Genomic DNA, 55,049 nt, shown 5'->3' with positions numbered 1-55,049 from the left:
GGTCGGTGGGCCCACCGACCGGTACCCGCGAGAGCCGGGACCGACCTTCGCCCCTGAAGCCGACACAGGAGCACGCCATGAGCCCCCCCGTCACCGCCCCGCCCGCCACCCCGGCCGACCTTCCCGACCTGTACGAGCAGGGCATGGCCGAGGCCCTGCTCGACGCCGCCACGGAACCGCTCGCGGTCACCGCCGGCCGCGCCCGCTGGGTGAACGCGGCCGCCAACCCGCTGTGGGCCGAGGGCTACCGGGACGGCCTGCTCATCGGTCACGCCTTCCGAGAGACCTGCCGCTGCGGCGAACAGCACTGACCGACAAGGAGAACGACCTGATGAAGACGAAGCACTTGCGCGACGCGGTGCGAGAAGCCCTGACCCGGAAGGTGCCACCGCCGGACCACGTTCCCCAGATCAAGCTCACCGAGACCACGGCGTACCGCATCGACCGCATCCAGGACTTCGACGGCTCCTACGCCGCCACCGTCAGCACCGGCGAGCTGGTCGTCCTCGGCGACGCCGCCCAGCTGCGGCGCGCGGCCACCGAGCTGGAGAACGCCGCGCTGTGCATTGACTGGGCCACCGCCCTGGACGCCGACGGCCTCAGCACCCTCGACCTCGCCGGAGGTGAGCAGGGATGACGACGATCGCACTGACCGCCCTCGACCCCGCACGCGGCGAGACGTACGAGATCGACAGCCGCCCCGGCGACGGCTTCAATCATGGCGTGGTCTCCGGACGGTTCGGCACCATCAGCGGCGACCCGGTCGCCCTGACCGAACTTGCCGCCGCCCTGCAACTCGCAGCCCGCGGAGCGGTCTTCGCCCGGGCCCTGCGCGTCGACGAGCCGGGCCCGTTGCCGCTGGACCTGCCGTACGAGGCCGGCGATCCGGACGGAGACCACCATGGCTGACCTGCGTGCACCCAGGGCTGACGACGCCACGCTCCAGCAGGAGATCGACCGGCGCATGGCCCAGCAGTACAACCCCGCCGTCCGCGACGCGCTCCAGATGGCCCTGGTCGCAGTAGTGCGCCAGGCCGATCCCGCCTGCCTGGAGCGGTGGTTCGCGCCCTACACGGATGCCTGGGACATCGCCTGTGTCCTTGCCCTGGCCATCCGCCGCGAGGCCCTGCTCGAGGCAGAGGCCAAGATCCGCGTCCTGTCTACGATCGCCGAGGAACGCTCCGGGTGGCCCGGCTCCCTCGACATGATGGCCGAAGACGCAGACCTGCTGCGCGACATGACCCGCACGGTCCCGCCGACCACTCTGCCGAGCACCGAGTTCCAGGTGCCCGCTCCCGAGACCACGAGGGAGCACCCCGCGCGATGACCGAACTCACGCAGGCCGAACGCGATCTCCGGGTCACCCATGCGCAGCGCGCAATCGAGGACGCTCTCACCACCACCTGGAAGCACTGGCGGCGCCCTGGCCGCTCCGCGCGACAGCCACCTGCTTTCCGTTCTCCCTGTCCGCTTGCCCGGCTACTTCCACGACAAGGAGGCCACCTCGTGGCCACACGCACCAGCATCGAATGGACGGACGTGACCTGGTCGCCCATCATCGGCTGTACCCGGGTCTCCCGGGGCTGCGAGGGGTGCTACGCGATCTCCACGGCGCGTATCCGGTCCTTCAACCCCAACCCGAAGATCGCCGACGCGTACGCCGGCACCACCTCGAACACCGATCGCGTCGACTGGACGGGCAAGGTCAACCTCCTCGACGAGCGGCTCCTGCAGCCGTTGAGCGGCGCGGGTATCTGGTGCAAGCCCTGCAAGGTGTTCGTGAACTCCCAGTCCGACCTCTTCCACGAGGCGGTGCCCGAGGAGTTCATCGCCCGGATCTTCGCGGTGATGGCCTCCACGCCCCAGCACACCTATCAGGTGCTGACCAAGAGGCACGGCCGGATGCGGGCGCTGCTGAACTCGAAGGACTTCGTGGCCGCGGTCCGCGCCGAGACCCACGCGCTGAACCGGGACGCCGCTCTCGGCCGCGGCCAGCGGTGGCCGCTGCCCAACCTCTGGATGGGTGTGTCCGTCGAGGACCAGCGCACGGCGAACACCCGGGTACCTGCGCTGCTGGGGACGCCCGCCGCTCGGCGCTTCATCTCTGCCGAGCCGCTCCTCGGCCCGGTCGACCTGACCCGCATCTCCTACCGCGGCGACACCGCCTACGTGGTGGACGCCCTCGACGGCCAGTACGGCGAACGGGAACCGCACACCTCGTTCTGGTACGGACTGGCCGGCCTCGAGCCGATCGACTGGGTGATCGCCGGAGGGGAGAGCGGTCCCAAGTCCCGCCCGATGCACCCGGCGTGGGCCCGCTCGCTTCGCGACCAGTGCAGCAAGAGCAGACGGCGCGTCCCGTTCCTGTTCAAACAGTGGGGTGAGTACCGGCCCTTCTGGAGGCCCGACACCGACGGCCGGCCCTCCCCCGAACCCGCCCTGTACGTCAGCGCCGAGACCGGCCAGGCGCTGCCCGAAGCCGAGGTGCCCGACACCGGCAGCTGGCAGGGCGTGTACCGCCTCGGCAAGAAGAAGGCCGGCAACGAACTCGACGGCCGCACCTGGCTGCAGGCCCCCGCCTTCACGACCACGAACACGGAGTCCCGCCGATGACGAACATCAACGAACCGCTGACGGCCGGCCTGCTGCGCGCCGCCCTGGCCGACGTCGCTCCGCACACCCCGATGCAGATCCCGATCCCGTTGTCGACGATGGACGGGGGAGAGGGGCACCACTGGGCGTCGGCGCTCGGCGTCCGCGTAATCGTCGACGACAGCGTGGAGATCGCCTTCGACGAGCCGGACGAGTGGGCGCAGCACGCGGTGGAGAGCCGCCACGAGCTCCAGCGGTCGCTCCAGGCCAGCGGTGCCTACCTCGCGGCCACCCGTCCCGGCGTCCGCGAGGCCATGGCCGAGGTGATCAGCGCTCGGCTGCCCAGCCACGTGGGCGACGGTGCCCTCCTGGACGCGCTCACCGCGGCGGTCGCAGGCGCGTCCATGGAGTTCCTGGAACGGACCGCCCGATGAGCGAGGCCGCTTCCGCCCCCGCGGCTCCGCCAGCGACCCGGATCCTGGACATCACCGTCATCGGCACCCCGGCCGGGCAGGGCGCCATCAGCTTTAAGGGCCACGGCAAGGCCGTCCACTCCAACCACGACGTTCTGATGCCCTGGCGCACCACAATCACGAAGGCCGCGACCCGGGCCTTGGGTACCCACCAGCGGGTGCGCGTGAAGAAGATGCCCAACTGCCGGGCGTGCGGCAAGCCGAACCGGACGCACGGCGAGATCGCCGGGCCGGTCGCTGTGCAGATCGTGGTCACCGTCAAGCGGAGCCCGACCGCCGCCAAACGCGGGGACCTCTGGCCGGCCAACCGGACCACGAGCGACATCGACCACCACGCCCGGGCAGTCCTGGACGCGCTGTGCAACGCGTCCGTGTTCCCGGACGACGGGCAGGTGGTCGCGCTCGAGGTGCAGAAAGTCTTTCCCATCACGCCTCACCCGGATGCTCTGCCCAAGCCGGGTGCCACCATCCGGGTCTGGAAGCTCGGAGTTCCGACAGCATGACCAGGTCGCTTCCGCCGCACGGTACGGCGAACCGGTACTCCAACAGGCCTGACAGCCCGTACGCCCAGGACTCTCCAAGGAGTACAACGACATGAGCACCGCACGCCGCGCGTCCATCACTACCGCCGCTCTGCGCTTCCCCTCCTGCTATGCCGCGCTGACCGCAGCGCACGAGGGCGCCGACCACATCACCCAGCGCGATGCGCACGCTGTCGCCAAGGGCCGTCCCGGCCCGGAGGGCAGGCGTGCGTGCTTGGGACACGTCGCCGAGTACACCGCTGTTCAGGCCGCTGCCCTGTTGCTCGTCGACCGCGGGCTCGGCCTGCGGCTGGACTGGCGGTACGTGGGAGCCGGGCTCGCGCTGTCGGCCATCACCCACTACGCCGCGGACCGCTCGGGAGGACGGTGGCACGAAGATCCCGAGACCGAGGAGACCACCAGGATGGTGCGCTTCGCCAACTGGCAGGGCAAGGGCAAGTGGCTGCGCCGTGACCCGCAGGCCGGGTACCGGTACGACCAGGCGTGGCACAAGGTGTGGATCGCGCTCGCGGCTGGCGTCGCCGCTGCCGGAGGGGAGCGGTGAGCGCTGGCACGGAGTGGACCGAGATCGCGGGGGTGCCGTAGCGCGCCGATTCCGAACTGCCGGGTCTATGGGGCCGGTTCCCACTGGTGGGGACCGGCCCCTTCCGCATCCCACCACCACTAGTTCTATTGCGTGTGTATTGGGTTTCGTCTAATGTCTGTCCCGCAGGGCCCTCACCCCTCCCCGGGGGTTCTGCACCCCCGGGTGCCGCGCCCCGCCCCCCCTCGGGGCGCGGTACCCGTCCAGCTCCTACCGGAGGACCCCATGACCCTGGCCGGACTTCGCACCAAGGCCGCCCCCCGCGCCAAGCGCGCACAGGAGATATTCCTCGCGCTGCTCTTCGCGGCGGCTGGCCTGATCGCCGCCCGCACCGTCGCCGGGATCGCCGCAAACAGCGGGCTGGGCCTCGGGTGGGCAGTTCGGTCTCGGTGTCGCGGGCTACACCCTGGCGATCACCCTCCTCGCCAACCTCAGTAACACCGATCCGTTGACCACCCTCGTCGAGGCCACCGGAACCCTCGCCGCCCTCGCCTACGGCCTCGCCCGTACAGCCGCGGTCGTTTTGGTGCTGCTTGGCGTCTTGTTCGCCGCCGTGGCCGACGCCTTCGGGCGCGCCGTCGCCACCTGATCCGAATCGGAAGAACACACGATGCCGCGATTCCTTCTTGGCCTGGGCCTCGGCTCCGGCACCGCGTGCCTCACGTACGCCATCACCACGGACGGCGAGCTCACTGCCGTCCTCGGCATCTCCGTGGCCGTCCTCATCTGGTTCGGCGCGTTCATCCTCGACGACCTTCTGTGATCGCCGCCTGCCGGCTGTACCCGCTGGCCGTCTTCCAACTGCCCCCGCGCCTGACGGCCCACGTCCTGGGCGCCCTGACGAAAGAGAGCCCCTCGAGATGACCCGCACCACCTTCCTCGACTGCGAGTTCGACCCGCGCAACAGCGCACTGCCCGGACTGCTGTCCCTCGGCGTCACCGACGACGACGGCACCGACTACTACGCGGTCAATGCCGACGCCGACTTCGGTGCCGTCCTGGACCACGCTTTCATCGTCGAGCACGTCCTGCCCCACATGCCGGTCACCGTGCACCGCGACCGCACCGGTAGCCCCGACGCGATCGACTTCGACACCAGCCACCCCCACTACCAGCACGTCCGGCCCACCAAGGAGATCGCCGCCGACCTGGACCGCTACTTCGAAGCGCCCACCGCGCCCCGGCTCGTCGCCTACTACGGCGCGCAGGATGCCTGCCGCCTCCACTCCCTGTGGGACAACGACTGGTCGCAGATGCCGGTCCACATCCCTCGGTACTTCACCGACATCCAGGTCATGGCCGACGAGCTCGGCGTCAGCGAGCTGCCCGAGCAGCAGAGCACCGCCCACCACGCCCTCGCCGACGCCTGCTACAACCGCGACGCCTACCGGTTCCTGCGCTCCCTGCAGAAGCAGCGCCGCGTCGGCGCCGAGGACCTCGCCCGCCAGCTCCACGCCAACACCGAACTCATCGACCTGGGCTCACCGGCCTGGGAGGCCCTCACTCGCGACCAGCGCGAGCGGTTCCGGCGCTCGGCCCAGTTCCTCCTCGCGCAGTACGACGTCCGGTCATGACCGGCACCGTGGTGGCCGAGCTCCCGGCTCCCGGCAGCCTCGTTCCGGCGGACCTGGTGCACGAGGAGCGCCAGGCCGACAGGCGGATCGCCGCGGCGGTCCTCAGCGCTGACGGCGCCTACCGCTATCTGCTGAGCCGCATCTGGAACACCCGGCGGCCGCCGCTCGGCTTCGTGATGCTCAACCCCTCCACGGCCGACGCCCACGTCGACGACCCCACCATCGGGCGCTGTACCGCCTTCGCCCGACGCGAAGGGGCCGGCGGCCTGCTGGTCGTCAACCTCTTCGCCCTGCGAGCGAAGAGGCCGCGGCCCGCGCTCACCGAGTCCGCCGACCCGGTCGGCCCGTACAACGACTCCTTCATCCACCACGCCGTCGACGCCTGCGAAACGGTCGTCGCCGCCTGGGGCGGTCACGGAGCCATCAACGACCGCGGCCGTCAGGTCGCCGACCGGCTGTGGGACCAGGGCGTCGCCATGCGCTGCCTGGGCACGACCCGCTCCGCCCAGCCGCTCCACCCGCTGTACCTCCACGGAGCGACGCCCCTCGTGCCGTACGCCCCGCCGAACACCTGAGAGCTCGGACCCGCACCCTCCCTACGTCCTGCACTGCCCGTCCCGATCCCGACGCACGAAAGGAACGAGCTCGTGAACACGCGCAACGGATGCCCCAAGCCCAACGTCTCGGCGTTCGCCACTGAGCAGGCTGCCGACTACCTGGCGAAACGCGTTCAGATCCCGGTCGGCAAACTGCTGACGCCGTATCTGTGCGTGTGCGACTGGTGGCACCTGACCGGCAGCCCCCGAGCCGTGCAGCGCCCGGCCGGCCTCACACCCCAGCCCGGCGATGTCCGCCTGCTCCAGGACGTCCCCGACACGGCGTTCCTCGATGCCGCCCTGCACGACGTACGGGGGACCGGCGCGAGGGCCGAAGCCCTCTCCCTGCGTCACCCCAGCAACCTCACGCAGTGGCGCCACGCACTCAAGGTGCTCTGGACCGACATCGAGCAGCAGTTCGCCGCGCGCGCCGACGACACCGGCGAGGAGACCCGCCTGTGGCGGGCCCGGGCGCAGGTCTACCGCTCGGCCATCGCCGAGCGCCGCAACGAGGCGCAGCTGCGCCTGAGCCGGGCCGCGTCCCTCACCCCCGAGCAGCGCTACCAGTGGCGGCGCGCTGAGGCCGCCGTGCTCGAGGGCCAGGCCCCCGAAAACCTGGCCGAGGTCATCGAGCTGTTCGTGCCCCTGGCGGTCGCCTCGTGATGCTGTCCGCCGCGGTCTCCGCCGCGCTCGTCGCCGGCTACTGGGCGGGCAGCGCCCACGTCCTCGAACGCCGCGAGCGCACGATCGACCGCTGGGCCAGGAAGCACGCGGTCCGCCGCGCCTTCACCCGACGCCGTCACCTGCACTGGTGGCTGGCCCAGCTCTGGTTCGCCGGCCGGATCGCGTACGACTTCGTACTCGCCCCGGTCGCCACGGTGCGCCACATCCGCGAAGTCCGCCAGCAGCGGCGTGAGACCCGTCAGAGCGTCCCTCCGGTCACCATCGTCGATGTCCGCCCGGCCGTCAGCGGCCAGCAGCAGGGAGCGCAGCAGTGAACGCCGGATCTTCCGCGACCGAGCGCGCCGCCGCCCTGGGCGCCGGGCGCCGGCCCGGACTGTGGGTGCGGCTGCTGATCGCCCTGGGCGTGCGCGAGGCGCCCACGACACCGGACGCCGCCGTGCCCTGGCTGAAGGGGGCTGAAGGCGAAGCCGCCACCCAGGCCCTGGTCGATGTCCTGGTCGACGAGGGCTGGACGGTGTTCCACGACCTCGGTCTGCCCCGTTCGAACAGCAACGTCGACCACATCCTGATTCCGCCCAGCGGCGAGGGCATCATTCTCCTCGACTCCAAGCGCTGGTGGGCCAGCTGGCTGACCGCCTCCTTCGGCGGTCGTCTGTACTGCGGCGAGGAGGACCGGCACGACGAGGCGGAGAAGGCCGTCTGGCTCGCCGGCTTCGTCCGGGACGTCGTAGGCATCGCGGGCCTGCCGGTCCTGCCCGCCCTGGTCATCCACGGATCCACGGTTGCCGGTGGCCACCTCCAGGTGGTCGTCGATGGCTGGCCGCGCCCGCTGCACGTCTTCGGCCCGCAGACCTTGATGGCGAATCTGCGCGAGCGCGCCGGAAGGCCCAACCCGCGCCGGGCCGCCCAACTGGCGTCCCGCGTCAACCAGATGCTGCACCCCTACGTCGAAGGAGGCTCGTGATGGGGTGGTTCACCCAGGACCCCACGGAGGCCACCGATCATCTCGTGGCCCCCCTGCGGAAGGAGGGATGGGTGATCCTCACCGGCCGCAGCCTGCCCCGCTCGAACCAGTTCATCCCGCACGTGCTCATCCCGCCCTGCGGCCGCGGACTCGTGGTGCCGGTCTCCTACCGGTGGCCGAAGCGGAAACTCACCGTCGCGGTCGACGGCAAGCTCATGTGCGGCCGGCGCTCGAGACAGCACGTTGTTCGCGGGCTCGCCAATCTGGCCAGCCGGACCCAGAGGGCCGTATCGCGCCCCAGGCCGAAGTGGAAGGACCTCGGCATGGTGCCGGCGCTGGTCGTGCACGGATCGCCGATCTTCCGGCACCGCGACCTCGTCGAGTGCCGACGCTGGCCCAGCCCGATCACGGTGCTCAGTCCTGAAGCGCTGCTGCCGGCGCTCCAGGAGATCCCCGGCGAGCCGGACCCGAACCGGGCAGCGGCGCTTGCCGAGCGCGCGGTCTTTCTGTTGCCCGAGCGCTGAGTCCAACCCGCGTGAAGCGGCCCGTCCGTACTCCGGGCGGGCCGCTTCACGTTGCTGCGGTCAGGCAGATCGGCAAGCCGAGAAGGACTCACCTAGACTGATATCGAACGTCTGTGCGTATTTGGGTGAGGGAGGAAGCGATGGGTGAACAGCATGCCGATCCGGCCCTCCGCGCCAGAGTCCTGCACCTGCGGGTGCGCCCAGGCGCGCCGCCCGAGCACTACCAGGCTCTGCTCGACCTGCTCGTCTCCGACATCTCGCCTGTCGTCCAGGCGCTGCCACCGGCCGCAGCCCTCGTCGACGTGGCTGGCGCGCTGCGCTTCCACCAGCGCACGCCGGTCGAGATCGCCTCGCTGATCCGGATGCGGGCCATGGCCTGGTTCGGCACCGACGTGCACATCGGGGTGGCGCCGAACTGGGCTCTGGCAGCCACCGCCTCGACGCGGCCGGGACACAACGGCATCCGGGTCGTGGCCGACGACCCGCTGGCGGTCGCCGACTTCCTGTGGCCGCTGCCCGTCGAGAACCTGCACGGCATCGGCCGACAGCAGGCGACCACTCTGCGCCGCTTCGGTATCGACACCGTCGGCGCACTCGCGAAACTCCCGGAGGCCACGGCGCAGCGCATCCTCGGCGGACAGCCCGGCCGGCTCCTGCGGGACCGGGCATGGGGACTGGACCCCCGGATGGTGACGCCGACCGCGCTGCCACGCTCGACGAGTGAGCGGCGCGACTTCGACCATGACGAACTGGACCCCGACATCGTACGGACCGCGATCCTCGACGCTACGTACGTCATCGCCTGCCGGCTGCGCGAGCGGGGCCAAGCCGCGACGGGCCTGGAACTGCAGTTGCGATTCGCTGGTGAGTCCCAGCTCACCAGGTCCCGGCGGCTGACGACTCCGTCCGCGCGCACCGAGGACCTGCGGGACGTCGGCTACGACCTGTTCGCCCGACTCGGACTGCAGCGGGCTCGCATCCGAAGCGTGAACGTACGCGCGACGGAGCTGGTGGACGCCAACCGGGTGGCGGAGCAGATCACGTTCGACCGCCGGACGGAGAATGGCCGGCGGGCGGAGAGCGCGGTGGACAAGGCCAACAGGCGCTTCGGAGCGGGAACAGTGCGCCCGGCGCGGCTGGCGGGCCCGCGCCGGGCGGCATGACCTGGCTGTGGAGTCTTAGGAGGCTGATCCTGCGGCCGCGAGGATGTCGGCGTGGTCGAACGCCAGCGGCGGCAGGGAATTCCGCGGCCACCAGCGGGCGGCCCGGGCGTCGTCTCCGGCCGTCAGGACGGTGCCCGCGGGCACCTGGATGACGTAGGCGACGGTGACGTAGTTGCCGCGCGGGTCGCGGCCCGGCTGGCCGAATTCGCCGATTTCCTTGAGGTCTTCAGGGGCTACCCGGACGCCGGTCTCCTCGAACAGCTCGCGAACAGCGGCCTCGCGGTTCGTTTCGCCCTCGTCCCGGTGGCCACCGGGCAGTGCCCAGTCCCCTTCGAAGGGATCCCAGTCTCGCTCGATGAGCGCGATGTGGCCGTCGTTCGTCTCGACAACGACGTCGACGGTGCGGATTTCGGGCTCGGTCTCGGTCCTGGTCATGTCGCCTCTCGGTTCTTGGGCCTGGCCGGTTCGGCCGGCGCTGGGTTCTTGGCCGGCCACAGGGCCAGGCTGTCGCCGGCCTCGCGGCCGACGACGTGCCAGTGCAGGTGGAAAACCGTCTGTTCGGCGTTCGGGCCGACGTTGGCGATCAGGTGGCAGTCGCCGCCCTGGGCGCTGGCCAGCTCAGTCGCCCGCCGGATGGTGGCGACGTTGACATCGGGGTCCTCGAGCGCGTCCCGCACGTGAACGCGGGGGATGACGAGGCGGTGCCGAGGGCCGCACGGTCCCAGCGGGATGATCGCGATCGCGTCGGGCCACTCGGCCACCACGGTGGCGGGGGAGCGGCCTTCGACGATTGCGCAGAACACGCACGGCCCGGCACCGGGATCGGCGCCGAGCACTGCTGTCTTCGTCACGCGCCGACGACGGGACGGTCGACGTGCAGGTGCTCGACGAGGGTCGGGATGCCGCGGTCGTTGAGGGCAGAGGCGACCGCCTCGGCCATGGCCACACTGCGGTGCTTGCCCCCGCGACAGCCCACCAGCACTCGCACGACCTTGACGTGCGGGTCGGCCCAGCCGCGCAGGAGGGCCTCGACCTGGCCGATGGTCTCTTCGAGGATCGTCACCGCGCCGGGGGTGCTCAGGACGTGGTGGCTCACCTCCGGCTCGAGGCCGGTGCGGTGTCGCATCTCCGGGTCGTCGAAGGGGTTGCGGAGCTTCTTGCTCAGGTTCACCAGCAGGACGTTGCCGGCGGTGTCGGGGACTTCGTGCAGGAAGCCGAAGCTGGTGACCTCCACCTTGCGGAGGGCGGGGTCGAAGTTCGATGTCGTCATGTGTCCACCATTCTCGGTGTGAAGTGGGAGCGGTAGGGATTTCCTGTTGCCACTTGATATCTGCGGCGCCTTCAGAACTTAAGTGAAACCCAATACACGCGCAATAGTGCGCGTGTGGCTGTGACGCGATCCGGCCACGCCTGCGCCCGCCCGTCCAGGCATGAAGATGCCCGGCGGCAAGTCGGCTTCGAACGACGGTCCACCGGGCCCCACCAGTGTCCCACCGGCACCCGGGCATGCCCCCAGGGCCGTTCTCCCAGGGCAGACGCCCACATCGCCCACATCGCTGGATGACGTGCGCCCACCCACGCCAACGTCACGACGCCGCCCGACGAACGGCGCCGCCCGACCCAACTTGCCCACGAGGAGTACGCCTTGACCAGCCCGACCACCCTCCTGATCGCCCCCCGCTACCTGGCGGGCCCCGACGCCGCCGCGACCGCGGCCATCGGCCGCCTGCTGCGCGCCGCCGGATGGCGCGAACGTCACGTCCAGGGTGGGACCGGCTACCGCACCTCCGACTCCTGGCGCTTCACCGCGCGCACCGCGCCGGGCTAACACGCCCGCTGGAGCGCCGCGTTCACGCCCGGCACGCCACCGGAGCTGGTCGCCGCCTTCGCCGCCGCGCTCGCCGACGACGACGCCGACCCCGGTACGGACGGCCCGCACTACCTCCGGCCGCCCGTCGGCCCATAGGAGGCCACACGCGCCCTCGCCGACGCCGGGTGGATACGCGACCTGGGCGCACGCATCGAGTGGTACGCGCCGACCACGCAGGCGGCCGTTGTCGGGGACCGCCTCACCCCGGGCGGCGCGGACGCGGAGAACTGGCTGTTCGCCGCCCGCCGCTTCACCGACCCGACGGTCCTGTGGCACGCCCTGGCCACCCCCGACACCCCCGGTCACCTGATCGACGTCCTGTGCCGGGCGATGGCCGATCCCGCCCCGGTCGCCCGCACGGTCCTGCCGGACCCGTGCGTGGGGCGGCTCAAGGTCACCCGCACCGCCTGACCGCCCGGAACCACGGGTGCCGCCCTGCAACGGGCGGCACCCGTTCGGGGAGGGCCGGCACGGCGGGCGCCCGGCGGGCCAGCGCGCCCCGGCGCCCAGCTTTCCCACGGCAGACACCGGACGACGGCAAACCGCTGGATGTGTCGCCCGCATCGACGCGAATGTCTGATCGCCCCGATGTTGCCGGGACTCGCTGGTCCGGCACAGGACCGGCCGCGTCGCCCGGCGGGCTGCCGGCCCCAGGGCCCTGACGGGACCGGTACTCGGGCGGAGGCCACCACGCCGCCCGTGTCGGCCGGGCGGGGAAGCGAGGGCGCACCGGGCCGTGTGCGGGCCCGGACGCGCCGTGCGGCCGTTCGACGCCCTGGGCGGGGAGCCGAACGGCCATACTCGGTGGGCTAGTTGGGGCGACCTCAGGCCCGGGCGGCAGCGGCGCGCGCACGCCGCCGCTCCAGCGTCCGGAATTTGGTGCGCTGGCGGGGGTTGGTCAGGGCGCCGGGGGCGAAGTGGAAGCAGGTGCAGCCCCGGCTGGCGTACCGGCGCGCCGGGCCGGCGTGGCGGGGCGTGGTCTTGGCGAGCATGCGTGCCATCGAAAGTCCCAACAGGCACCCCCCCGGATCAGCACCGCCCTGCTGCTCCTCGACATCCGCACTGGCAAGGAGGAGCTGCGGCTCTTCGCCCGTGCCGAGAACGGCCACCCGGGACACGAGATCTGCGTGTGGAAGTCCGAGACCGACCACGGGCCCTTCACCATCGACATGATCGAGGCGATCCACACCCTTCGCCCTCGGAATCATCTCCACCACCACGAACCGCCCCACCGGCCAGATCGGCTGGGCCATCAACGACCTCGATGCGGAAGCCGAGGCCGGAGCATGACGACTCAGACACCGGTCCGCACGAGGATCACCCTGCGCCCGACGGGGGAGGGCTACGCCCGCATCGACCCGGCGGACTTCGCCCGGGCCCGGGTGGTACGCGCCGACCAGGTCGCCCTCGGCGACACGGTCGGCGCCGCCTTCCCCGGCGCCCACGAGCCGGGCACCGGGCAGGTCGACGCCGACCACTTCACCAACCCGTACTGGGCGATGCCTGGCCCCGTCGACCCGGCCTGCACCTGCCCGTGCTGCCAGAGCAACGCCTACACCGAAGAGGCCGACGGACCGCTGGTCCTCATCGCTGAAGGCTTCCCCTGGGAGGGCTGCGACATCCACCCCGCCGCTGCCCTCCTCCTGGTCACCCCCTACCGCTGCGACTGCGGCTGCGACACCACCCCGGCCGCCGACTGGACCGCCTACGGCTGGGACTCGGCCGCCTCCGTGCAGTACCTGCGCGAGACCGGACGCCCGCTGCGCCCCGGCGAGGCCCTGTCCCTCGACTTCTCCACGCCCACCCCCGCCTGACCGCAAAGAGAGCGAGCCCATGCCCGACACCGTGTCCGAGACCCCCGTCCCGCACCGCACCCTCGGCGAGATGATCGTGGACACCGCGCTTCCTCAGAACCACCGCGGAGCGCCCCGGCAGCGGCCCGCGTCGGCGGATAGGAATCGACATGGCCCAGTCGGCCACCCCCGGTCGAACGCCCGCCGTCGCACTCGAACTGCGCGACCCGACCGCGGCAGCCAACATCCTCGAAGCCCTGCGCCAATCCGCCCACCACCGAGGCGGCCGCCCGGCGCCGCACTCGGCTCGCCGACAGCCTCGACCGAGCCTTCTTCGGTCACATCCTCAGCCAGTAGCTGGCATGGACTCACCCGCCCTCGACCATCGAGCCATGGAGGAACCCCGCATGGTCAGTCCCGTCAGTCCCGTCCCCCTGGAAGGCTTTACCGGTCTCGAGGACACATCCGCCGCCCGCGCCGCGTACAACGCAGGCATGGAGCGCTGGACCAAGGCCAACCCCGGCCAGGACCACAAGCCCGAGGCGCTGCGCCTCATCGCCCTCAATGACACCCTGCGCCGGTACAACACACTGCGCCCGCTCCTGCTCAGGGAGAAGGTCGCCCGCCAGGAGCGCGACCACGCCCTGCAACAGGTCGAGAGCCTCTGGAAGGACCTAGGTAACCCGACGGCTGGGAGCAGGTTCCACACTCACCAGGCGTACGTGCGCGCCGTTGACGACGCCCGGACCGCCCTCGATATGTGGCGCACCAGCGCGGCCGACGCCAAGAAGGTCACCTTCGTCTACGACGACGGCACCCGAAAGGCCGCGTACGAGCAGATCCTCGCCCTCGGCTACCCGCCGACCGAACCCCTCATCGACAACCCGGCCGACCGGCAGTACGCGGCTGACCACCTCGCCCAGATCGCCCACCACTTCCACAGCACCTTCGCGTGACCCCGGAACGAGCTGGCCCCGGCCCCGCGGCAGCTGCCGCGGGGCCTTGGTCTGAGCCGCCGAGATGGCCCGTTCTTCTTGGGTTCCCCATGGCGTTTGCCCCGGGCAGACCTTGCCCCTACGCCTCACCCGCCCACGAAATAGACAATCGTGCCCGATCCTGGGCGAAGATGCGCGGCGACCAACGGCGGCAGAGGCTGGAAGCATGAAGGCCCTGTGGTCCGGCACGATTTCCTTCGCGCTCGTGGCAATCCCAGCGAAGCTCTACGCCGCCACGGAAGAGCACGCCGTACGGCTTCATGAGATCCATGTTGCCGACAACAGCCGGGTGGAGCACCGGAGATTCTGCAGGTCCGAAGGCCGCGAGATCCCGTACGAGGAGGTCGGTCGCGGTTGGCAGACGCCGGACGGACGAGTGGTAGTACTCACCGACAAAGATCTCGCCCACCTGCCCCTGCCTACCAAGCGCGTTGCCGAAGTGCTCGGCTTCGTGCGAGGACACGACATCGACCCGATCAGCTACGGCCAGCCGTACTACGTCGGCCCGGACGGGCCGAGCGCAGATCGGCCGTACACCCTGCTCGTGGAGGCGCTGGCCCGCACCGGCTATGTCGGCGTCTGCAAGATCGCGATCCGGTCGCGGGAAAGAGTCGCACTGCTGCGGCCGAGGCACGGCCTGCTCATCTGCCAGACCCTGCTGTGGCAGGACGAGCTGCGCGAGCCCGGAGACCTGGCACCATCCGCGCCCGTCACGGACCGGGAGCTGGAGATCACCGAGCTGCTGATGCGAGAGCTAATCGGAGTCGAGCTCCGGGAGCTCCACGACGACTACGGACACGCCCTGAAACAGCTGGTCACAGCCAAAGTCTCGGGCGGAGAGCTGGTTGAACCGCCGACGCCAGCGCCACTTGCCGATCTGATGGCCGCGCTCGAGCAGAGCATCCGGGCCGCGCGGGCCGAGCGTGGCGACCAACCCCCGACCGCCCCAGTCGCCACGTGATCATTCAGGCAGGCGCATGGAGCGCAGCCGGTCGGCGACGTCGAAGACGCTCAACCGCAGCGCCCGGACGTCGGCCATCAGGTTGCGCCACTCGTCGATCGAACCGTGGATGCTCTCCCCGGATGCCTTGATGTACGCCACGGCCACGCCGTACCCGAACGCCTCGTTACGTGCAGGCAGCGGCCGCAGGAGCACGATCTGCTCCAGTAGCGCGGCCGCCCGCCAGTACGCGTCCGGCTCGCCCACGTCCAGGTGCGGCGTGTTTACACGGTGTCGTGCCACCGCGGCGACGAGTGCCGAGTAGTCAGCCACCGCGAGGTCCTTGCTGAGCAGCTCCTCCTGACGATGGAGGAGCCACCGGATGTCGATGTGCAGGTTCAAGGGTCAGGCCGCCCGGCTGCTTGAGGACCGCGATTCCGAGAGCCCGCCGAAGTCACGGTCGAAGGCTTCGAGGAGCCCCGGCCGGGCGATCGCCTCGCGGAACGCCGCAGTCGCGTGCCCCAGCTTGATCTGGTTCTCCTCGTCTATGGCCAGCTCGGCAAGGTAGGAACGCACGCTCTGCCCGCGGGCCGCAGCGATCGCGGCGAACCGGTCCCGCGTCTCCGAATCGATCTTCACGGTTGTGTCAGCCATACGCCCGAGTATGCACCCGCGACTACCAGCATGAATACTTTTCGCGGAAATCGGGCGCTGGCAGCCCCGCACGCAGCGTTCCCACCTGGATTACCCACACTGGGTAAACACCTTCGGAGAGGTCAGCGGGCCTGATTCCCTGGGGTTGCACAACCACCGACGGAGGGGAACCAGTGTCAATGCAGCAGCACGCGAATGGGCGAGACACCATCAAGCCGGCGCTCAGTGAGGAGGACCAGGCCAGCGAATGGCAGGTCTTCGGCGAGCGGAACATCTACGAGAACCAATGGGTGACAGTTGCGCTGGCTGACATCCAGCAGCCCGACGGCACTCGATTCGAGCACCACAAGGTGTACCTGCCTCCGGCCGCCATGGTCGCCATGCTCGACGACCAGGACTGCGTGTACATGATGTGGCGGCACCGCTTCGTCTCGAACACCTGGAACTGGGAGCTCCCGGGCGGAGTGGTCGATGAGGGGGAGGACCCGGGAGCCGCTGCTGCGCGCGAGGCCGTGGAGGAGACTGGCTATCGGCCGGCAGGCGAACTCGAGCACGTCGCCACCTTCGAACCCATGATCGGCACCGTCACATCGCCGCACTTCGTGTACGTCGTCCGAGGCGTCGAGCGAGCTGGCGAGCCCACCGAAAGGAACGAGTCCGCCCGCAGCGAGTGGGTGCCGCTCAACAAGATCCCTGGCCTTATTACCGAAGGGAAGATCTGCAACTCGGGCACTCTGGTCGCCGTCCTGCACTTGCTCGCGACCCGCAACCGGACCTGAGTCACGCAGCGGTGGAACTCAGCACCTGAGCAATCCGGCGGCGTTGACGTACCGAGCTGGCCAGCGCCGCCAGATCCTGTGCTCGCACCGCCTGCTTCTGAGCCTCAGCGAACTCGCCCTTCCTGGCCAGTACCACTGCGAGGTCGCAACGCACGCCAGCCTCTGCCCGGGTAAAGCCGCTCAGTTCCATCGACGACAGCGACGCTGTCAGGTCCTCGAGCGCCTCATCGACACCCAACGTCGCCAAACAGTTACCGCGCCACCTGTCAAGGTGTGCCCCCGCCAGGAACAGGAACGGCAGGGTCGGGTCGGACGGATCCGTCGGCCGGACCGCCTCGGCGCGCTCCAGGCCGAGGCGGCACGCCACCTCGTCCTGCGCTGCGGCGTGCGTCTCAGCCTCAGCCGCGAAGAGCCAGCTCTCCACCAGCGGAGGCATCGAACTGCCGCCCTGCTCTCGAGCAAATCGGACCAGTTGGACCGCTTCGGCCGGCTGTCTCAAGTCGAGCAGCACGTAAGCTTGTTGCGCCGTCGCATGCGCCAGCAGTGCCGGTGAACCCGCCTCTCGGGCAGCGACTTTCGCCGTCTCGTGCAGCGACCACGCCACCTTGTACCGTCCGAGGTCCAGGGCCTGCCACCCGGCCAGTGTCGCCGCCTCCGTCAACGCGGCAGCCAGCGCCTCGCGCGCGCCGGCCGCAGTTCCGAACCGGAGCAGCTTCTCCATCTGGCTGATCTGCTCCTGCAACTGCGGCAGGAGCCGTTCCGCACCGATCTGTCGATCCAGCTGCCGCATGGTGTCCACCTGGGTGGAGTACAGAGCGGCCACCGTGCTGTCCGCCGATGTTGCCGCCATCAACTCGCGCCTGAGCCCGAGCGCCTCGTCGCCTTCGTCATCGGCTGGGATGACCATCTGCTGCGGGAGCTGGAGGCTCGCCGGGCGGTGCGTCATGTCTGCGGCTGCGAGGTCCTGCACGACAGGGTTGTTCGACGACTCCCATGTGCGTGCGGCCAGGCCCAACATGCTCCCCGGAATGCCCAGACCGTCAGCGACGCGCTCGATTACGCCGATTTGGGTCAGCGTCCGCTTGCCAGCGATGACCTCCGAGACCCGGCTGGGGGTCATCTCACACAGCCGCGCAACCCGCGACGGGTAGATGCCGGCCCGGCGTACCAGCGTGAAGATCGTGCCGAAGTCCCGGGCGAGGCATGCCTCGATCATCCGTGGGTCGCCGAGGACGTGTGAAGGGAGACGGCTCCCTGCAACTTCGGGCATCGGCATCGCTCCTGAGCGGCGATCGGTTCTTGCGCGGATTTTACCCATGGTGAGAACCCCACTGGGCCTCCTCCGCAACCGCCCAGCTCTCGAAGCTGAATTCAGCACTCCGCGACCCATCCCGACCTACCGGGGGAACGGCATGAACTCAGCTCAGGATCCGAAACTGTCACCCGCGGTGCCAGTCGGCAGGGTCATGCGTGACGACCATCACACCGTACCTCCCGTACTGCAGGGTCGAGGCTCCTCCCGAGCTGCACCGCACCAAGAGGTGCTGGGCGCCGGTCCTCTTGCTGGCGCCGTACGGAGTGTGCACGACGGCGACATCGGAGGCCACCAGCTTCGTGAGGCGACTCGCCACCGTTCCGGCGGAGAGACGGGTTCGCTCCACCAGCTCGGCCGCGGTGAAGGGTTTCTTCCCGAAGGACTGCGGGCCCAAGACGTATACGAGCACATGTTTCCGTGCCGCCTCGTGCGGGAATGTGCTGCTGGCCTGCACGACATGCCGGTTGTGCACTCGCTTGAGGCGACCCTTCACGGTCAACTTGTAGAGCGCCCGGGAGATGGAAGCGGTCGCCAGTCGGGCGGATCGCCAGTGCGGGGCGCGTGGGCAGGACGGTCTCGGGCGGGAACTCCTCGGTGTAGATGTCGTGCTCGATGCGAGCCACGGCCCTCTCGACGTGCTTTGCGACGGCAGCCTTTTCGGCTTCCTCGGCTTCGGCGGGAGTGTCGACCCAGCTCGCAGCTCGGCGGACGACGTCCGGCCACCAGATTTTCGGGCCTCTCTGCCCGGGGCGGCCGGAAATCCCTTCCGGTGCCTGGCTTGGTCGGCAGGTCCTTGTTCAGGTTCCACACGTCCGGCCGGTTGTCGGCGGGCAGGTGGCTGACCAGCGAGGAGTCTCCGGACACGGTGCATGCCTTCTGGGCGAGCGTTGCCTGGCTTGCCCAGCAGCCTGTGAGGTCTTCCTTCACGAAATGGGCAACGGCGATCAGGGCTGCAAGCTCGCCGGAGTTCTTACACCATGCGGTCCGCTTCATGGCCCAGACCAGGGCCTTTGGCGCTCACGGTGAACTTCTCGTCGAGTCGGCACGCGCCGTGGCAGGCGAGGGCAGCGCCCGTCGCATCCAGGGGCCTGCTGACTGGGGGCCAGTATCGGCCTCCTCTCCGTCGGCGTGAAGTCCTCGGGACGGCTACGTAGGGAAAGGGTCAGGACAGAGGCCACTTCCCGACCGACTGGGGGAGCCCGGTCCCGATGCGGCGCTCATCCGCCTTCAACCACAGAGGATCTAAACAGCCACATGAATCGCCTTATGTTCATACCCGTCAAGGGAATATTCTTTGAGACGTCTCAGGGGGGAGTTGCTGGTCTTGATGGTGGCCGTACTGCCGCCGGACCTCGAGCGTTCGATACCTTGGTGCCCACTACGGGGACAAGGAGTGGGCGTGTCGGAAGAGAATCCGTACCTCGACACCGATGCGGTTGCCGAGAGGATCGGCGTAGCCGCCGAGACGGTGCGGGTCTATCTCAAGCGCACCCGCAAGCGCATCGCGGATGGCCGGCCGGTGCGCCCGCAGGATCTGCCGTTGCCAGACAAGCAGTTCGGTCGTTCGCCGGCCTGGCGCGAGACCACGATCGACACCTGGATCTCCAGCCGTCCCGGCCGCGGGCATCGACCCTCCGTGCCGTAGGAACTTTCAATTCCCTCTTGACCCTGTCTGTCGCGCGACCTAAGTTTGTACCCGTGAAGGGGGCGAACTTGGTCCCTCCCACATGCAAGAACCCCGTCCAGGTGTGTCACCACCTGGACGGGGCCCGCCTCGCCCGGTGTGTCACCACCAAACGAGGAAAGACCGCCCCACCTGCCGAAATCAGGAGGCCGATCCGTATGCAGGATCGCACAGGGACCGTTGCAATCACACGTCGGCTGGCTGCTGGCCGCCCCTCACCGCAAGACCTGGCGCTGACGATCGCGCGCCAGACGAACCGCCGGCTGGAGCTGCGCCGGATTGCCGCGCTGAAGGCGGCCGCGCCGGAGATGACGGACGCCGCGGCGATCCGCTACCTCCACGAGTCCGTGATCGGCCCGCGGTTCGAGGGCACTGTCTACCGCGACGCCACCGGGACCTGGGAGGTCCTGGAGGTTCTGTTCGGTGACGAGGCGCTCGAGCGCGGCTCGCACACCACCTGGCTGCTCGTCGAGCGGAACCTCTTCGACAACGGTCGCCGTGAGCACCGCTTCGGCTGGACCGCCAATGACCGCGTCATTGCCCAGCCCGCCGAGAACAACGACGACGCGAGGGTGTTCGCGGCCGAGGCCGCTGGCGCGCTCGTGGCGAACGGCCTGGCCGGAACGGCGGTGTCGGCATGAACTACGACGGCCGACAGACCCATTCCCCCAGCGGTGGCGAGACCTCGTACAGGATCGTCGTGGACTGGCGTCACAGCGCGGTTTGCCGCGAGGAGGACCCGGAGCTGTTCTTCCCGGTCGGCAACAGCGGACCGTCCATGCTGCAGATCGAGGAGGCGAAGGCCGTGTGCCGTCGCTGCCCGGTCATGGAGAACTGCCTGCAGTGGGCGTTGGAGTCCGGACAGGAATCCGGGGTCTGGGGTGGCCTGAGCGAGGACGAACGCCGGTCGGTCAAGCGCCGCGCTGCTCGCCATCGCGCTGCCGCCAGCAACAAGAAGTCGGGGGCGCGGAAGTGAAGACGAAGACCGCCGCCGAGCGAGTTGCTCGCGCCTACGCCCCCGAGGTCCACCCCGCCGCTCGCCCGCTGTTCGACGCGATCGCCCACCTCGACTCGTATGAGGTCGCCGACCGGGCTGACCTGGCCCGGCTGGTCGCCTCGCTCGGTGGCCTGGGCGACGGCACGATCAACGCGTCCGCCGAGATTGCCGTTCTGGTCGAGGGCTACAGCCGGCACCCGCTGCTGGGCCGTAGCCCCGAGGCCGCGGAGCTGGGCGCGCTGTTCAGCGAGATGCACGTCCAGGGCGAGGGCGAGGAGATCGTGAACCAGCTGGTGTACCGGATCCAGGGCGAGGGCGAGGTCGCTGCGGTTCCGCAGCGGCGCCCGGCCGGCCGCGGCTCAGATCGCCCGGACGCTGGGCCTGGGGCGGTGGCTGTGATGGCGTCCGCCACGGTCCCTGCGCCGGTGAGCATCTCCAAGGCCGCTCCGGTCGATGACGACGAGCTGTACGAGGGCCCGACCCGGTCCACCGTCGTCACCCTCCTGGCCCTGCTGGTCGGGGTGCTCTCCCTCATCGACTACTTCCTCCACGGATTCGGTGCCGCAGTCGCGCACCTCGCGTACTTCACCTGTGTCGTCCTCGTCTTCCGCGTCTTCTTCGCTTTCGCCTTCCGCGCGTCCGACACGGGCACGGATACCGCCACGGAGCCCGAAACCAGTCTCTGACTGGCTGCTCGCGGGGCCCGGTACCACTCGGGTACCGGGCCCCGCCCTCCTGCTCAGCGCCACTGCACGGCCACCGGTGTACCCACCGGCCAGCACTCCCCGTCTCCCGCTCATCACCGATTGGAAGGGCCAGCGAGATGACCCGCACTCAGAAGGCCGCCGTCAAGGAGTACCTGCAGCGCACCGGCCTCGACGCCACGTTCCGTGTGAAGCCTCCGACCGCGCAGGAGTTCATCGTCCGCAACCGGGCCGAGTTCGGCGACAGCACCCAGTGGACCGCCGCCGACTTCGAGACCGTCCAGAACCTGGCCCTGCGCCGGCCCTCCGCGCGCGAGCGCTACAGCCGCTGGCTGCGCGCCCACACCATCGGCGCGCTGCTGCGCTGGGAGCAGGCCGCCGTGCAACACCCGCCTGGCGCCGGACTGTTCCTCATCTGTGTCGCCCTGCCGCTCACGCTGCTGGTCTTCGCGACCGTCGGCCTCGTCCTGAACCTCGTCTGAACCGCCCGACCCGCCCGAACCGAGAGAAGGAGGCCGAGTGATCACGTCGACCCAGACCCGCAACGACCGCGTGGAGCAGGAACTGCTCGTCGTACGCGGGGAGATCAGCCGGACCGACACGAAGTCGTCAATCCTGCTGGCCAGCGTCGCGATCGTGGCCGGCCCGCTCGCCGAGCACGCCACGGACCTGATGCACCAGCCGTGGCCGATCGCCGTGATCGCGGTCGTCGCGGCCGTCGCGGCCGGCGTCGCGACCTGGCTGCTCCTGGACGTCGTGCTGCCCCGGCTGATGACCGGCGGGAAGAGCAACTTCCTTCACTACGCCAGCTGCGACCGCGACCACGAGAAGCTGCGGCGCCTCCTGAGCACCGACGCCGACCCGGAGAGCGAGCTGGTGAGGCTCTCGCAGATCGCCGTCGCGAAGTACGAGCGCCTCGCTCTCGCCGGGAAGCTCCTGAAACTCTCCGGCCTGCTGTTCGCCGCCACCACCGCCCTCGTCATCGCCCTCTGACCGAAGGAGAACCACACATGCCTGCCAAGCCCAAGCCCACCCCCGAAGCCGTTGAAGCCGTTCAGGTCCTCGAGAACTCGCTCGCCCAGGCGATCGCCGACCCGACCGTGCCGATCGCGGCCGTCGAAGCCGTTGCCTGGAACGTCCACAACCTGATCAAGGAATCCGGGAGCGACGCCGCCGAGGTCTTCCGCGAGCTGGACAGCCGTAGGTAGCTCACCTCAAACCTCGATCCGCACCAGCACCTTCCGAAGGGACATCGCACGTCATGGCAACCAACCGCCGCAACACCAAGACCCGAGGCGGCACCGCCGCCGCGGCGAAAGCGGCTGCCGCCAAGACCGACCCCACCGGCAAGGAGCTGCTGGTCAAGGCCCGCACCGAAGCTGAGACCCTGCTCGCCGACGCCGAGCGCCTGGCGGAAACGACCCGCGCCGAAGCGCTCGCCGAAGCCGAGTCCACCGTCGGCGAGCTTCTCGCCGAGGCACATACCAAGGCCGACGCGCTCCGCACGGAGGCCGACGAGCAGGCCACCACCCTCCTCGCCGAAGCCCGCCGGCGGGCCGAGGAGATCCAGGCGCAGGGCGCGGCCGACGCCGAGCAGCTGCGCACCAACGCCGCCGACGAGGCGAAGACCGCTGCGACCCAGCGCCTTGCCCAGGCACACCAGGAGGCGGCAACCGAACTCAACACCGCCCGGGCCGAGGCCGACCGGATCCGCACCAGCGCCAGCGACGCCGCGGACAAGACCCGGGCATCCGCAGAGAACAGCACCACCCAGCGCCTGGTCCAGGCCGAGCGCGACGCGGAAGCCGTCCGCGCCGCCGCTCAGGCCGAGGCCACCTCGATCCGGGACGCCGCGACCCGCGAGGGCGAGCGGCTCCTGTCCCAAGCCCGCAGCCGTGCCGAGGGCCTCCTCGCCGACGCACAGCGGGCCCTGGACGCCGGCCGTGCGGATGCCGAGCAGCTCCGCATGGACGCGATCGCCGAGGCAGACCGTGCCCGCACGCTGGCCGCCGACGACGTCGAGCGGGCCCAGACCGAGGCCCGGCGCACCCGCCAGGACGCCGACCGGATCCGCGCCGAGGCCCTGCAGGCCGCGGAGACGATCCGAGAGCGCGCGGAGGCTGCGGCCGCCGTCCTGCGCACCACCGCGCAGGAGGAAGCGGAACGCGTTCGAGGCCAGGCACACGCGGAAGCGGAATCTGAGCGGCAGTCCGGAATCCGGGACCGGGAGCAGGCCGGCGAGGCCGCCGCACAGCGCATCAAGGCCGCCACCGACAACGCCTCGCTCATCCGCGCGCAGAGCCTCAAGGACCTCGAGGCCGCAGCCGTCGTACGTGCTGCCGCCGACAAGGAGAAGGAGGAAGCGAAGCTGCTCAGAGCCGCGGCCGAGCAGAAGATGGCCGACGCGCTGAACCAGACCGTCGTCAGGCTGCAGGCCAAGCAGCTCAAGAGGGAGGACAAGGAGACCCGCCGCAAGGAGCGCCTGGAGCGGCGGCAGAACGGCGAGGAGCGGGTCACCTGGGTCCACTGGGCCCTGATTGGCATCATCCTCGTGGGCGCGGGCTGCATCGGGGCGATCGGCTTCGCTGGCTCCTACATGGCCGTGCGCGACCTGGCCGTGGAGAAGGGTTTCGGGGCCTTCTCCGATTGGCTGCCGATCGGTGGCGACGCCGGGATCGTGGTCTTGATCGCCTTCGATTTGCTCTTGACGTGGAGGCGGATGCCGTTCCCGCTCCTGCGGCACGCCGCTTGGGGCCTGACGGTCGCGACGATTTGGTTCAACGCGTCCGCCAGCTGGGGCGATCCGGTGGCGGTTGGCATGCACACCGTGATGCCTTCGCTCTTCGTTCTGGTCACTGAAGGCGGCCGGCATGCGGTTGCTCACGTCGCCGCCCTCAGCAGCGGCAAGCACATCGAGTCGGCCGGCCTGGACCGCTGGCTGCTGGCTCTGCCCTCGACCGCCATCCTTGTGCGCCGTATGCGGGTCTGGAAGATCCGCGGCCTGGACGAGGCCCTGAAGCAGGAGCGCGAGCGCGTCGTCTACCTCGACTCGCTGAAGCAGAAGTACGGCCGGTGGAAGTGGCGCACGGAGGCCACTCAGGAGGAGCTGCGCCCGCTGACGCTCGCGAAGCTCGGTATCCCGGTCTCCGAGACCCTCGACGAGCAGAAGGCTGGCGGACCCGCCGAGACCAAGGTCCCGGCGAAGTCTCGTGGGACCTCCGGGGCCAGCAAGGCGAGGTCTCGCGCGACTGGCGAGACCTCCAGTGCGAAGTCTCGCGAGACCGGCGAGACCAGGTCTCCCGAGACCAATGGGACCGGCGAGACCAGGTCTCGTGAGACCGGCGAGACCAGGTCCCGTGAGACCGGCGAGACCGGCAAGACCGGGTCTCGCGAGACCGGCAAGACCCCCGAGACCAAGTCTCGCGAGACCGCCGACCCCAAGGTCTTGTCCCTGGAACCCCGGCACGCCGAGACCCAGAAACTCCTGGACGTCATGTGGTCTCGCGGTGGCGCCGACACCGTACGGCTCGGCACCGACAAGGTCCCGGGCGAAGCCGAGAAGATCACCGGCCGCCCGAAGGCCACCGCCGCGAAGCGGCTCAGCGCGGCGCGAGACCTCTACAGGACCGGACGCCGCCGGGTGATCGAGACCAACAACGAGACCGAGACCGAAGCCCTCATCGGCACCGGCAACTGACCCACCGACACCCGAAGGAGACCTCTGGTGAAGCACACCAAGCTCACGGCCGAGACCCAGCGTGGGACCAAGGACATCCTGCGATCCGCACTCAACGAGATCAACGCCGAACTGCTGCGCCGCCACCCCGGAGACCAGCGCGCGCAGTACGAGGCACACGGCCTGCCCCTGCGCATGACGATCCACCTTGACGTGAACGAGGAGAAGGTGCCGACGCGGACCCTGACCGCCGAGACCGTCAACGGCGCGAAGGACATCCTGAACTCCGCCCTCCAGCAGATCCAGGCCGAGAAGCTGCGCCAGCACCCCGGCGACTCCAACGCCCAGTACAAGGCACTCGACGAGCCGATGCGCACCTGGATCCACTTCAACCTCGCCGACCTGGACCGCGAAGGCCCGCTGTCCATCGACGAGTGCCGGCATCTGCCCTACGACGTTCTGAAGGGCCTGAAGCCGAGCGCCGACCACCAGCCGGACGGGGTCGTCACGCGCTCCGTCCCGGCCCGTCGGCCGCAGCGAACCCTCGGCCGACGCGTCCTCGGGAGCCTCCTGGGGACTGATTCCCCACACCCGCGCCCGTAACAACGCGTGACGTTGTTGGTTGTTGTCGCCCCGTCTCGAACGCCCGCGTCCTCCGCCAGGAGCCCAAAAGTGGCCTCTGAGCTGCGGACAACAGGGCGACAACAACAACGACAACAACAAGCCCCTCGTGCAGCAACTGACAGTGACCGAATCGGAGAAGAGGAAACCCTCCCCGTGAGCACCGACTTCGACTTCAACTCGCAGCCCGCAGCGGCTGCGTCTGGGGCTCCGGGCGCGGGTACAGCCACCCTCCAGCCGCCCGCGGCCCCGGCCCCCGCGCCCGCCCCGCGCGCTGGGTCCAAGCCCGCCGCCGAGATCGACTCCGAGCCGATCAGCGGACTGACCACCCTCGCGATCACTGCCGCCCCGCCCGTCGCGATGATCGCAGCGAGCTACCTCGCCCACCTGTACGGCCAGTGGATGATGGTCGGTCTGGCGATGGCCGGGGTCGTCGTGGCCGCCGTCGGCGTGAGGGCCGCGTGGCGCCGGGCACGCGACCGCCGCGCCAACAAGGGCAAGGGCAGCGGTGCCGCCCGGACCACGCGCACCAACCCGTCCGCTCGGGCCGGCGGACGTCTCCTCGGCAGCCGGGGCACTGGGGCCACCGGCGGCAGGAGCGGTGGCGGACTGTTCGGTCGCGGCGGCAAGGGAGCCGCCGGCCGTAAGACCGCCGCCCAGGCCGCCGGTGGCTTGAGCTCCTCGGCCGGTGCCCGCTCGGCCAAGCGCAACGAGCGCGCGTCGGCCGCGGCGAAATCCGCCATGGGCGGCGCGGGCAAGGGCGCTGCAGGCCGTCACATCACCAGCGGCCGAAGCACCGGCCCGAGCAAGAAGGCCACCAGCGGCCTGGGCGCGGGCGCGAAGTCGTCCGCCGCACGGACCGGCGCTACACCGAGGACGCCCAGCCCGGCCCCCCGGTCCAGTGCTTCGGGCGGGTCAGCGCGCCGGAATTCCGGCGCGCACGTGAAGCCCGGCCTCACCAAGCGCGCGCTGGACAAGTTCACCAAGCGCGGCTTCTCCTCCAAGGACTCGGCGGCAAAGAAGGGGGCAGGGGCGCAGAAGCAGAACAAGAAGTCCAAGTCGCGTAAGCCCACGGTGAAGCAGACCGGCAGCAAGGCCGCCGCTGCGGACCGCGCCGCGAAGAACAACGGCAAGAGCTCGACGAACGCGCCGAAGAAGCCGACCGCCAGCAAGACAGATATCACGAAGAACAACCCGGAGAAGAAGGACTCAGCGAAGTCCCCGACGAAGGTCAGCGACAAGAAGCGGAATGCGGCCGACTCCGGAAAGCGGAAGGTCGGACCGAACAAGAAGTCGTACACCAAGGGCGCGAAGAAGATGCACCGGCGTCTTAAGCGCGCCGCGACCAGCCGCAAGGTCCGGATGATGAAGCGCGGCGGCAAGAAGCTGTGGCGCGGCGGACGCCAGTCCCTGCGCGCGAGCAACGCCATCGTTTCCCCGATCCTCGCCAAGGGCGCCATGGCCGTCGGGAAGCGCCTGGGCTGGGCCCACCGCCACATGCTGCGGATCGCCAACTCCAGCAGCGGCCCGAACTTCATGCCGCGCCTCGCCCGCGGGATGGCCTGGGGCCTGGCGAAGGCCCTGCGTACCGGCCAGTGGGTCATGCGCCGCAAGAAGGTTTCCGCCTGGCTGCTGCGGCACTACGCGGCAACCGGCCTCGCCAGCCCCGCCGGTGTGGCCGCCTCCGCCGCCCGCAAGGTCAGCCTCAAGAAGGCCGTCAAGGTCAACCCCGGGGCACCTGTCCCGATCCATGTCCCCTCCAGCCCCACTACGACAGGAGCCAAAATCGTGGGTGCCACTCCGATCGAAGCGGTCTCCGAAGCATTCGACTTCGTCACCGGCCAGTACGAGCCGGAATCCGTGGAGGGGCTCACCCAGCACCTCGACGACTTCGCCCCGATGTTCGAGAACTTCGCCGAGAGCCTGATGCGCATGGCCGAACGGCTGCAGGACGAGTACGGCGTGAAGCCGGGCGTGATCGACATGCTCCTCGAGTTCGGCTCCGCCTGCGCCGGCATGACGGACATGGTCCAGAGCGTCATCGAATCCTGGCGGATCGAGCAGGCCGAGGACATCGAGCGCCACGAGAACCCGCGCCCGGGCGAAGCCGAGTTCTGGAACGTCCAGGGCTGACCGCGCCCGGCACCCACCCTCCCTCGCCCCGCTCTGCACCATCACCCGGAAGGACACCGAATCCCATGGCCACCAAGTCCCGCAGCAGCGTTCCACCCGAGGACGCCTACAAGCTCGGGCGCGCAGCCACCGTCCCGGTCACCAGCCTGTGGGTCGGGGCCGGCGCCTGCTTCCTGAACCAGTTCGACGCCATCGCTAACAGCACCCCGCTCGAACTCATGGGCCTGCCCCTGGGCACCCACGCTTCCCTCGCCCTGGGCGGCGTCGCCCTGGTGTCCACCGGCGCCACCGCGCTGGGCGCCTGGGCCAAGGGCGACGCCGAACGGTCCCGCGGCCTGAGCGGCATGAACTGCTGGCAGGGCCTCTACCTGACGACGGCCGTCGGCATGGCGACCTCGTGGCTCACCTACGCCGGGACCACCACCCCCTTCAGCCTGAGTAGCGCCGCCACCTTCATCGGCGCCACCGCCATCTACACGATGCTGTACCCGTGGTTCCGCTACTCCCGCCGCGACGCGATCGCCGCCGAGCACGAGGGCCAGTACACCCAGGGCCCGGCGGCCGAGCATGAGACCACCGAGTGGGAGGGCGTCTTCCTGCGCCGCAACCTCAAGGGCGTCCGCGAGACAGGTGAGCGCATCGACCGCGGCTCCGGCTACAGCATCCGCTTGGACCTGACCGCCTCGAACGGCTCCGTGACCCCGGCCCGCCTGGAGAACGAGGTCCGCGCGATCGAGGTCGCCAAGGGCGATGTTCGCGCCGGGTCCGTGCGCTTCGAGGAGATCCGCGGCGCGGCAGGCCAGGTGTGGATGCACGTCACCACCCGCGACGTTCTCGCCGAGTCCTTCCCGCTCGAGGACGAGCACGGCCCGATCAGCATCAACGACCCGTTCCCGATCGCGGTCTACGAGGACGGCGAGCGGGTCATGCTGCTGATGCGGCAGAACGCAGTCCTCATCGCCGGCATGCGCGGCTCGGGCAAGAGCGTCCTGCTCCACATCATCCTTTCCTACCTGACCCGCTGCGCCGACGCCGTGATCTGGATGACCGACATGGGGGGCGGCGCCACCGCCCGGCCGTGGCTGAAGCCGTTCCTGGAGAAGCGCCCGGGCTGCAACCGGCCGGTCATCGACTGGGTGGCCACCAGCCCCGAAGAGGCGCTGCTGCAGCTCGAGGCCGCCATCGCCGTCGTCGACGGCCGGTCCGCCCGCGTCAATGGCAAGCTCGTCCCCTCCGAGAAGGAACCGGCGATCATCCTGGTCAGCGACGAGGTCGCCGACCTCTTCGAGAAGGTCCCGGAAGCCGCCGTCACCAAGCGCCGGATCAAGAAGAAGGGGCGCAAGGCCGCCGTCGACGAGATCGACGCCGTGCAGCGCGGCACCGGCCCCAACATGGGCGGCGGCGAGAACAAGTCCCAGTACGACTCCCGGATCGGGATGCGCATGGGCGAGCGCAACGAGACCCGCTACGTCTTCCCCGACGACTACCGGGCGATGGACCTGTCCAAGCTCGAGTTCGACGGCTCGCTCTACGCCAAGCTCAAGGGCTCCGGCGTACGTCGGCCGATGCCCGCCAAGGGCAAGTACGTCAACGACTCCGACCCGGAGAACATCGCCCGTCTCGCCGAGCAGCACACCTGGATCCGCCCGTCGTTGGACGCCAAGGCGATCGACGACATCCGCGCCGCGATCGGCGACCAGTACGACACCCGCTGGTCCTTCGAGCGCATCCGCCACCTCCTGGAGGACCTAGACGACGAATCGGACGGCGAAGCACCCACGCTCGTCGCCGCCGGAAACCGCCCGCCAGCACCCACCCCCGCACCTCGCAGCCCGCAGCGCCAGGCAACGGCACCGGCCCGACGGCCCGGCGGCTTCGGGTCGACGGCCGAACGCCTCGGCCTGCCCCCGTCGCAGATCTGGAACAACCTGGGCGTCACCGACCCGCGCACCGGTACGCCGACCCGGCCCGCGCCCGCGAAGGACAAGGACGACGTCGTCGTCGAGTTCGACCGCTACCGCAACGCAGGCGGCCGTACATCGCGCCCCGGGACGTCGGCGCCGGAATCGCGCCCCGCCGCCCCCGCTCGCCCGGCCGCCCCGGCACCGGTCGACCCGACCGAGGACAAGAGCATCGACCCGCGCCGCGCCTTCGTCAGGCGCGTGATCAAGGAGTCCGGTGCCCCCGGCTGCTCCACCCAGGAGATCTTCGCCCGCCTCGGCACCGAGTACGGCACCGAGTACGGCAGCGGATACGACCGGGCCACCGTCCAGACGTGGCTCACCCACGACGTCCGCGACCAGCTCATGCACCGCCCGCGCAAGGGCCTGTACATCTGGGGCCCGGAGGCGACGCCGGAGACGAAAGACGAGCAGGGCCTCCCGCAGCCGACCGAGCCCGTGGTCGAAGCCCCGGCCGAAGTCCCCCCGCGCCCGGCGCAGCACCGGCTCGCCAGCGGCAACACCTACTCGCTGCCCCCGCTGGACCTCCTCGAGTGCGGCAGCCCCGCCAAGGAGCACACTGAGGCCAATGACGCCGTGATCAAGGCGTTGAAGACCGTCTTCGCCCAGTTCAAGGTCGACGCCCAGGTCACCGGCTTCTCGCGCGGGCCGACGGTCACGCGCTACGAGGTCACGCTCGGGCGGGCGGTGAAAGTCGAGCGGATCACCGCGCTGGCGAGGAACATCGAGTACGCGGTCGCCAGCCCGGACGTGCGGATCATCAGCCCGATCCCCGGCAAGTCGGCGGTCGGCGTGGAGGTCCCGAACACCGACCGCGAGATGGTCAACCTTGGTGACGTGCTGCGTCTGGCCGCGGTCACCGAGGACGACCACCCGCTGCTGGTGGCACTCGGCAAGGACGTCGAGGGCGGCTACGTGCTGGCCAACCTCGCGAAAATGCCGCACGGCCTGATCGCCGGAGCCACCGGGTCCGGCAAGTCCTCGTGCATCAACGCTCTGATCACCTCAATCCTCATGCGGGCGACCCCCGACGACGTGCGCATGGTTCTGATTGACCCCAAGCGGGTCGAGCTGTCCGCCTACGAGGGCATCCCGCACCTGATCACGCCGATCATCACCAACCCGAAGAAGGCCGCCGAGGCGCTGCAGTGGGTCGTACGGGAGATGGACCTGCGCTACGACGACCTCGCGGAGTACGGCTACCGGCACATCGACGACTTCAACCAGGCCGTACGCAGCGGCAAGGTGAAGGCCCCGGCGGGCAGTGAGCGCGAGCTCCAGCCCTACCCGTACCTGCTCGTCATCGTCGACGAGCTCGCGGACCTGATGATGGTCGCGCCCAGGGATGTCGAGGACTCGATCGTCCGCATCACCCAGCTGGCCCGTGCCGCCGGCATCCACCTGGTGCTCGCCACGCAGCGGCCCTCGGTGGACGTCGTGACCGGTCTGATCAAGGCAAACGTGCCCTCCCGGCTCGCTTTCGCCACCGCCTCACTCACCGACAGCCGGGTCATCCTCGACCAGCCCGGCGCCGAGAAGCTGATCGGCGAGGGCGACGGGCTGTTCCTGCCGATGGGCGCCAACACCCCCGCGCGCGTGCAGGGCGCCTTCGTCACCGAGGACGAGATCGAGGTGATCGTCCGGCACTGCAAGAGCCAGATGACGCCCGTCTTCCGAGCAGACGTCGCCGGCGCCCAGCAGAAGAAGGAGATCGGCGAGGACATCAACGCCGACGACCTCGAACTGCTGAAGCAGGCGGTCGAGCTGGTCGTCTCCACCCAGTTCGGCTCGACGTCGATGCTCCAGCGCAAGCTGCGCGTCGGCTTCGCCAAGGCCGGCCAGCTCATGGACACCATGCACGACAAGGGTGTGGTCGGCCCCTCCGAGGGTTCCAAGGCCCGCGACGTCCTGGTCAAAGCCGACGGCCTCGACGACTTCCTTGCCACGCTCCGCAACGACACGGCGGGGGAGTGACCGACGTGGCCATCAGCCTCTCCGCCGTCTTCCTGCTGGCGATCATCCTCGTGGTCCTGAACCGGAGCGGCCGGCTGCGGATCGGGCCTGCGGTCGCCGCGGTCCTCTTCGGCTTCTTCCTCGCCAGTACCGGTATGGCCCCCGCCATCAACCGGGTCCTCAACGCGGTCGCCGACACCGTCGGCCAGATCAACTTCTAGGCGCCTCTAGGCGTCGTCAGCCGCCACGGCCCAACTACTTGACAGCCAGTGGCGGCTGCCCGAGGAGCTGATCACCGAGCAGCTCCAGCCCAAGAACTGACCGCCCAGCAGAACTGGAACCACTGTGATCCGTATCCCCGAACCGGCCGACGAGCTGGCCGTCGTCTACGGGAGCGACGGCTCCCGTCTTGTCGCCTTCCTCGACCCCGGCCTGGACGACAGCCCGCTCCGCCGGGCGCTCCACCGCACCCACTGCCCCCGCCGAACTCCCTTGGCCCCCGCCATCGACCCCCCGGGAGACCTCCGATGAACCAGCAGCGCTCCACAGGCGACCTCTCCGACGCCCTCTTTAAGGACTGGCCGACCGCCGACAACGCCTCCTTCCCGCCCGGCCACCCCGACGCGCCGCCCACGCCCGTTCGCCAGGCTCCGCCCGGCATGGTCTGGGCCCTGGCCCCCGACGGCCAGCGCGTCCTGGCCTATCTGCCCCAGCCCGCCGAACACACCGAGCCCGAGCCGATCGGACCCGCACGCAAGGACCCGTGGCCGTTGCGGATGCTGGCCGGCGGAGGAGCGACCGCAGCCGTGCTGGGTGCGGCCGGCCACTACGGACCCGGCCTCAACCAGGCGGGGCACGCCGCACAGATGGCCGGCATCGGCGTCGCGGCGACCGCAGCCGGGGTCGGCGCGCTCGTCCTGATCGTCAAGGGCGGGCTGTCCCGGCAGTCCGGGACCAACGTCAACGTCAGCGTGAACGTCACCAACTCCTCCAGCAGCACCTCCTCCTCCCGCTCGCGCGGGGGACGGAGGTGACCCGGCGCCCGGCCGGGGCGGGCCGCCGACAACGGCCCCCACGGCCCCACCGCGGCCGACACAGACCCGCCCCGCCCCGATCCCGATCCACCGACCACGAAGGAGCCTGATGACCACCTCCCACCGCCCGCGCTTACCGGAGCGCCGCCCCCGCCGACGCGGCCAGGCACCCCGTACCCGTCAGCCCGTCGCCAACCTCCAGGCCCGTGCCGGCCTGCGGCCCGCCCGCCCGCAGCGCGGCCGCCGGCCCACGCGGCGCCGTTCCCGCCCGGGCAATGGCGTCGTGTGGTGCGTCGCGATCCTGACAGTCGTGGCCCTCTATGTGCGGGCGCACCCCTGGGTCGGCTGGGTGCTGCTCGCCGTGCTGGTCGCCGCCGTGCTGGTCGCCGTTCTCGCGTTGCGCGCGAGCCTCCGGAAGACCCGGCGCCTGGCCCAGGGGATGCGCACCCTGCAGGAGTTCACCGAGATGACGCCGGGGAACTTCGAGCACGCGATTGCCGAGCTGTGCCGCCGCGACGGCTGCCGCAACGTCCGGGTGGTCGGCGGATCGGGCGACCTGGGGGCCGACGTCCTGGCCGTCACACCGCTCGGCAAGCTGGTGGTCATTCAGTGCAAGCGCTACAGCGCGGACAACCTGGTGGGCAGCCCCGACGCGCAGAAGGTCGGGGGCACCGCCCGGCCCGTGCACGGGGCCGACGAGGTCGCCATCGTCACAACTAGCGGCTTCACGGTCGAGGCGAGGCGCTACGCGGCGCTGCCGACGGTGAACATCCACCTCCTCGGCGGTCAGGAACTCATCCGCTGGGAGGCCGACGGGTGGCGTCCGCCCTGGCTGTGACAGGTAGGTACGGCGAGGTACGGCGAGGTACGGCGCGGTACGGCGCAGCCCCGGCGAGTGCCTGCTGGGTGGACTGCTCGGCGAGGTACTCGGTCCAGTACTCGGCATCGGTGCGGGCGATCTCCCAGGCGATGACGCGCCCGGCTATGCCGGGCGGACCTGGTCGCCCTCGTCGAGGAGCAGGGTCGGCCGCGAGCCGGAGTCCCAGTCCACGTCGAGGCGGCGCCCGCCGAGGGCGTCAGCCGGATACAGGTAGTGCCCACGTCGTGCCCTGGTCGCCGGGTGTCAGGGCGGTGTAGGGGTCGGTGGTGGCGATCAGAACCACGCGCTCTCCGGGGTTGTGCATATCTAACCTCTTGTTCGGTCCGGGCCGGGGGCCGCCCTCTTGCCTGTCGTCCGTTCCGGTAGCCCACGGGCTCCGCTCGACGTCGGCGCAGTACTCACATACAGGCGGCAGATGCAAGACGGACGGCTGGACCTCCCACGGCTGCCATGTGATGGGCTGACCGCGGTGCTTGGGCGGAAGGCGCGGCACAGCCAGGGACGGGGGCAGCATCTCTGCGACGGCAGGTTGCTGGAGGCGCTGACCGTGCAGCACCGCGAGGCAGTGACGACAGGTTCGGTGCTCATTCCACGGGTTCCACGGGCTGTGTTGCGGGCGTACTGCTGTCCGCGTGCTTCCGTTACACAGGAGTGTCACCTCCGTGATGAGCCTGGTGGGAGGCGCTGCTCCATGGGGGAGTAGGTGCAACTCGCCCGTGGCTGGGGCCCGGACCACGTCCGGCTCGTACGCGCCGCACTCGCGGGGAACGTGCTCGCCAGGGCCGGCTGTCACCGGCTGCGGACACCCAGCTCTTCCTGGTCCCCGCGGAACAGCCAGCGCTGCGGCGGAACGATCGAGGCGCCTGGCTGCCTTCGTAGCAGCCAGGCGCCGCGTACAGCGAGTATTGGTCCCCAGCGGTTGCGAGGACCGCTATTTGAACGCGTTGCGCGGCCCCGCGTCCATCTCGACGGTCACGACCTCGGACTTCTTCATCAGGCCTCGGCGCGCGAGTCTTACGAGCGGCCGGTTTTCCGACCCGGGCTCGGAGTAGTGCTCCAGGGCGTGGACGCTTACGCCGTCCGCCGTGTTCTCCAGCATGCCCGGCACGCACGAGTAGATGCGGCGGTTGGCATTGGCGTTCTCGGCGGTGACGACCACCCGGTCGCCGATGCCGTTGTCGAGTTCCATGGAGACGTGGTACTCGAAGAAGGACCCTCTGCCGTTCGACTGGGCGGAGTAGGCGACCGGGACCACGGCGCGTATCGAGTCGTCCAGGGTGATCTCGATGATCTCCTCGGCTACTCCGACCGTCTGGCGGCCGACGTCGCCGAGATGCTTCACCGCCCCATCGGCCGTGGAGAGCTGAGCTGGCACCCCTTCTGCGGAGAAGGTGGCGACGGTCTCAACTCGGCCGTCGGCGTAGACGACGAGGCTGTACAGGTCGTAATCGGTTCGGCTGTCCCACCAGCACCGCACGCGGATGCTCGGGGACTTGGCCAGGCGGGCGGGGGCAGAGCCCTTGGTCATACTGATGGTGCTCACTGCTGCTGGTGCTCCTTACGGCGCGGTTTCTGGACGTTGCCAAGGTGAAGCCGGTGGTTGCCAAAGCTCGTCTCGGCGCGAATCTGAGGTAGGCCGCGGCCGACCAACGCGGTGAAGGTGCACACTGGCCCGAACACCTCCGTCGTGAACGACATGCTCAGCGGTGCTCAGGAGCGACCGCGTCAGCGGCTACTGCAGCACCACCTCCGCGATTGGGGTCCAGGTGATGTGGCGCCGGTTGTGTGACTGGGCGACCAGGCATAGCCGGGTGGCGCGCAGGACTACCATCTCGCCGGGCTGGTCGGACAGGGCCGCCTTCAGCTGCCGCCGGTCGGCACGGACCGGACTGGCGACGCCATAGGCGAGTGAGATGTGCGGGGCGTAGACGGCCGGGATCAATGGGAAGCGGTTGCCGGTGACATCCGCGTCGACGCGGGCAGTCAGCTTCCACAGTTGGCGGGCGGGGGCGCCCGGGCGGGCCGCGCATTCCACGGCGACGGTGCCGATTGCTGGCCGGTCGACGGTGAGGTCGAAGGCGGGGATGGTCTGGCACTCTTTGGCGACCCGCCCGGTGATCTCGGTGATCTCGCCGTTGCGGTACTGGTCGACGGGCCCGCCGTGTAGCACCGTGCAGTGCGTCCAGGGCGCTTGGACCGGGGCCAGGCCGGGGCGATGGGTTATGGATCGGTACGGCTCCACCAATACTTCGCGTACAACCTGCTCTTCGAACAGCAGGTGCCAGTGCAGATCGGCGCGTCCGGCAGGCCAGGCGTGCTGACGGGTCTCTACCGTTTGGAAGAAGTCGCCGACGACGGTGGTCATCCGATGCCCCCGGCGGTCTGGGTGAGTTCGGAGGCGAGGTATACGGCGGTGAAGCCCTCGGCGTGCAGCTGGTCGACGGAGGGCAGTTGCGCTTGGAGGCCGTGCAGTACGTGGCTGGGCACGACACGCTCACGTGCGGCGTTCTGCGCCTCCACTGTGGTGAGCGGAACGTCGAACAGGACTGCCACGACGGGGCGCTGCCAGTAGCCGGCGCGTGCCAACAGTCCGGCCCTGACGTGTGCGAAGACGTTCGTGCTGTCCACCAATGTGGTGCGGCCGCGGGCGAGGCGGGCGTCCAAGAGTACGTTCTGAATCTGGGCAGCGACTGGGGTGGCCGACTGGTCTGTCATGTCGTCGGTTGCCGCCAGGCGGTACTCGTCCAGGCAGACCCGCCAGCTGGGTGGGTACTGGGCAGCGAAGGTTGACTTGCCGCAGCCGGGGACGCCGACGAGTGCGACGAGAGTGCCATCCATGAGAGGGAGGTGGCGGTTCGGGGACAGGGTGGGCGGGGTGTTTAGCGTGGACATGGGTGGTTTCTCCTTCCGGAGGGTGCAGGGTTGGCCGGTGTCTGTGCCGCAGGTGCATGTGCTGGGTGGTCAGCCGCCGTCGGAGGGTCCGCGCGATGCAGGAGCCAGGGGCCCGCGGGAGGGCCGTCGTAGCACTTCTCCGTGCGACCATCGCCCGGTCCGGCACCAACTCCTGCGGGAGGGGCGGAATCCCTTTTCGGGAGCCCAGCTCAATGCGGCGGAATGCGCTGCCAGAGCTCGGCGTACTCCGCGAGCAGCACTAGGTCCGCCTATCCCTTGGTCAGCTGAGGCCGAAAACCTTCCAACCAGCGGACTGCTGCTGTTCATGCCCGATCAGGAGGCAGCCGCTGGCAACCGTTCGTACAGGGCCACCGCCCCCGCCTCGCACTGCGTTGTTTCTCACGGTTCACTGATTTCTCCGGTTGTCAGTGTCTGTCAGCACGCAAGGTGTCAGCAGATCCGGACACGGCAGCAGAAGCCGTTCACGCCGCGGCCAGGACAGCGAGGTCTGGACGTGCCCGAAGGCAGCCGTGCGGGTGGCGAGAAGCTGATTGATCGGATCTGCGGCCACCGCCATCCTGGCTGCCTTGGTGGAGGAGCACCCACGGATCACGGAGCGGCACGTCTCCGTCCAGATGAGCAGGTGATGCAGGAGGCGATGACCGTCGTCAACCGGTGGGTCACCCCCGAAGCCGGCGTGTACGTCGAAGTCGCCAGCAATGTGGCCCGAGCCTTCCAGGCCGCGGCAGTGCACGCCGGAGGCTGGGAAGGTCTGGCTGATCGTCACTTCCAGCCCGGCGACCGTTTCGCGCACTCGAAGGTACGTACGCACGGCTCATGGGTGAGCCCAGGCCTCCGCCGGGCGTTGATCAGGAGCTGCTCAGCGACTGAAGCGACTCACGGTCGCAAGATGAGTGCGCGGGGCTGGGAACAGCTCCGCACCTCGGAGAAGACGGTTGGCGACCTAGCGTCGTCCGCGCAGCGCGACGACGGAGACGGCCGCCCAGGCCAGCGTGGCCACACCGACGGCCACCGCACGGGCATCCTGCGGAGTGCCAGCCGAGACCATCGCTATCGACCAGACACCCCAACAGCACCAGAGGAGACGCGCAGGCAATGACCGCAGGACAGCGCTCGTCAGAAAGGCCCCGGCGCCCAAGCCCGCCCACCAGTCGACGAGGTCACCGGCGGCCATCGGCAGCCCCGCGCTGTTCGACCGCAGGTACGCGACCATGGGCTGGTGAATCGTCACGGCGAGCCCACTGCGTCGGGCGTACGCCCACGCCCAACAGGCCGCTCCGTAGACGAGTCCCACCTTGACCAAGAAGAGGAAGATCCGGGTCGGCGACAGGTCGATGGGAACATGCGGTTCCAGCCCCCACCGGCTTACCCGCTCCTCCTGGTCAAGCGGCTCGGTGACATGCGTAGCCATACGGATCCCTCTCTACATCCGGAGCAAGGTGCTGCGGCAGACGGCACCTCGGGATCCGACCGGGTGCCGTCAACGCGTGTCGCGGCAGTGCACTCTGACTTGAAGACCGGACACCACCCAGGACCGGCACAGCTCGGGAGTTGCAGCGCCGGCGTACGGCCGGCGGCTCCCCTGACCTCTACCGTTCGCTCATGACCACAGCGATCACCCGGTATGCCGCTCGCGACCAACCAGAGGCCGTCCGACACGCAGCCTGGCTGCTGTGCCGCTGGCTGACCGAACACCCCGACGGCGCGGTGCTGGCCGGGATCCAGGCCGACCCGTACTTCCGTGAACGCGTCGATCACGCAACGGGCGAGGAAGTCACCGTGGACGTCATCGAAACCGCAGCCCGGGTTCTCGTCGAGGAGCGCCGAGTCGTTACGGAGGGCGAGGTCTACCGGCTGCAGCCCGCGCTCCGCACCCCGCTGGATGTGACCACCTTCGAGTGGAAGGGGGCCGTCGTCCCCGGATTCAAGCGGAAGCGGTATACGATGAGGCTGTCGCTGTGCCCCTCGGGCTGGCCGCTGTCTCCGGAGCGGGCCGGCTATCCCGGTCACGAGATCTGTGGGTCGGTCTTCGACCGTGTCCGTGACCCGAGCGGATTCTGTGACGCCTTGCCGATCTGGCGCATCACCCGGAGCAACGGACGGATGACCGGCACGCAGTACTGGTGCGACGAGGAGCTACCAGGCGACCTCCGGGCCGCCGCCGTGACGCTGGAGAACCAGCCCGAGACGGCAACCCGCTTCGTATAGCTCTACAACGGCGCCGGGGCGCCAGGCCCCGGTCCTCACCGCAACCTGGCTCAGCGCGGGGCCGCTCGCCCACTAGTGCTGTGACCGGGAAGGTTTGCCGGGAAGCTCGCGGCGTCCGGTGCGGTGCATCGCAAGGCGGAGGATCGCCCTCGTACCGGACGTACTCGGGTGATGCGACAACGCGGCGAGGTGCCGTGCCGGGCGTCGCGAGCCGGTGAACCTTCCCGGTCACGGCACTAGCCTTTGGTGCCCCACGAGATGTGCACGAGGTACGGGCGCTGCCCCGGAAGCACCTCGAAGGTCCACACCTGCCCCGCCAAGTCGGTGACGCGGGACTCGCCTTCCTGGGTGGGCAGCGAGATACCCGCCCGTGCCATGTAGTCCCTCACCTGCTCGATCACCTCGGCGGCGTTGTCCTCGGTCATCTCAAACCCGAGCTCCAGGCGCGCGAAGAGCCGCGCGGTCATCACGCCCATGCCGAAGGGCAGCTCGGTCTGCAAGGCCAGGAACCACTTCTTCCTCTCGCGACGGTGAGGAGACGCCACCCGACTGGGGACGCCAGCCTTGACCTGGGCGTAGGTCCGATCCACGTGACGGGCCTTGTATCCGGTGACGACGGAGGCGTCACTGCTGAGGGTGACCGAGAACTTGTCCCGCTGGGTACGGAGCCGCCACCGGCCGGTCTCGGGATGCCGCAGCGCCGGACGGGCGTCGGCGGCGAGCAGATCTTCGAGCAGCGAGCGTATCTGCGCCTCTGCCGCACGGCGATCCCCTCCGTGCGCGTCGATGAAGTGGCTGAGAGCCGCGTTGGAGATGGAGACCTCGTACGCCTCGTCGGACTCAAGCGGACGCGCACTGGCCTCCAGCCAGCGTGTCTCCTGACTCAGGTCGGGCTCTTCCTTCGGATGGGCCGCTCGCGGGCGGCCGAATCCGTCGCAGGCCCGGCACCAGCCGTCAGCCATCGAGGTCTTCCCGGCACAGCGTGAGCCGTCCTTGTTGTATCGGGTGCACTGCCTGGTGGGCGGCTGGGGGATCGCGGCCATCGTGACGTCCCTGGGCGTAGTGGGGAGGAGCAGGCGGAGAAGCTCCTGACCTGCGGGTTGACGCCCTGACTGTGTGGCGGACCCCGCCTAATCGCCGCATGCGCGCGAATCCCGCTCCCGTCGTGCCCTACCAGCCGCTTCTTTCGCCAGGCCGCCGGTGGACAGCTCACCCCGCCTGAAGCCTCGGCGCCCCTGCGGCCGCTGGTCCTCAGCAGGAGGACGTGGTGCTCCGCCCCAGGGCCCGCCGGATCGTCAGGTGGTGCCGCGTACCCAGGCGCTGGAGCTCCCACACCGACAACAACGTGACGGACACCGGCGGGCCGGCAACGAACAGTGCATGGACTGCCGGAGGGGCAGCCACAGGCGGGCCGTCCAAGGCCTGGACGACGAACAGGGACCAGACCAGCACGGGTGAGAGCAAGGGCGGCAGGACTTCTGAGACGTCACCAACGCGGAAGGTGTAATGCACGCTCAGCACCACGGCTGCGGCACCGAAGGGAACGCCGAACAGTACGCCCGCCGTGGAGACGAGCGCGCCGACGATCGGCAGACCGCCAAGCGCCTGGGTCACATGCACCGCGCCGCCCAGAAGCAGGAACCACAGTCCCACTGCCGATCCGAGCAGCGCAGCGAACCCCGCGGCCGGCCCGGCAAGACGCCGGCAGTAGACGGCGCGCACGGAAGGCCGCGCGGACAGCACGAAGCAGGCCAGAGCGATGGGGCCCGCGACAAGCAGAACACCAGCGCTGAGGAACAACTCGAGCACCTGGTCCGACGCGACATCGGCCGCCGACTCCTGGAGGGGGTAGGACCGGATCAGCCACAGTGTGGCCGCTCCGCCGACAGCCGTCCGCGTGACCTGCGCGGCCGTGATGGCCGGGTCCGATATCCGGTCCTGGCGGCTCGGGCGGAACAGCCGGTAGGCCGTCCGGAACGGGAGAGTGAGCAGCCGGAGGCACCCAGCGGTCCGGGTGCCCCCGGTGTACCGGGTGCGTGCAGCGATGCTCATCGTGTGATTCCTCGTGGAAGCGGTTGGTCGGGTCTGGACGTGCTCGTGCGCCTCGGGCAACTGGCGGCGAATGGCTGCTCGAGAGAGAAGTGCTGAACTTATGAGCTGATGCGACGAATAGCGACGGTTAGCGAGGATTGCCCGGTGCGGTGGCATCGGGAGGGCTCAAGCGCTGGGGAGTTCGGCGTAACAGCCGGACAGCGTGCAGGTAAGAACGCTTCTGGATCGGAGGTGCCTGCGCCTGCCCCTTCTCGGGCGGCCACCGAGTGGGGGAGCAGCAGTGAGAGCTGTTCAGGGCAGAGCGCTTCGACGGTCGTGGGCTGGGCGGGCAGTTCGGCGACAGCCGGTCACATCCAGAACGGGATGAGTCGCTGGTGCTCATGGGCCTGAAGGAACCGGGTGATGTCCGCTGCGGGATCTCGCCCGAGCACTTCGGCATGCGGCAGCCCGAGCGCGGTGACCACCAGGGTGCGCAGCGACGGGTCCAGGAGCGGCGCGTCCCAGAGAAGGCAGGTCACCGTTCGGGGGGAGGCGTGGACGTCTTCTTCGACGTCGGCGATCTGAGGGTGGAGGGACCTGGGAATGGCGTAACGCTGCCCCAGGCAGACGCGGTCGGCGTTCTCGATCAGCCGCGCGACGGTCTCACGTGCTTCCCCTAGTTGCTCGTCCAGCGCGACCAGCCTCGTCCACATGTCGGGGCTGTCTGCTGGGAGGCCGAAGAGGTCGGTGGCGGTCTGGCGGCCAGCCCTCCACAGGAAGAGCGCCTCGTCCGGCAGGGGGTACAGATACGTGTGCTTCATGATCGTCTTTCTTGGTCAGGGTGCCTGGTCTCGTCGGCGGTCGCGGACGCCCAGAGCCTGCGCCTTTGCGTGCGGGCCTGTCGGCGGGCACGCGAGTGGCCGTCTGGGGCTGCGGCGGACGGCACGTCAGGCCACGCCCGGCGCAGCGGAGGGCCGGGGCGGGAAGGAGGCGCGGAGCCCGCCCTTACTGAGGGCGGGCTCCGCTGGGTGCACGACAGGTCGGGTCAGCCAGTGAACTGGGCGACCAGGATGGCGAACGCCTCCTCGCTCATCACCTCGATCTTGTGCTTCTCGGCCTTGGCGAGCTTGCCTCCGGCCCGCTCCCCGACGACTAGCAGGTGGGTCTTGGAGGTCACGTCGCGGCCGGGCTTGCCGCCCGCGTCCTTGATCAGCTGGTTCATCGCGACGCGGTCGTAGGCAGCGAGTGGTCCCGTCATGGTGCCGGTGACGACGACCGTCTTGTCTGCGAGCGGGCCGCCTGCGGGGGCGGACTGGAGATCGGCCGCCAGCTTCACGCCTGCCGTGGCGAGCTTCTTGACCACCGCAGCGACCCGGGGGAGCTGCCGGGCGATCTGCTCGGCCTTCTTGACCCCGATGCCGTCCACCTCCATGAGCGTCTGGGCGTCGGCCGTGACGAATGCGTCCGTCGACCGGAAGCGAGCGGCGAGCCGCTCGGAGAGTTCCACTCCGGTACCCGCGATGCCCAGTGCTGCCAGCACTTTCTCCAGCGGGCGGTCCTTCGCCGCCGTGATCTGCTCCAGCAGGTTCGACGCCTCACCGCTGCCCCGGGTGACCTCGGTCAGCTGGCCCAGGGTGAGGTGGAACAGGTCGCCGACATCGCGCACCAGACCAGCTTCGACGAGGTTGCCGATCACCGCCGGACCAAGGCCGTCGATGTCGAACTGCTCGCGTCCTGCGGCGTACAGCAGGGCAGCGGGCAGCCCGCAGGAGCCGCCGTTGTTCGCCGTCTCATCGCAGGTCCAGCGGCCCTTGTCGGTGTTGATCTTCCCGCCGCAGACCGGGCAGGACGCGGGGAAGGTAATCGTCTCCTCGGTCCCGGCGCGCAGGTGGGTCACCGGTCCGACTACCTGCGGGATGATGTCGTTGGCCTTCCGGACGTAGACCGTATCTCCCTTCATGAGACCAATTCGGTGGATGTCGGAGGGATTGTGCAGGGTGGCGGAGGTGACCATGCTGCCGTCGATCTCGACCTCCTCCAGCACGGCCCGGGGCGCGAGGATGCCGGTCTTGCCCACGGCCCAGACCACGTCCAGGAGCTTGGTCATTCGCTCCAGACTGGGCAGCTTGTAGGCAACGCTGTAGTGGGGGTGCCGCGAGCCGGTACCTGCGGTGGTCTGCTCGGCGCGGCTGTTCGCCCGGATGACCACGCCGTCGATGTCGAACGGCAGGCTGGGGCGCATCGCAGCGATCGCCGCGACCTGCTTCTGCACCTCGGTCATTGTCGAGACGACATGAGCCTTCGGCGGGGTGGCCTCCGTGGTCTGTATGCCAGTGTCGGCGACCCACTTCATCAGGTCGGCGTGCGAGGTGTGGGCGAACACCTCGCCGCCTGGCAGCTCGACGGCCTGGAAGGCGAAGAACGTCATCTCCAGGGTGTAGGCCCTGTTCCTCGCCCGGATGGTGCCAGCGGCGGCGTTGCGGGCGTTGGCGAACGCGTCCCCGCCGTGCTCGGCGCGCACCTCCTTGGCCCGTTCGAACTGCTTGTTGGTGAAGAGGATCTCTCCCCTGACCTCGAAGGTCAGGGGCCGGTCCAGCTGCTGGGGAAGGCCGGTGATCGTGCCGACGGCATGGCTCCAGTCCTCGCCCCGACGGCCGTCGCCTCGTCCGACGAGCTTGACCAGGCGACCGCTCTGGTACCGCGCGGCGACCGCGAAGCCGTCCAGCTTCACGTCCACTACATAGCCGCCGGTGACCGGGCCGCCCAGACGCCGCTGGAGCGAGGCTTCCCACGCCAGCAGCTTGGCGGGCGTGTTCACCTTGTCCAGAGACTGCATGGGCACCGTGTGCGCGACCTCGCCCGCAGGGACCGCCCCGTCGGCGACCTTGCCGGAGGGGGAGTTCGTAGCCACGTCCTCTGGGTGGTTCTCCTCCCATGCGACCAGCTGATCCCGCAGCCGGTCGAAGGTGGCGTCGTCCAGTGAGCTCTCGCCGGTCGCGTAGGCACGCGATGCCTTCTGGATGGTGGCCAGGGCCTGGTGGTAGGCGGCGGTGCTGCTGATCGTGGTCTCGATGACCGACATGGGCACGGACCTTTCTGGACGTGGTGCAGGACCCGTCCGGCTGTGCGGGGCCAGCGCCGCACGGATCGTCCGTGCGGCGCTGGCGGGTGGGGTTGACGGGCTGAGCCTGCGCCCCGGAGCTGCGGTGGCCAGCACGCTCGCGAATTTCGGCTCGAAGGCCCGCACTACCACGGCCCACACGCCGCTGCCGGCGTTCTCGCCGGCTTCAGGCGGGACAGGAGTGCCTCGGGGCCCAGAACAAGCGTGGCCCGTGGACCTTGCTCATGCGCACCGCTGAACCGAGTTGCCCGGCACCCGGTTCTCGTCGGATTGGACGCTGGAGCTGCACCTCCCATAGCCGAGCCTCACGGCGCCACACCCGCAGGAAGGTGAAACCTCGTCCAGCGAGGGTGGGAAGAAGTCGGCCCAGGCCAGCATCGAAGCAGTCCACCGGTGCTCGAGTAGCGCCAAAGCTTCGCCCTTGGTAGCCGGACGTCCTTCGTGCCTTCCGACGACGACATACGCCAGCCCCTGGCGGGCGACATCCACGAACATCTCGCGCTGCTGGCAGGACCGGCCAGGGGGAATGTCTGCGGCCAAGCTCAGACTTCGGTACCCCTCCATGAGGTAGGGGCGCTCGGCAACCTCGCATGAATCCAGTGCGGCAAGCAGGTCGTCGGCGAGCTGGTTGATGTGCATTGTGGTGAATGAGCCGGCGGCGCCCGCGGTGTGCGTCGCGCGAGCGTCAAAGATCAGGCAGGCCCGCTCCAGGAGATCGTTGAGTGCCTCATCGTCTGTCACGCCCCGGAACTTAGGCCCGGAAGCGGACAGCTGTAGTTGCCGAGACTTCCCGCTGGGTGCCCGGAACGCTGACTGCGGTGCTCGGCAGGGGCGGCACAGCAGGGGAGAGGAGGGCCGGTTCCGAACCGGGCAGCGTCTCGGCGGCGGGGTGTTGGAGGCCTGCTCAAAGTCCATGCCGTACGAGCGCGGTGTCAACGGCGAGTACGGCCCGGCCAACAAGTCCTTGAAGTACACAACAAGGACCCGTTGCCGTTCGACTGAGCAGAGTAGGCGACTGGGATCACGGCGCGTATCGAGTCGTTCAGGGCCATCTCGATGATCTCCTCGGCGACGTCGGCCGTGGCGAGCTGGGCGGGCACCCCCTCCGCGGGGAAGGTAGCGACGGTCTCGACTCGGCCGTTGGCGTAGACGACGAGGGCGTACAGGTCGTAGTCGGTGTATCCGGGAAGCCGACGATCGGGGTGAAGTATGCCCCCACCACGCGGGCTCACTGCGAGACAGTTATCTATAGGTGTTGTAGGGCGTGAGGCACGTGCGAAGCGCGTGCCCTTCTCTATGTCACTGAGAGGTATCTGATAGGTGTCTGTCACATCTGTTACGTCTGTCTTCTTGCAAAGATTCAGAGCTGAACGTGCTGTGTCTCCGGCCGATGAGGCCGTCGCGTGGGTGGTCGTCTCGGACTCGTACGAGATCCACCACCAGGCGTCGACGTACCTGGAGTCGTTGCGGGCCAGGGACTGCTCGCCGAACACCGAGCGGGTGTATGCGGGTCGCCTCGCCCTGTATCTGTCGTACTGCGCCGCGAACGGCCTGGACTGGGCTGCGCCGGGCTTCATCGCGCTGACGCGGTTCCTGCACTGGCTCGTGAAGGAGCCACTGCCGCCACGCGGCCGGCGGGCCAGTGCCACGCCGCGCCACAGGGAGAAGTCGACCGCGAATCACATTCTCACGACGGTGGGTGAGTTTCTGAAGTTCTGTATCCCGTTCGGATGGGTCGAGCCCGCCACGGCGGCGATGCTGTCCGAGACCAAGTACCTGTCGTTCCTTCCGCCCGGATACAGCGCCGGCGAAGACGAGCAGTTCCGGACAGTCGAGACCAAGACGATCAAGTTCCGGGTCGCGATACCGGGCTACGAGTGGCTGAGCGACGAGCAGTTCGGGCAGCTGGTTGCCTTGACAGTGCGGGCCCGGGACCGCTTTCTGGTCTATCTGCTTGGGACGACGGGGATGCGGATCGGTGAGGCCCTGGGCCTGCACCGCCAGGACATGCATCTGCTGCCGGACTCCTCGGTGCTGGGCTGCCAGGTCCCCGGCGCACACGTTCACGTGCGGAGGCGGATGAACGCCAACGGCGCGTTGGCGAAGGCCCGCAAACCTCGTTGGATACCGACTGACGCGGACGTGGCCAGCTTGTACTCCGACTACGTCTACGAGCGCGAACAGGTCCCCGAGGCCGCACAGAGCGAGATGGTGTTCGTCAACCTCTTCAAAGATCCGCTCGGGCAGCCGATGAAGTACCCGAACGCGAAAGACCTGTTCAACCGCCTGGCCGCCAAGGCCGACTTCGCCGCCCGCCCCCACATGCTCCGGCACACCGCCGCCACACGTTGGAAGCGCAACGGCACCCCCGACGACGTGACGCAGGACCTCATGGGGCACGTCTCCCCGTCGTCGATGGCTCCTTACGTCCACGCCACCGACGCCGACAAGCGCGAGGCCGTTGAGCGGCTCGCCGCCCTGCGGAAGGACCGCTCATGACCACCGTCCCAGAGTTGATCGAGTACCTCACGCCATCCCCGGCACAGCACGTCGCTCGTCTGGAGGAATGGCGGACCTATCTCGCCGGCCGGATCGACCCCGACTGGCGCACGGACGAGTGGGATCCGGCTCTATGGCTGTTCACCGGTGACCTGGACAACCCGCGAACCGTCTCCTACAGGTGTAGGACACCCGAATGCCCACGGGTGAATGCCGCCGCCAACATGAGGTGCAGGAGTTGCGAGAAAGCCTTCGCACGAGGGGGGCTGAACGAGGAAGAGTTCGACGTTAGCTATATCCCCACCACAAGGCTCCAGGCTTACAAGGCTCCTGACCAGTGTGTGGCCGGTCCCGAAGGTGGCCGGTGCCAACGACGTGTATCGGTGCGTGGGCTCTGCAGATCTCATTACAGCCTCTGGGTCACAACGTTCAAACGGGAGAAGACAGAGGACTCCGATCGGAATTTGGCCATCTGGGCTGGCATGGCGCAAGGTTACGAACTGCGACCCCCATGCTCGGTGCTCGGATGCTTCACGGAGTCCCATGTCAGCGCGGGCCTTTGTCCAACTCACTACCACCGCTGGGTGAAGAGCGACACCGAGACGCGAGGGGCCGTTGAGACCTGGGCCAGTCGACAGGCCCCTTACTTGATGGGAAATCAAATATCCCTGGCCCCGTTGGGATCTGCGATGCGGCTTGAGGTGCTGTTCGCACTGCAGCAGCGGGATTCAGCCAGCAGGAAGCTGGATCCGAGGGCCACACGATCGATTGTGTCCCGGGTTGCCGATCTGCCCAGTCTTGTGCTCGCCCCGCCGGGGAGCATTTCCTCAAATATGTTCGGCCGAACTACGAGTGTCATAGCCCATTTCCATGAAATGCTGCGGCACCTGCGTCTGGCCTTCGATCATTTCAACGGCATCGACCCCACCGAGCGGATTGTGTGGGATCTGCCAGCGCTAGGGATAGGTTCGGCAACCGGCATCCGGGCTCGTCGCAATGCAGGAACGGTGGATTTTGCCGAGATTCGGCAACCCTGGCTGCAGGTGGTCGTGATGCAGTGGGCCCGCAGCAGCAATCCCACCGGCTCCAAACTGGCCACGCGTATCTCGGCCTGCGTCGTGGCCTCCAGGGCCCTGGCTCTTCGGCCAGGCGGAGGGATGGAACCCTCCGCCCTGGGGTTCGCGGACATGACTGCCGTCGTTGCGGACTTTCGTAAACTGCTCAGAAAAGACGGAAAGCCCTACAGCGAGAAGCGCCGACACACCGCGCTTTCGAGCTTCTGGCAGATTCTGGATTTCGGCCGTCTCGCGGGGATGCTGGATAACCTTCCGGCCCTATTCGGCCGCCACCCTGAACATCGAATTGCATTGCCCGAAATTAACGAAGACGAGATAGGGAAGGCGGTCCCCGAGGCGGTTATTGCCCAACTTGACCGCTCACAGGGAACACTGGGGGATGGCATTTTCAACGGCTCGATGACTGCCGAAGAGATCAAGGAGATGTGCCGCACTCTTTATGCAGTTATGCGAGACACGGGCCGCCGCCCCAACGAAATAGTTTCCCTGAAGATGGGATGCCTGGAGAAGGTCGACGGCCACTACAGCCTAATTTGGGACAACAATAAGGGTAAACGGCTGCGGCGGCGACTTCCCATAGATATTGAATCGGCGGGAATCATCCAGAAATGGCAAGTCACGCGGTCGTCCCTGAAGGGCTTCACGCACGGCGACGGCTACCTGTTTCCCGCTGCAACAGAGCGCAAAGAGACGGCGCATCTGGGCTCGGACTTCCTCTCTAGGATGCTCCGATCCTGGGTGGATACTCTTCCCCGACTGGACTCTGAGATGCCTGGCCCAGACGGCGACCCACTGCCGTTTGAGCGGTCACTGCTATTCCCTTATGCGTTTCGCTTCGCCTTCGCGCAGCGCTGCGCGGATGCTGGAATTCCGCTGGATATACTCAGAGAATTCATGGACCATAAAGACCCAAAAACAACACTCGGATACTACAAAGTCTCGCTGAACCGGAAGAGGGCGGCGGTGGAATTGGTGCGCAAGCACGCCGTGGACCGCGGCGGACGCCCGGCGCCGATGCCATCGATGGCCGCCTACGAGCGAAGTTCCGTGGCGGCGCCGTTCGGCGGCTGCGTTGAACCCAGCAACGTCAAGGCCGGCGGGAAGGCGTGCCCGCTCCGCTTCCGTTGCGCCGGCTGCGACTTTTACCGGCCCGACCCGTCCTATCTGCCCGTCATCGAGGACCACATCCGCACCCTGAAGGCCGAACGCGAGACTGCCGAGGCGCTGGACGCCGCAGCCTGGGTGACCGGGAACATGAACGACGAGATCGACGCCTACAAACGCGTCGCCGCCAACATGAAGAGAAAGATGGAGGAGTTGACCGCGGACGAGCGGGCCGAGATCGAGGAAGCGAGCAAGATCCTGCGCAAGACCCGGGCCGCGAACGGCCGCACCCTGCTCCCCCTGACAGTCGTCCAGCGGGACGAGGAGCTGCTGTGAGCAACAAGCAAGTACCGGCCGAAGTCCTCAAGGAAGCCCGGCGTCGAGACAGCCAGTCCAAGCGGACCAAAGTTCTCGTGGTCCTCCAGGACCTGGTCGCCCGCGGCGAAGCGGTCACCTTTGCGGCGGTCGCCAAACAGGCCGGGGTGTCGAACTGGCTGGTCTACGCCGAAGGCGTCCGCGAGCACATCGAGGTCGCCCGCACACGGCAGGCCGCACAGCCGCAAAAGGCCCCCACCGGATCCGCGGTGAGTTCGGCCGGCCTCACGACCGACCTGGCCCTGGCGCGGCACGAGATCGCCGAACTACGACGTGAGCGAGACCACCTCAAGGACGTCGTCCGACGGCAGCTGGGACAGCAGCTCGATCAGGTCGGCACGAGCGAACTTGTCGCACGCATCGACGAACTGACCCGCCAGAACAGCGAACTCACCGCGAAAGCAGACGCCCTCCAGCGCAGCAACACCGACCTGCAGGAGAAGCTCACCGAGGCGGAGGACGATCTCCAAGCAACCCGCACAAGCCTGCGAAGGATGATCCGTACACAGCCAGCCCCACCCCCTGCCAGCACATGACTCAACCGCCCAGCCATAGAGCAGGCACATCGCTCTATGGCTGGGCGTGCCTAATGTGCCTGCAGAGGGCACAACCCGTTTCACCTGCAAGAAGACTTGACAGCTATAGATAAAGACCGTCCTGCGGACCTTCTACGACTGGCACCTGGACAACAACTCCGGGTCCCTGCTGGTCAGGGTCCTGGCATCGGCAGGCACGCTGATCCGGCGACGGATGGACGCCGCTCTTACAACGCTGTGGCTGAGGTGTCAGCCGTTCCGGACAGAGCTGTCAGGCGGCGCTGGTGGGCTGGGGCCACCGGTAGAGATGCATGAGCTGCTCGAGGACCGGGGAAGAACCGATCCCCAGAAGAACGCAGGCTTCCAGCCCATCCGTGAACGATGCTCCCGGACGGCTCGTTGCCTTTTCCAGGCGCTGCTGCGTGGTGACACCGATCAGGCCGCCGCCGACGATGTACTGCCAGAGCTCGGCGTACTGGTCCGCGAGCAGCACCAGGTCCGCCGATCCCCTGGCGGGGTGGGGCCCGGGGAACCCGAGCTTCAGCTTGACCAGCGGGCTGCTGCCGCTCATCCCCGACCAGGAGGTGGCCACCGGCATACGCTCGTGCAGAGCGACCGACCCCAACTCATCCAGCAGATCGAAAGCGGTCCGAAGCTGCGGTGCCGGCCCGAACGTGCGCTCGTCGTCATGGACATAGACAACGAACACCGGGCTCAGCCCGGGCCCATCGCCTTCGGGAAACATCACACCGGCGCCGTCCGCGAACACGCCACCAGCCAGGAAGTCCTGGCGCTGCCGCTCCTCGTCGGCGGGCGAGAACACAGCCGCCCGGGCGATCCGGCCCGCCGGAGCCTGAAAGGACGGCCCCGGTTCCTGACCCCTGCGGTTCCTGCGCGCCGCACGCTCGGCACGGCGTCGTTCCTCACGGTTCACTGACTTCTCCGTTCGTCGTCTGTCAGCGCGCAAGGTGTCAGCAGATGCGGACACGGCATCGGAAGCCGTTCACGCAGCGGTCAGGACAGCTCAGGCACGGACGCGCCACGTTTGATAGCGGGCGGCTGGTCCCCGGAGGCACCGATAGCGGACGGCAAGCAGCCGCTCCGCCTGCTCAGGAGGGAACCGGCACGGGCCCGTCGCGTTGGCCCTTGCAGCGACGAGTCCGCGGCGAGCCGATCGACAGCGGTTGCTGTCCGGCGCTTTCGTCATGAGACGGCAGGAGTCGGCCTGCCGCGGACCCGTGGTGCTTGGGGTTCAGCGGAAGACGGCTGAGACGTTCTCTTCCGCGCAAAGAGTGAGGAGGTCGACGAACTCCCGCCCGACGCGGCCGTTGTAGCCGTCCGGCCCCACAGGAGGCCATCGGGGTCACTGCGGCCGAGTTCGGCGAGGGCTTCGCTCAGTGCCGGGGCAAGCTCGCGCGCCTGCTCAGGTGTCAGCTCGCCCCGGTCGTCGTCGTGGTCCAGGAGGTGACGCAGAGGACTGGTCACGCTGCTCCATCGACGGCCGCCGCCGTAGCCGTGCATCTGAGAGAGGTTTATGCCGATGTGGCTGGCGATCCCGCGGCGGAAGAGGCCGAAGCCCGTGTACGACCACTGCGGCAAAGGATCACTGGGCAGTGAGCCGTTCGGCCGGCCTGCTCGGATGGAAAGCCCCACGTCGTTCTCCTAGTCGTCCGGTATGAGAGGAAGCAGGGGCGATGGTGGAGGTGTGGGGGCCGGCACGGCAGCGGCAGCGAATCTGGAGACGTAGCCCTCTCGTGGTCCGTGTCGTCGACCATGACGCGCAGGACAGCCAACCCACAGATCAGGGACGGGCTCCGCGTGCGGTGAGGTCGGTGCTTCCCGGGGCCCGACGTCGGGCCCCGGGAAGCAACACCGGGTCAGGGCAGGCAAAGGCCGGTGTGGTCGACAGGCTGCGCGCACCCGTCCGCGCACTGGTGCCCGGCGGCTGCCTGAGCGGTCCTCATCGCCTCGTGACAGTCGGGGCACAAGGCTGGGGTCCCGGGCCAGTCGGTGGCACGGGCGAGGAACGCCACCGTGCCGCAGCGCTGACAGATGTCGCCAGTGGTGCGCAGCCAGGAGGTGTGCAGATACGTGTAGACGGTTTCCGGCGGCGGAGTGCCGAGGGTACGAATGTGTTTGCTCTGGCCGAGAGCGCTCAGCTTGTCGGCGGGGACAATGGCGTGGTGCAGGCGACGGTCGCCGAGGACGCCCACCCAGGTCAGTTCTGAGGCCCTGAGCGTGGCGAGCGCGTCCTCGGTGCCTTGCATGCTGCCGGGGTAGATGACGGCGGCCTCGGTCAGCCGGGGCGCGTACAGGGCTCCGTTGGAGGCCCGCCAGGCTCCGCGTTCGTCACGCCAGTAGGTCGGCTCCCGTCCGCTGGTCAGACAGTCGTCTATCCAGCCAGCCACAATGAACTGCATAACGCTGGCTGGTAGCCCGCGGCTGCCGCTGCGCCTGGTGCCGTCAGTGATCAGGTCGTGGGTGACTCCCCACACGCGGCGGCGTGCTTGATGCTCGGCTGTGAGGCTGAAGTCACCGTCCTCGAGGCCGTAGGCGGCGGCATACGCCGCTTCCCAGTTGATCGTCGGAGCACCGTCGGAGAGCTGATCGAACGCCGCCATCAACTGCTCCGGTAGGAGACCTGCATCGAGCAGGGCGGCCGCGTCCTCTTCGTTGATGCCCAGGCCGTCGCGAACCGCATCGAGGGGGCGGCTCGTGTGACGGATGCGGGGCAGGTGGTCAGTGATCCAGGCTTGAGGGTCTTGCGGGGCGGGGTGGGTGGTGAGCTGGTCGCGGAGGCGACGAGCGAGGTCGTTGTCTGGCATGACCGCAAGAAACCGCGCTCCACGGCAGTGCGTCGCGCCATCGCGAATCCGGGAACGGGGATGTCACCCAATCCAGCGGGCTGCTCACCGGGGCGGGCACGGGTAGCCGCACACCGCGACCGAACAGGAGCGTGGCAGGCAACCCGCGTACCCGCGTCCTGTCGTACTGCCAGCACGGGTACCGGCCCTTCACTGTCCTGAGCGCGGCGGATGGCGGTGTCGCTGCAGTCCGTCCGCGCGCGGACTGGCACAACTCCTCGTCCCGCTGCAGCAGGACGTCGAGCGAGGGCTCCTTGCGGGCCCGGTCGTAAGAGGCCCGGTACAGCAAGGACGGCGGTACGTAGGGCATCAGCTCCTGGTACGGGTAAACCCCCGTCACCTCGGCCAGAGCGAGCTGCAGGAAGCCCTCGCGGGCCGGTAGCCGTGGTGGGTGTGCCACTGCTTCCACAGCCAGTCGCCCACCGGCTGCCCGTCGTGGACGGCCGAGCGGGGCACGGCCTGCCCGTGTGCGGAGGTCCAGCCACTGAGGCACTCGAACAGGGCCAGCCACTCCCCTGCCAGCTGCGCATCCAGGCCCTGGCGGGCCAAGTTTTCGCGTTCGCCGGAGCTCAGGCTCTGCCAGGACCGTCCCACCGCCATCAGGGCCTGTCCCCACCCGATCCCCGGAACGGGGCCCGGACACCCGGGCTCAGGCCGACGTCCTCGGGCGAGCAGCACACTGAGGATCTCTGCATCGCGCTCCGGCAGGTATCCGGCGCAGGGCGCTGCAGGTTCCTGACCGCCGCGTTCCGGGAGGACCTGGCCGGCAAAGGCCTGCACGGGGCGGGGGAGTCCAAGGCGGCGGCGAGGACTTCGACGGCCTTCTGCCTCCCGGCCCGGTCCAGCGGCCGGGGAAGCCAACCTTCCTGAGCGGCGAGCCGAACCCGGCGAAGGGCTTCCTGATAGCCGCACCCGGTCCGCGTGTGCAGAGCCTTGGCGATCTGCTGCTGGTGGGTGGTGTTGCTGTGCTGGGCCACGTGGACTCTTCCGCGCCTGGCACGATACGGGGCCCGGCGGACCCCGTCACCCCAGCGCTGAAAGCCGGCCCGACGGGATCACCACCGGCGCGGCGGCGTGTACGGCTCCCACATCGGGGCTTCGCGCCGGCCGCGCCGCTCGCGGTCTCCGGTCATGGCGACGATCCGGTGTACCGGGACCTGGATCGGCCGGTGATCGTGCTGCGGACTGAAGGTAAGCGTCCTTCGGCGCGCGTCCCACCCGGTCAGCAGGCCGTACAGGCTTACCAACGTCGCGTCGCTGCGCGGCCCGGCCTCGGCGACAAGGCGCACGACCGCCCAGGAGTAGTGGTGGCCGGCCAGGTCCTGCAGCTGTGCGGCGGCCGGGCCGGTCGCGGTGTCGTCCGGCACCCATGCCCAGATGCCTTCGCCGAACGCGTTCCGCCGCTGTTGCCTGGCATCGCGTTCGCGCTGCTGCGCCCAGTGGGTGTCGGCGATGTCGGGGCGGGCGGCGCGCTGATCGGCGCGCGCCGCCCGGACCTGTGCCGAGGCCTGCGGGCGCTTCCCGTCCGCGGCAACGTCCTCGGGCAGGTACGGGTATACCGTGCGCAGCATCACGCGCGCGGCCGACTCCGCCGCCTGCGCGGTCTCCGGTGCGGTGGTGTCGAGGACGTCGCCGGCGGTCAGCACTGTGGCCTGGCCCCAGCGCGGCCGGTCCTCGTGCGCGACCGCGTACCGGGGCACCGCCAGCACCACGGCGTGCCGCTTCCGGTGCCGCCCGTACTCCTCCTCGCGGAGCCCGGCCGGCACCGCTGGCACTATCTGTCGGAACTGCGACAGATAGGCGAGGTCGCCGCGGTGGGTCAGCGGCCAGTCGGCCACCATCAGCAACTGCTCTTCCTCCCCGCCCGCGGTCTGGGAGGCGAACTCCTCCTCCAGCCGCTCGCACCACCGCTCCACGAACGCGGCCCACAGCTGCCGGTACTCCTGCTGCGCCCACTCGGCCGGGCTGGAGCAGGATCCGACCGGGGTGAGAGCGGGGGAGGGCAGCGCGGACACGTCGACCACCTGCTGCCGCCCCCACCGCTCGAATACCGCCCGCCGGGCCAACTCTTGGGCCTGGACGGCACACCGCCCTTGCTCGCGGGCGTGCGCCCACGACAGGCGGACGCAGTCCCACACCCCGACCTCCGTCCACCGCCGGTCCCCGCCGACGGCCCGCTCCAGCACCCGGGCCTGCTCGTGCACGGCCGCCTCGCGGCCGACTGCGTCCAGTGCCGCGCCGACCGTCACGCTCGCCACCGGCGGCGGCACGCGGCCAGCTGCTCCTCGGCCCGCTCCAGCACCTGCGACCAGACGGCCATGGCCTTCCATGCCTGCGCGCCGAACTCGTCGCCCGAGAGCACCGGCCGCAGCAGCTCCCGCACCCGTGCGTCGTCCTTGCGCGGCGAGAGGTCCAGCGCGACCGCGTACCCGAGCCACGTCCGCGCCCGGGCGTCCTCGCCCAGCCCGACGGCGAACCGGTCCGCCGCCACCGTGAGGGAGCACACCTGCCACAGGGCGACCACCGCGTCCGGCAGCAGTCCGGGCAGCCGCCCCGCGCAGCGGGCGCAGACCTGGTCCAGCACGTCCAGCAGAACCAGGTCCGTCGGTTCGCCCGCCGCCCGCGCGGCATGCTGGCA

The 55,049-nt window shown here is 69.2% G+C and carries 65 protein-coding genes and 2 pseudogenes (1 of these 67 cut by a window edge); 43 read left to right on the top strand and 24 right to left on the bottom strand.

All coding sequences use genetic code 11. The annotated features are described in order from the left end of the window. The first annotated feature begins 77 nt into the window (after positions 1-77). From ACFYXM_RS11920 to ACFYXM_RS11840, 17 genes are all read left to right on the top strand, one after another. A complete protein-coding gene (locus tag ACFYXM_RS11920; protein ID WP_389288862.1) occupies positions 78-311 on the top strand; it encodes a hypothetical protein in 234 nt (77 codons plus the stop codon). Between the two features lie 20 nt (positions 312-331). Beyond that, entirely contained in the window at positions 332-637 is a 306-nt protein-coding gene (locus tag ACFYXM_RS11915) for a hypothetical protein (protein ID WP_389288861.1), read from the top strand. Beyond that, entirely contained in the window at positions 634-909 is a 276-nt protein-coding gene (locus ACFYXM_RS11910) for a hypothetical protein (protein WP_389288860.1), read from the top strand. The genes ACFYXM_RS11915 and ACFYXM_RS11910 overlap by 4 nt, the downstream gene beginning before the upstream one ends. Then, positions 902-1,327 (top strand): hypothetical protein, encoded by a 426-nt coding sequence (locus tag ACFYXM_RS11905; protein WP_389288859.1) that lies wholly within the window; start codon positions 902-904, stop codon positions 1,325-1,327. Before ACFYXM_RS11910 ends, ACFYXM_RS11905 begins: the two co-directional genes overlap by 8 nt. Positions 1,328-1,506: 179 nt before the next feature. After that, positions 1,507-2,613 (top strand): DUF5131 family protein, encoded by a 1,107-nt coding sequence (locus ACFYXM_RS11900; protein ID WP_389288858.1) that lies wholly within the window; start codon positions 1,507-1,509, stop codon positions 2,611-2,613. Continuing rightward, positions 2,610-3,026 (top strand): hypothetical protein, encoded by a 417-nt coding sequence (locus ACFYXM_RS11895; protein ID WP_389288857.1) that lies wholly within the window; start codon positions 2,610-2,612, stop codon positions 3,024-3,026. Before ACFYXM_RS11900 ends, ACFYXM_RS11895 begins: the two co-directional genes overlap by 4 nt. Next, positions 3,023-3,568, top strand: coding sequence for a RusA family crossover junction endodeoxyribonuclease (locus tag ACFYXM_RS11890; protein ID WP_389288856.1), 546 nt, complete (start codon positions 3,023-3,025; stop codon positions 3,566-3,568). Before ACFYXM_RS11895 ends, ACFYXM_RS11890 begins: the two co-directional genes overlap by 4 nt. Before the next feature lie 91 nt (positions 3,569-3,659). Further along, on the top strand, positions 3,660-4,151 hold the full coding sequence (locus tag ACFYXM_RS11885; protein WP_389288855.1) for a hypothetical protein: 492 nt from the start codon (positions 3,660-3,662) through the stop codon (positions 4,149-4,151). 487 nt (positions 4,152-4,638) lie between these two features. Further along, a complete protein-coding gene (locus ACFYXM_RS11880) occupies positions 4,639-4,779 on the top strand; it encodes a hypothetical protein (protein ID WP_389288854.1) in 141 nt (46 codons plus the stop codon). A gap of 21 nt (positions 4,780-4,800) precedes the next feature. Continuing rightward, positions 4,801-4,953, top strand: coding sequence for a hypothetical protein (locus ACFYXM_RS11875; RefSeq protein WP_389288853.1), 153 nt, complete (start codon positions 4,801-4,803; stop codon positions 4,951-4,953). 97 nt (positions 4,954-5,050) lie between these two features. After that, positions 5,051-5,764, top strand: coding sequence for a hypothetical protein (locus ACFYXM_RS11870; protein ID WP_389288852.1), 714 nt, complete (start codon positions 5,051-5,053; stop codon positions 5,762-5,764). Beyond that, positions 5,761-6,339, top strand: a complete 579-nt coding sequence (locus ACFYXM_RS11865; RefSeq protein WP_389288851.1) for a DUF1643 domain-containing protein — start codon at positions 5,761-5,763, stop codon at positions 6,337-6,339. The genes ACFYXM_RS11870 and ACFYXM_RS11865 overlap by 4 nt, the downstream gene beginning before the upstream one ends. Before the next feature lie 72 nt (positions 6,340-6,411). Continuing rightward, positions 6,412-7,023 (top strand): hypothetical protein, encoded by a 612-nt coding sequence (locus ACFYXM_RS11860; protein ID WP_389288850.1) that lies wholly within the window; start codon positions 6,412-6,414, stop codon positions 7,021-7,023. After that, positions 7,023-7,358: a hypothetical protein gene (locus ACFYXM_RS11855; protein ID WP_389288849.1), complete on the top strand. Its 336-nt coding sequence runs from the start codon at positions 7,023-7,025 to the stop codon at positions 7,356-7,358. Before ACFYXM_RS11860 ends, ACFYXM_RS11855 begins: the two co-directional genes overlap by 1 nt. After that, positions 7,355-8,008 (top strand): nuclease-related domain-containing protein, encoded by a 654-nt coding sequence (locus ACFYXM_RS11850; protein ID WP_389288848.1) that lies wholly within the window; start codon positions 7,355-7,357, stop codon positions 8,006-8,008. The genes ACFYXM_RS11855 and ACFYXM_RS11850 overlap by 4 nt, the downstream gene beginning before the upstream one ends. Positions 8,009-8,079: 71 nt before the next feature. Next, positions 8,080-8,532 (top strand): hypothetical protein, encoded by a 453-nt coding sequence (locus tag ACFYXM_RS11845; protein ID WP_389288847.1) that lies wholly within the window; start codon positions 8,080-8,082, stop codon positions 8,530-8,532. Between the two features lie 140 nt (positions 8,533-8,672). Further along, entirely contained in the window at positions 8,673-9,695 is a 1,023-nt protein-coding gene (locus ACFYXM_RS11840; protein WP_389288846.1) for a hypothetical protein, read from the top strand. Positions 9,696-9,710: 15 nt separating this feature from the next. Here ACFYXM_RS11840 and ACFYXM_RS11835 read toward each other — a convergent pair whose 3' ends face one another. From ACFYXM_RS11835 to ACFYXM_RS11825, 3 genes are read right to left on the bottom strand one after another with little or no spacing between them, the layout of a single operon-like run. Next, positions 9,711-10,130, bottom strand: coding sequence for an NUDIX domain-containing protein (locus ACFYXM_RS11835; RefSeq protein ID WP_389288845.1), 420 nt, complete (start codon positions 10,128-10,130; stop codon positions 9,711-9,713). Continuing rightward, positions 10,127-10,546, bottom strand: a complete 420-nt coding sequence (locus ACFYXM_RS11830) for an HIT family protein (protein ID WP_389288844.1) — start codon at positions 10,544-10,546, stop codon at positions 10,127-10,129. Before ACFYXM_RS11830 ends, ACFYXM_RS11835 begins: the two co-directional genes overlap by 4 nt. Beyond that, positions 10,543-10,965, bottom strand: a complete 423-nt coding sequence (locus ACFYXM_RS11825; RefSeq protein WP_389288843.1) for a hypothetical protein — start codon at positions 10,963-10,965, stop codon at positions 10,543-10,545. Before ACFYXM_RS11825 ends, ACFYXM_RS11830 begins: the two co-directional genes overlap by 4 nt. A gap of 375 nt (positions 10,966-11,340) precedes the next feature. Here ACFYXM_RS11825 and ACFYXM_RS11820 point away from each other — a divergent pair, with 375 nt between their 5' ends. The 3 genes and pseudogenes from ACFYXM_RS11820 to ACFYXM_RS11810 all read left to right on the top strand — a co-directional run bounded on the left by ACFYXM_RS11820 (position 11,341) and on the right by ACFYXM_RS11810 (position 11,976). Further along, positions 11,341-11,523, top strand: a complete 183-nt coding sequence (locus ACFYXM_RS11820; protein ID WP_389288842.1) for a hypothetical protein — start codon at positions 11,341-11,343, stop codon at positions 11,521-11,523. A gap of 15 nt (positions 11,524-11,538) precedes the next feature. Continuing rightward, a pseudogene (locus ACFYXM_RS11815) lies at positions 11,539-11,661 on the top strand (hypothetical protein); the annotation flags it as partial. A gap of 33 nt (positions 11,662-11,694) precedes the next feature. Next, the gene (locus ACFYXM_RS11810) at positions 11,695-11,976 is read left to right on the top strand and encodes a DUF317 domain-containing protein (RefSeq protein WP_389288896.1); all 282 of its coding nucleotides are present in this window, start codon (positions 11,695-11,697) and stop codon (positions 11,974-11,976) included. Positions 11,977-12,389: 413 nt separating this feature from the next. Here ACFYXM_RS11810 and ACFYXM_RS11805 read toward each other — a convergent pair whose 3' ends face one another. Further along, on the bottom strand, positions 12,390-12,818 hold the full coding sequence (locus tag ACFYXM_RS11805) for a hypothetical protein (RefSeq protein WP_389288841.1): 429 nt from the start codon (positions 12,816-12,818) through the stop codon (positions 12,390-12,392). Between the two features lie 33 nt (positions 12,819-12,851). Here ACFYXM_RS11805 and ACFYXM_RS11800 point away from each other — a divergent pair, with 33 nt between their 5' ends. From ACFYXM_RS11800 to ACFYXM_RS11790, 3 genes are all read left to right on the top strand, one after another. After that, positions 12,852-13,379 (top strand): hypothetical protein, encoded by a 528-nt coding sequence (locus tag ACFYXM_RS11800; RefSeq protein WP_389288840.1) that lies wholly within the window; start codon positions 12,852-12,854, stop codon positions 13,377-13,379. A 386-nt stretch (positions 13,380-13,765) separates the two neighbouring features. Then, complete coding sequence (locus ACFYXM_RS11795) at positions 13,766-14,314, top strand: hypothetical protein (RefSeq protein WP_389288839.1); 549 nt, start codon at positions 13,766-13,768, stop codon at positions 14,312-14,314. A 205-nt stretch (positions 14,315-14,519) separates the two neighbouring features. Further along, positions 14,520-15,314, top strand: coding sequence for a Ku protein (locus ACFYXM_RS11790; protein WP_389288838.1), 795 nt, complete (start codon positions 14,520-14,522; stop codon positions 15,312-15,314). On the opposite strand, the gene ACFYXM_RS11785 is transcribed toward ACFYXM_RS11790, so the two are convergent. Beyond that, on the bottom strand, positions 15,315-15,695 hold the full coding sequence (locus ACFYXM_RS11785; protein ID WP_389288837.1) for a toxin Doc: 381 nt from the start codon (positions 15,693-15,695) through the stop codon (positions 15,315-15,317). 3 nt (positions 15,696-15,698) lie between these two features. Further along, complete coding sequence (locus tag ACFYXM_RS11780) at positions 15,699-15,947, bottom strand: antitoxin MazE7 (protein ID WP_389288836.1); 249 nt, start codon at positions 15,945-15,947, stop codon at positions 15,699-15,701. 179 nt (positions 15,948-16,126) lie between these two features. Here ACFYXM_RS11780 and ACFYXM_RS11775 point away from each other — a divergent pair, with 179 nt between their 5' ends. Next, positions 16,127-16,726, top strand: a complete 600-nt coding sequence (locus ACFYXM_RS11775; RefSeq protein ID WP_389288835.1) for an NUDIX hydrolase — start codon at positions 16,127-16,129, stop codon at positions 16,724-16,726. Between the two features lies 1 nt (position 16,727). Here the strand turns inward: ACFYXM_RS11775 and ACFYXM_RS11770 are convergent, their stop codons facing one another. Then, positions 16,728-17,996: an XRE family transcriptional regulator gene (locus ACFYXM_RS11770; protein ID WP_389288834.1), complete on the bottom strand. Its 1,269-nt coding sequence runs from the start codon at positions 17,994-17,996 to the stop codon at positions 16,728-16,730. Positions 17,997-18,165: 169 nt separating this feature from the next. After that, positions 18,166-18,534 carry a hypothetical protein gene (locus ACFYXM_RS11765; protein WP_389288833.1) on the bottom strand — a complete coding sequence of 123 codons (369 nt, stop codon included), beginning with the start codon at positions 18,532-18,534 and terminating at the stop codon, positions 18,166-18,168. Between the two features lie 906 nt (positions 18,535-19,440). Between ACFYXM_RS11765 and ACFYXM_RS11760 the strand changes: the two genes are divergently transcribed. The 15 genes and pseudogenes from ACFYXM_RS11760 to ACFYXM_RS11690 all read left to right on the top strand — a co-directional run bounded on the left by ACFYXM_RS11760 (position 19,441) and on the right by ACFYXM_RS11690 (position 33,642). Next, on the top strand, positions 19,441-19,686 hold the full coding sequence (locus tag ACFYXM_RS11760) for a hypothetical protein (protein WP_389288832.1): 246 nt from the start codon (positions 19,441-19,443) through the stop codon (positions 19,684-19,686). 197 nt (positions 19,687-19,883) lie between these two features. Then, entirely contained in the window at positions 19,884-20,366 is a 483-nt protein-coding gene (locus tag ACFYXM_RS11755) for a hypothetical protein (protein ID WP_389288831.1), read from the top strand. Positions 20,367-20,425: 59 nt separating this feature from the next. Then, positions 20,426-20,701, top strand: a complete 276-nt coding sequence (locus ACFYXM_RS11750) for a WhiB family transcriptional regulator (protein WP_389288895.1) — start codon at positions 20,426-20,428, stop codon at positions 20,699-20,701. Beyond that, positions 20,698-21,408, top strand: coding sequence for a hypothetical protein (locus ACFYXM_RS11745; RefSeq protein WP_389288830.1), 711 nt, complete (start codon positions 20,698-20,700; stop codon positions 21,406-21,408). The genes ACFYXM_RS11750 and ACFYXM_RS11745 overlap by 4 nt, the downstream gene beginning before the upstream one ends. Before the next feature lie 137 nt (positions 21,409-21,545). Continuing rightward, positions 21,546-21,908 carry a hypothetical protein gene (locus ACFYXM_RS11740; protein ID WP_389288829.1) on the top strand — a complete coding sequence of 121 codons (363 nt, stop codon included), beginning with the start codon at positions 21,546-21,548 and terminating at the stop codon, positions 21,906-21,908. Positions 21,909-21,945: 37 nt separating this feature from the next. After that, entirely contained in the window at positions 21,946-22,419 is a 474-nt protein-coding gene (locus ACFYXM_RS11735) for a Pycsar system effector family protein (RefSeq protein ID WP_389288828.1), read from the top strand. Between the two features lie 17 nt (positions 22,420-22,436). Next, complete coding sequence (locus tag ACFYXM_RS11730) at positions 22,437-22,634, top strand: hypothetical protein (protein WP_389288827.1); 198 nt, start codon at positions 22,437-22,439, stop codon at positions 22,632-22,634. A 53-nt stretch (positions 22,635-22,687) separates the two neighbouring features. Continuing rightward, a complete protein-coding gene (locus tag ACFYXM_RS11725; RefSeq protein ID WP_389288826.1) occupies positions 22,688-25,123 on the top strand; it encodes a DUF2637 domain-containing protein in 2,436 nt (811 codons plus the stop codon). A gap of 27 nt (positions 25,124-25,150) precedes the next feature. After that, positions 25,151-25,705 (top strand): hypothetical protein, encoded by a 555-nt coding sequence (locus ACFYXM_RS11720; protein WP_389288825.1) that lies wholly within the window; start codon positions 25,151-25,153, stop codon positions 25,703-25,705. 174 nt (positions 25,706-25,879) lie between these two features. Beyond that, positions 25,880-27,856, top strand: a complete 1,977-nt coding sequence (locus ACFYXM_RS11715; RefSeq protein WP_389288824.1) for a hypothetical protein — start codon at positions 25,880-25,882, stop codon at positions 27,854-27,856. A gap of 2,411 nt (positions 27,857-30,267) precedes the next feature. Then, a pseudogene (locus ACFYXM_RS11710) lies at positions 30,268-31,791 on the top strand (DNA translocase FtsK); the annotation flags it as partial. Positions 31,792-31,796: 5 nt separating this feature from the next. Then, the gene (locus tag ACFYXM_RS11705; RefSeq protein ID WP_389288823.1) at positions 31,797-31,991 is read left to right on the top strand and encodes a hypothetical protein; all 195 of its coding nucleotides are present in this window, start codon (positions 31,797-31,799) and stop codon (positions 31,989-31,991) included. A gap of 124 nt (positions 31,992-32,115) precedes the next feature. Continuing rightward, positions 32,116-32,301, top strand: coding sequence for a hypothetical protein (locus tag ACFYXM_RS11700; RefSeq protein WP_389288822.1), 186 nt, complete (start codon positions 32,116-32,118; stop codon positions 32,299-32,301). Then, positions 32,298-32,804 carry a hypothetical protein gene (locus tag ACFYXM_RS11695; protein ID WP_389288821.1) on the top strand — a complete coding sequence of 169 codons (507 nt, stop codon included), beginning with the start codon at positions 32,298-32,300 and terminating at the stop codon, positions 32,802-32,804. Before ACFYXM_RS11700 ends, ACFYXM_RS11695 begins: the two co-directional genes overlap by 4 nt. Before the next feature lie 109 nt (positions 32,805-32,913). Further along, a complete protein-coding gene (locus tag ACFYXM_RS11690; RefSeq protein ID WP_389288820.1) occupies positions 32,914-33,642 on the top strand; it encodes a restriction endonuclease in 729 nt (242 codons plus the stop codon). A gap of 973 nt (positions 33,643-34,615) precedes the next feature. Here the strand turns inward: ACFYXM_RS11690 and ACFYXM_RS11685 are convergent. From ACFYXM_RS11685 to ACFYXM_RS11665, 5 genes are all read right to left on the bottom strand, one after another. Continuing rightward, positions 34,616-35,227 (bottom strand): TerD family protein, encoded by a 612-nt coding sequence (locus ACFYXM_RS11685; protein ID WP_389288819.1) that lies wholly within the window; start codon positions 35,225-35,227, stop codon positions 34,616-34,618. Positions 35,228-35,416: 189 nt separating this feature from the next. Continuing rightward, a complete protein-coding gene (locus ACFYXM_RS11680; RefSeq protein WP_389288818.1) occupies positions 35,417-36,049 on the bottom strand; it encodes a 2'-5' RNA ligase family protein in 633 nt (210 codons plus the stop codon). Beyond that, entirely contained in the window at positions 36,046-36,576 is a 531-nt protein-coding gene (locus tag ACFYXM_RS11675) for an AAA family ATPase (RefSeq protein WP_389288817.1), read from the bottom strand. The genes ACFYXM_RS11680 and ACFYXM_RS11675 overlap by 4 nt, the downstream gene beginning before the upstream one ends. 406 nt (positions 36,577-36,982) lie before the next feature. Further along, positions 36,983-37,390: a hypothetical protein gene (locus ACFYXM_RS11670; RefSeq protein ID WP_389288816.1), complete on the bottom strand. Its 408-nt coding sequence runs from the start codon at positions 37,388-37,390 to the stop codon at positions 36,983-36,985. A 150-nt stretch (positions 37,391-37,540) separates the two neighbouring features. Continuing rightward, positions 37,541-38,008: a hypothetical protein gene (locus tag ACFYXM_RS11665; protein ID WP_389288815.1), complete on the bottom strand. Its 468-nt coding sequence runs from the start codon at positions 38,006-38,008 to the stop codon at positions 37,541-37,543. Between the two features lie 191 nt (positions 38,009-38,199). On the opposite strand from ACFYXM_RS11665, the gene ACFYXM_RS11660 reads away from it, so the two are divergent. Then, positions 38,200-38,805: a hypothetical protein gene (locus tag ACFYXM_RS11660; protein WP_389288814.1), complete on the top strand. Its 606-nt coding sequence runs from the start codon at positions 38,200-38,202 to the stop codon at positions 38,803-38,805. Positions 38,806-39,041: 236 nt separating this feature from the next. On the opposite strand, the gene ACFYXM_RS11655 is transcribed toward ACFYXM_RS11660, so the two are convergent. The 6 genes from ACFYXM_RS11655 to ACFYXM_RS11630 form a co-directional block, all read right to left on the bottom strand. Further along, the gene (locus ACFYXM_RS11655) at positions 39,042-39,848 is read right to left on the bottom strand and encodes a hypothetical protein (protein ID WP_389288813.1); all 807 of its coding nucleotides are present in this window, start codon (positions 39,846-39,848) and stop codon (positions 39,042-39,044) included. A 208-nt stretch (positions 39,849-40,056) separates the two neighbouring features. Next, positions 40,057-40,857, bottom strand: a complete 801-nt coding sequence (locus tag ACFYXM_RS11650; protein WP_389288812.1) for a hypothetical protein — start codon at positions 40,855-40,857, stop codon at positions 40,057-40,059. 347 nt (positions 40,858-41,204) lie between these two features. Next, a complete protein-coding gene (locus ACFYXM_RS11645; RefSeq protein WP_389288811.1) occupies positions 41,205-41,657 on the bottom strand; it encodes a hypothetical protein in 453 nt (150 codons plus the stop codon). A gap of 224 nt (positions 41,658-41,881) precedes the next feature. Next, positions 41,882-43,918 (bottom strand): NAD-dependent DNA ligase LigA, encoded by a 2,037-nt coding sequence (ligA, locus tag ACFYXM_RS11640; RefSeq protein WP_389288810.1) that lies wholly within the window; start codon positions 43,916-43,918, stop codon positions 41,882-41,884. 261 nt (positions 43,919-44,179) lie between these two features. After that, positions 44,180-44,698 carry a hypothetical protein gene (locus ACFYXM_RS11635; RefSeq protein ID WP_389288809.1) on the bottom strand — a complete coding sequence of 173 codons (519 nt, stop codon included), beginning with the start codon at positions 44,696-44,698 and terminating at the stop codon, positions 44,180-44,182. Between the two features lie 191 nt (positions 44,699-44,889). Next, entirely contained in the window at positions 44,890-45,189 is a 300-nt protein-coding gene (locus tag ACFYXM_RS11630; RefSeq protein WP_389288808.1) for a hypothetical protein, read from the bottom strand. 145 nt (positions 45,190-45,334) lie between these two features. Here ACFYXM_RS11630 and ACFYXM_RS11625 point away from each other — a divergent pair, with 145 nt between their 5' ends. The 3 genes from ACFYXM_RS11625 (at position 45,335) to ACFYXM_RS11615 (ending at position 49,547) form a co-directional block, all read left to right on the top strand. Then, positions 45,335-46,456, top strand: a complete 1,122-nt coding sequence (locus tag ACFYXM_RS11625; protein ID WP_389288807.1) for a tyrosine-type recombinase/integrase — start codon at positions 45,335-45,337, stop codon at positions 46,454-46,456. Positions 46,457-47,040: 584 nt separating this feature from the next. Continuing rightward, a complete protein-coding gene (locus tag ACFYXM_RS11620) occupies positions 47,041-48,972 on the top strand; it encodes a tyrosine-type recombinase/integrase (protein WP_389288806.1) in 1,932 nt (643 codons plus the stop codon). Further along, on the top strand, positions 48,969-49,547 hold the full coding sequence (locus ACFYXM_RS11615; protein WP_389288805.1) for a DUF6262 family protein: 579 nt from the start codon (positions 48,969-48,971) through the stop codon (positions 49,545-49,547). Before ACFYXM_RS11620 ends, ACFYXM_RS11615 begins: the two co-directional genes overlap by 4 nt. Positions 49,548-49,818: 271 nt before the next feature. Here ACFYXM_RS11615 and ACFYXM_RS11610 read toward each other — a convergent pair whose 3' ends face one another. The 5 genes from ACFYXM_RS11610 to ACFYXM_RS11590 all read right to left on the bottom strand — a co-directional run. Further along, positions 49,819-50,481, bottom strand: coding sequence for a hypothetical protein (locus ACFYXM_RS11610; RefSeq protein WP_389288804.1), 663 nt, complete (start codon positions 50,479-50,481; stop codon positions 49,819-49,821). Between the two features lie 943 nt (positions 50,482-51,424). Beyond that, positions 51,425-52,372, bottom strand: a complete 948-nt coding sequence (locus ACFYXM_RS11605) for a hypothetical protein (protein ID WP_389288803.1) — start codon at positions 52,370-52,372, stop codon at positions 51,425-51,427. Between the two features lie 375 nt (positions 52,373-52,747). Then, positions 52,748-53,011, bottom strand: a complete 264-nt coding sequence (locus tag ACFYXM_RS11600) for a hypothetical protein (protein WP_389288802.1) — start codon at positions 53,009-53,011, stop codon at positions 52,748-52,750. Positions 53,012-53,466: 455 nt separating this feature from the next. Then, on the bottom strand, positions 53,467-54,681 hold the full coding sequence (locus ACFYXM_RS11595) for a hypothetical protein (protein WP_389288801.1): 1,215 nt from the start codon (positions 54,679-54,681) through the stop codon (positions 53,467-53,469). Further along, on the bottom strand, positions 54,657-55,049 hold the 3' portion of the coding sequence (locus ACFYXM_RS11590; RefSeq protein WP_389288800.1) for a hypothetical protein. Its footprint extends 156 nt past the window's final position; only the last 393 of its 549 coding nucleotides appear in the window; its start codon lies off the right edge, out of view; the stop codon is at positions 54,657-54,659. The genes ACFYXM_RS11595 and ACFYXM_RS11590 overlap by 25 nt, the downstream gene beginning before the upstream one ends.

It is taken from the genome of Streptomyces sp. NPDC002476 (assembly GCF_042889785.1).
Lineage (GTDB): Bacteria > Actinomycetota > Actinomycetes > Streptomycetales > Streptomycetaceae > Streptomyces.
Note: the sequence above shows the minus strand (reverse complement) of the source record. Positions and strands in the feature narration are given on the sequence as shown.

Coding starts and splice junctions, on each gene's coding strand:
- ACFYXM_RS11755 (WP_389288831.1), top strand. CDS start 19,884: ATGCAGGATCGCACAGGGACCGTTGCAATCACACGTCGGCTGGCTGCT.
- ACFYXM_RS11680 (WP_389288818.1), bottom strand. CDS start 36,049: ATGACCACCGTCGTCGGCGACTTCTTCCAAACGGTAGAGACCCGTCAG.
- ACFYXM_RS11600 (WP_389288802.1), bottom strand. CDS start 53,011: ATGGCGGTGGGACGGTCCTGGCAGAGCCTGAGCTCCGGCGAACGCGAA.
- ACFYXM_RS11910 (WP_389288860.1), top strand. CDS start 634: ATGACGACGATCGCACTGACCGCCCTCGACCCCGCACGCGGCGAGACG.
- ACFYXM_RS11885 (WP_389288855.1), top strand. CDS start 3,660: ATGAGCACCGCACGCCGCGCGTCCATCACTACCGCCGCTCTGCGCTTC.
- ACFYXM_RS11655 (WP_389288813.1), bottom strand. CDS start 39,848: ATGGCCGCGATCCCCCAGCCGCCCACCAGGCAGTGCACCCGATACAAC.
- ACFYXM_RS11895 (WP_389288857.1), top strand. CDS start 2,610: ATGACGAACATCAACGAACCGCTGACGGCCGGCCTGCTGCGCGCCGCC.
- ACFYXM_RS11775 (WP_389288835.1), top strand. CDS start 16,127: ATGCAGCAGCACGCGAATGGGCGAGACACCATCAAGCCGGCGCTCAGT.
- ACFYXM_RS11865 (WP_389288851.1), top strand. CDS start 5,761: ATGACCGGCACCGTGGTGGCCGAGCTCCCGGCTCCCGGCAGCCTCGTT.
- ACFYXM_RS11825 (WP_389288843.1), bottom strand. CDS start 10,965: ATGACGACATCGAACTTCGACCCCGCCCTCCGCAAGGTGGAGGTCACC.
- ACFYXM_RS11890 (WP_389288856.1), top strand. CDS start 3,023: ATGAGCGAGGCCGCTTCCGCCCCCGCGGCTCCGCCAGCGACCCGGATC.
- ACFYXM_RS11740 (WP_389288829.1), top strand. CDS start 21,546: ATGACCCGCACTCAGAAGGCCGCCGTCAAGGAGTACCTGCAGCGCACC.
- ACFYXM_RS11730 (WP_389288827.1), top strand. CDS start 22,437: ATGCCTGCCAAGCCCAAGCCCACCCCCGAAGCCGTTGAAGCCGTTCAG.
- ACFYXM_RS11870 (WP_389288852.1), top strand. CDS start 5,051: ATGACCCGCACCACCTTCCTCGACTGCGAGTTCGACCCGCGCAACAGC.
- ACFYXM_RS11800 (WP_389288840.1), top strand. CDS start 12,852: ATGACGACTCAGACACCGGTCCGCACGAGGATCACCCTGCGCCCGACG.
- ACFYXM_RS11665 (WP_389288815.1), bottom strand. CDS start 38,008: ATGGCTACGCATGTCACCGAGCCGCTTGACCAGGAGGAGCGGGTAAGC.
- ACFYXM_RS11855 (WP_389288849.1), top strand. CDS start 7,023: ATGCTGTCCGCCGCGGTCTCCGCCGCGCTCGTCGCCGGCTACTGGGCG.
- ACFYXM_RS11915 (WP_389288861.1), top strand. CDS start 332: ATGAAGACGAAGCACTTGCGCGACGCGGTGCGAGAAGCCCTGACCCGG.
- ACFYXM_RS11790 (WP_389288838.1), top strand. CDS start 14,520: ATGAAGGCCCTGTGGTCCGGCACGATTTCCTTCGCGCTCGTGGCAATC.
- ACFYXM_RS11780 (WP_389288836.1), bottom strand. CDS start 15,947: ATGGCTGACACAACCGTGAAGATCGATTCGGAGACGCGGGACCGGTTC.
- ACFYXM_RS11840 (WP_389288846.1), top strand. CDS start 8,673: ATGGGTGAACAGCATGCCGATCCGGCCCTCCGCGCCAGAGTCCTGCAC.
- ACFYXM_RS11675 (WP_389288817.1), bottom strand. CDS start 36,576: ATGTCCACGCTAAACACCCCGCCCACCCTGTCCCCGAACCGCCACCTC.
- ACFYXM_RS11805 (WP_389288841.1), bottom strand. CDS start 12,818: ATGGCCCAGCCGATCTGGCCGGTGGGGCGGTTCGTGGTGGTGGAGATG.
- ACFYXM_RS11875 (WP_389288853.1), top strand. CDS start 4,801: ATGCCGCGATTCCTTCTTGGCCTGGGCCTCGGCTCCGGCACCGCGTGC.
- ACFYXM_RS11835 (WP_389288845.1), bottom strand. CDS start 10,130: ATGACCAGGACCGAGACCGAGCCCGAAATCCGCACCGTCGACGTCGTT.
- ACFYXM_RS11725 (WP_389288826.1), top strand. CDS start 22,688: ATGGCAACCAACCGCCGCAACACCAAGACCCGAGGCGGCACCGCCGCC.
- ACFYXM_RS11660 (WP_389288814.1), top strand. CDS start 38,200: ATGACCACAGCGATCACCCGGTATGCCGCTCGCGACCAACCAGAGGCC.
- ACFYXM_RS11650 (WP_389288812.1), bottom strand. CDS start 40,857: ATGAGCATCGCTGCACGCACCCGGTACACCGGGGGCACCCGGACCGCT.
- ligA (WP_389288810.1), bottom strand. CDS start 43,918: ATGTCGGTCATCGAGACCACGATCAGCAGCACCGCCGCCTACCACCAG.
- ACFYXM_RS11690 (WP_389288820.1), top strand. CDS start 32,914: ATGACCACCTCCCACCGCCCGCGCTTACCGGAGCGCCGCCCCCGCCGA.
- ACFYXM_RS11770 (WP_389288834.1), bottom strand. CDS start 17,996: ATGCCCGAAGTTGCAGGGAGCCGTCTCCCTTCACACGTCCTCGGCGAC.
- ACFYXM_RS11920 (WP_389288862.1), top strand. CDS start 78: ATGAGCCCCCCCGTCACCGCCCCGCCCGCCACCCCGGCCGACCTTCCC.
- ACFYXM_RS11645 (WP_389288811.1), bottom strand. CDS start 41,657: ATGAAGCACACGTATCTGTACCCCCTGCCGGACGAGGCGCTCTTCCTG.
- ACFYXM_RS11795 (WP_389288839.1), top strand. CDS start 13,766: ATGGTCAGTCCCGTCAGTCCCGTCCCCCTGGAAGGCTTTACCGGTCTC.
- ACFYXM_RS11905 (WP_389288859.1), top strand. CDS start 902: ATGGCTGACCTGCGTGCACCCAGGGCTGACGACGCCACGCTCCAGCAG.
- ACFYXM_RS11695 (WP_389288821.1), top strand. CDS start 32,298: ATGAACCAGCAGCGCTCCACAGGCGACCTCTCCGACGCCCTCTTTAAG.
- ACFYXM_RS11605 (WP_389288803.1), bottom strand. CDS start 52,372: ATGCCAGACAACGACCTCGCTCGTCGCCTCCGCGACCAGCTCACCACC.